The sequence below is a fragment of the Kitasatospora sp. NPDC059795 genome (assembly GCF_042732175.1).
Taxonomy (GTDB): Bacteria; Actinomycetota; Actinomycetes; order Streptomycetales; family Streptomycetaceae; genus Kitasatospora.
The window spans coordinates 390772-446936 of record NZ_JBHWID010000004.1; the positions used below are offsets into that span (position 1 = coordinate 390772).

52 protein-coding genes and 1 riboswitch (2 of these 53 only partly in view) are annotated in these 56165 nt (G+C 72.7%); of the genes, 34 read left to right on the forward strand and 18 right to left on the reverse strand.

The window, feature by feature from the left end; all coding sequences use genetic code 11:
- From ACFV4P_RS11310 to ACFV4P_RS11320, 3 genes are all read left to right on the forward strand, one after another.
- A protein-coding gene (locus ACFV4P_RS11310) for a lysophospholipid acyltransferase family protein (protein ID WP_380469943.1) crosses the window boundary here: on the forward strand, positions 1–2 show a 2-nt sliver of it. It extends 814 nt beyond the left edge of the window; a 2-nt sliver of its 816-nt coding sequence is all that appears in the window; its start codon lies off the left edge, out of view; its stop codon straddles the left edge of the window (only 2 of its three bases are visible, at positions 1–2).
- A 90-nt stretch (positions 3–92) separates the two neighbouring features.
- Positions 93–1202 carry a MacS family sensor histidine kinase gene (gene macS, locus ACFV4P_RS11315; RefSeq protein ID WP_380469945.1) on the forward strand — a complete coding sequence of 370 codons (1110 nt, stop codon included), beginning with the start codon at positions 93–95 and terminating at the stop codon, positions 1200–1202.
- Complete coding sequence (locus tag ACFV4P_RS11320) at positions 1195–1863, forward strand: response regulator transcription factor (protein ID WP_073811845.1); 669 nt, start codon at positions 1195–1197, stop codon at positions 1861–1863. Before macS ends, ACFV4P_RS11320 begins: the two co-directional genes overlap by 8 nt.
- Here the strand turns inward: ACFV4P_RS11320 and ACFV4P_RS11325 are convergent.
- The 5 genes from ACFV4P_RS11325 to ACFV4P_RS11345 form a co-directional block, all read right to left on the reverse strand.
- Positions 1860–2717 (reverse strand): substrate-binding periplasmic protein, encoded by an 858-nt coding sequence (locus tag ACFV4P_RS11325; RefSeq protein ID WP_380469739.1) that lies wholly within the window; start codon positions 2715–2717, stop codon positions 1860–1862. The genes ACFV4P_RS11320 and ACFV4P_RS11325 overlap by 4 nt on opposite strands.
- A 33-nt stretch (positions 2718–2750) precedes the next feature.
- Positions 2751–3683: a hypothetical protein gene (locus tag ACFV4P_RS11330; RefSeq protein ID WP_380469741.1), complete on the reverse strand. Its 933-nt coding sequence runs from the start codon at positions 3681–3683 to the stop codon at positions 2751–2753.
- 33 nt (positions 3684–3716) lie between these two features.
- Positions 3717–4610: a trypsin-like peptidase domain-containing protein gene (locus tag ACFV4P_RS11335; RefSeq protein ID WP_380469743.1), complete on the reverse strand. Its 894-nt coding sequence runs from the start codon at positions 4608–4610 to the stop codon at positions 3717–3719.
- The gene (locus ACFV4P_RS11340; RefSeq protein ID WP_073811838.1) at positions 4607–4957 is read right to left on the reverse strand and encodes a CU044_2847 family protein; all 351 of its coding nucleotides are present in this window, start codon (positions 4955–4957) and stop codon (positions 4607–4609) included. The genes ACFV4P_RS11335 and ACFV4P_RS11340 overlap by 4 nt, the downstream gene beginning before the upstream one ends.
- A 99-nt stretch (positions 4958–5056) precedes the next feature.
- Positions 5057–6994, reverse strand: coding sequence for an anthranilate synthase family protein (locus ACFV4P_RS11345; protein ID WP_380469745.1), 1938 nt, complete (start codon positions 6992–6994; stop codon positions 5057–5059).
- 300 nt (positions 6995–7294) lie between these two features.
- On the opposite strand from ACFV4P_RS11345, the gene ACFV4P_RS11350 reads away from it, so the two are divergent.
- Positions 7295–8626, forward strand: a complete 1332-nt coding sequence (locus tag ACFV4P_RS11350; protein WP_073811835.1) for a class II 3-deoxy-7-phosphoheptulonate synthase — start codon at positions 7295–7297, stop codon at positions 8624–8626.
- 129 nt (positions 8627–8755) lie between these two features.
- The gene (locus tag ACFV4P_RS11355) at positions 8756–8989 is read left to right on the forward strand and encodes a bacterioferritin-associated ferredoxin (protein ID WP_073811834.1); all 234 of its coding nucleotides are present in this window, start codon (positions 8756–8758) and stop codon (positions 8987–8989) included.
- A gap of 33 nt (positions 8990–9022) precedes the next feature.
- On the opposite strand, the gene bfr is transcribed toward ACFV4P_RS11355, so the two are convergent.
- Entirely contained in the window at positions 9023–9502 is a 480-nt protein-coding gene (gene bfr, locus ACFV4P_RS11360; protein ID WP_380469748.1) for a bacterioferritin, read from the reverse strand.
- Positions 9503–9789: 287 nt separating this feature from the next.
- Between bfr and ACFV4P_RS11365 the strand changes: the two genes are divergently transcribed.
- A complete protein-coding gene (locus ACFV4P_RS11365) occupies positions 9790–10416 on the forward strand; it encodes a sulfite oxidase-like oxidoreductase (protein WP_380469751.1) in 627 nt (208 codons plus the stop codon).
- Positions 10417–10420: 4 nt separating this feature from the next.
- Here ACFV4P_RS11365 and pknB read toward each other — a convergent pair whose 3' ends face one another.
- The 4 genes from pknB to thiO all read right to left on the reverse strand — a co-directional run bounded on the left by pknB (position 10421) and on the right by thiO (position 14382).
- Positions 10421–12157 carry a Stk1 family PASTA domain-containing Ser/Thr kinase gene (gene pknB, locus ACFV4P_RS11370; RefSeq protein WP_380469947.1) on the reverse strand — a complete coding sequence of 579 codons (1737 nt, stop codon included), beginning with the start codon at positions 12155–12157 and terminating at the stop codon, positions 10421–10423.
- A gap of 80 nt (positions 12158–12237) precedes the next feature.
- Positions 12238–13029, reverse strand: a complete 792-nt coding sequence (locus tag ACFV4P_RS11375) for a thiazole synthase (RefSeq protein WP_380469752.1) — start codon at positions 13027–13029, stop codon at positions 12238–12240.
- A gap of 1 nt (position 13030) precedes the next feature.
- The gene (thiS, locus tag ACFV4P_RS11380; RefSeq protein WP_380469754.1) at positions 13031–13240 is read right to left on the reverse strand and encodes a sulfur carrier protein ThiS; all 210 of its coding nucleotides are present in this window, start codon (positions 13238–13240) and stop codon (positions 13031–13033) included.
- Complete coding sequence (thiO, locus tag ACFV4P_RS11385; protein WP_380469757.1) at positions 13237–14382, reverse strand: glycine oxidase ThiO; 1146 nt, start codon at positions 14380–14382, stop codon at positions 13237–13239. Before thiO ends, thiS begins: the two co-directional genes overlap by 4 nt.
- Positions 14376–14489, reverse strand: a riboswitch (TPP riboswitch). Its footprint overlaps the gene before it by 7 nt.
- A 112-nt stretch (positions 14490–14601) precedes the next feature.
- On the opposite strand from thiO, the gene ACFV4P_RS11390 reads away from it, so the two are divergent.
- The 4 genes from ACFV4P_RS11390 to ACFV4P_RS11405 all read left to right on the forward strand — a co-directional run bounded on the left by ACFV4P_RS11390 (position 14602) and on the right by ACFV4P_RS11405 (position 17580).
- Positions 14602–15750 (forward strand): NAD(P)/FAD-dependent oxidoreductase, encoded by a 1149-nt coding sequence (locus ACFV4P_RS11390; protein ID WP_380469949.1) that lies wholly within the window; start codon positions 14602–14604, stop codon positions 15748–15750.
- Between the two features lie 21 nt (positions 15751–15771).
- Positions 15772–16137: an Rv2175c family DNA-binding protein gene (locus ACFV4P_RS11395; RefSeq protein ID WP_380469760.1), complete on the forward strand. Its 366-nt coding sequence runs from the start codon at positions 15772–15774 to the stop codon at positions 16135–16137.
- The gene (gene thiE / locus ACFV4P_RS11400) at positions 16134–16769 is read left to right on the forward strand and encodes a thiamine phosphate synthase (RefSeq protein WP_380469762.1); all 636 of its coding nucleotides are present in this window, start codon (positions 16134–16136) and stop codon (positions 16767–16769) included. Before ACFV4P_RS11395 ends, thiE begins: the two co-directional genes overlap by 4 nt.
- Positions 16770–16881: 112 nt before the next feature.
- The gene (locus tag ACFV4P_RS11405; RefSeq protein ID WP_380469764.1) at positions 16882–17580 is read left to right on the forward strand and encodes a VanZ family protein; all 699 of its coding nucleotides are present in this window, start codon (positions 16882–16884) and stop codon (positions 17578–17580) included.
- On the opposite strand, the gene ACFV4P_RS11410 is transcribed toward ACFV4P_RS11405, so the two are convergent.
- Positions 17513–18619, reverse strand: coding sequence for a polyprenyl synthetase family protein (locus ACFV4P_RS11410; RefSeq protein WP_073811820.1), 1107 nt, complete (start codon positions 18617–18619; stop codon positions 17513–17515). The two genes, ACFV4P_RS11405 and ACFV4P_RS11410, sit on opposite strands and share 68 nt — an antisense overlap.
- A 170-nt stretch (positions 18620–18789) precedes the next feature.
- On the opposite strand from ACFV4P_RS11410, the gene metF reads away from it, so the two are divergent.
- Positions 18790–19704 (forward strand): methylenetetrahydrofolate reductase [NAD(P)H], encoded by a 915-nt coding sequence (gene metF / locus ACFV4P_RS11415; RefSeq protein ID WP_380469766.1) that lies wholly within the window; start codon positions 18790–18792, stop codon positions 19702–19704.
- 532 nt (positions 19705–20236) lie between these two features.
- A complete protein-coding gene (locus tag ACFV4P_RS11420; RefSeq protein ID WP_380469768.1) occupies positions 20237–20980 on the forward strand; it encodes a hypothetical protein in 744 nt (247 codons plus the stop codon).
- Between the two features lie 10 nt (positions 20981–20990).
- On the opposite strand, the gene ACFV4P_RS11425 is transcribed toward ACFV4P_RS11420, so the two are convergent.
- Both ACFV4P_RS11425 and ACFV4P_RS11430 read right to left on the reverse strand, forming a co-directional pair.
- A complete protein-coding gene (locus tag ACFV4P_RS11425; protein ID WP_380469770.1) occupies positions 20991–22382 on the reverse strand; it encodes a phytoene desaturase family protein in 1392 nt (463 codons plus the stop codon).
- 22 nt (positions 22383–22404) lie between these two features.
- A complete protein-coding gene (locus ACFV4P_RS11430) occupies positions 22405–23004 on the reverse strand; it encodes a DUF4126 domain-containing protein (protein ID WP_380469772.1) in 600 nt (199 codons plus the stop codon).
- 445 nt (positions 23005–23449) lie between these two features.
- Here ACFV4P_RS11430 and ACFV4P_RS11435 point away from each other — a divergent pair, with 445 nt between their 5' ends.
- From ACFV4P_RS11435 to ACFV4P_RS11445, 3 genes are all read left to right on the forward strand, one after another.
- On the forward strand, positions 23450–23935 hold the full coding sequence (locus ACFV4P_RS11435) for an SAV_6107 family HEPN domain-containing protein (protein ID WP_380469774.1): 486 nt from the start codon (positions 23450–23452) through the stop codon (positions 23933–23935).
- A gap of 92 nt (positions 23936–24027) precedes the next feature.
- Positions 24028–24780 carry a methyltransferase domain-containing protein gene (locus tag ACFV4P_RS11440; protein ID WP_380469777.1) on the forward strand — a complete coding sequence of 251 codons (753 nt, stop codon included), beginning with the start codon at positions 24028–24030 and terminating at the stop codon, positions 24778–24780.
- Between the two features lie 239 nt (positions 24781–25019).
- Positions 25020–25403: a DUF3040 domain-containing protein gene (locus tag ACFV4P_RS11445; RefSeq protein WP_073811809.1), complete on the forward strand. Its 384-nt coding sequence runs from the start codon at positions 25020–25022 to the stop codon at positions 25401–25403.
- Positions 25404–25530: 127 nt separating this feature from the next.
- Here ACFV4P_RS11445 and ACFV4P_RS11450 read toward each other — a convergent pair whose 3' ends face one another.
- The 4 genes from ACFV4P_RS11450 to ACFV4P_RS11465 all read right to left on the reverse strand — a co-directional run bounded on the left by ACFV4P_RS11450 (position 25531) and on the right by ACFV4P_RS11465 (position 30959).
- On the reverse strand, positions 25531–27945 hold the full coding sequence (locus tag ACFV4P_RS11450; RefSeq protein WP_380469779.1) for a transglutaminaseTgpA domain-containing protein: 2415 nt from the start codon (positions 27943–27945) through the stop codon (positions 25531–25533).
- Complete coding sequence (locus ACFV4P_RS11455) at positions 27942–29261, reverse strand: DUF58 domain-containing protein (protein ID WP_380469781.1); 1320 nt, start codon at positions 29259–29261, stop codon at positions 27942–27944. Before ACFV4P_RS11455 ends, ACFV4P_RS11450 begins: the two co-directional genes overlap by 4 nt.
- A 1-nt stretch (position 29262) precedes the next feature.
- Entirely contained in the window at positions 29263–30282 is a 1020-nt protein-coding gene (locus tag ACFV4P_RS11460) for an AAA family ATPase (RefSeq protein ID WP_380469783.1), read from the reverse strand.
- A gap of 161 nt (positions 30283–30443) precedes the next feature.
- On the reverse strand, positions 30444–30959 hold the full coding sequence (locus ACFV4P_RS11465) for a beta-class carbonic anhydrase (protein ID WP_380469785.1): 516 nt from the start codon (positions 30957–30959) through the stop codon (positions 30444–30446).
- A 493-nt stretch (positions 30960–31452) separates the two neighbouring features.
- Between ACFV4P_RS11465 and rsmH the strand changes: the two genes are divergently transcribed.
- The 16 genes from rsmH (at position 31453) to ACFV4P_RS11545 (ending at position 49819) form a co-directional block, all read left to right on the forward strand.
- Positions 31453–32421, forward strand: a complete 969-nt coding sequence (gene rsmH, locus ACFV4P_RS11470) for a 16S rRNA (cytosine(1402)-N(4))-methyltransferase RsmH (RefSeq protein ID WP_380469788.1) — start codon at positions 31453–31455, stop codon at positions 32419–32421.
- A gap of 124 nt (positions 32422–32545) precedes the next feature.
- Positions 32546–33004, forward strand: coding sequence for a septum formation initiator family protein (locus ACFV4P_RS11475; protein WP_380469790.1), 459 nt, complete (start codon positions 32546–32548; stop codon positions 33002–33004).
- Positions 33001–35127: a peptidoglycan D,D-transpeptidase FtsI family protein gene (locus tag ACFV4P_RS11480; protein ID WP_380469792.1), complete on the forward strand. Its 2127-nt coding sequence runs from the start codon at positions 33001–33003 to the stop codon at positions 35125–35127. Before ACFV4P_RS11475 ends, ACFV4P_RS11480 begins: the two co-directional genes overlap by 4 nt.
- Before the next feature lie 121 nt (positions 35128–35248).
- Positions 35249–36916, forward strand: a complete 1668-nt coding sequence (locus ACFV4P_RS11485; protein WP_380469794.1) for a UDP-N-acetylmuramoyl-L-alanyl-D-glutamate--2,6-diaminopimelate ligase — start codon at positions 35249–35251, stop codon at positions 36914–36916.
- On the forward strand, positions 36913–38316 hold the full coding sequence (murF, locus tag ACFV4P_RS11490; protein WP_073811797.1) for a UDP-N-acetylmuramoyl-tripeptide--D-alanyl-D-alanine ligase: 1404 nt from the start codon (positions 36913–36915) through the stop codon (positions 38314–38316). Before ACFV4P_RS11485 ends, murF begins: the two co-directional genes overlap by 4 nt.
- Positions 38313–39374, forward strand: a complete 1062-nt coding sequence (mraY, locus tag ACFV4P_RS11495; protein WP_073811795.1) for a phospho-N-acetylmuramoyl-pentapeptide-transferase — start codon at positions 38313–38315, stop codon at positions 39372–39374. Before murF ends, mraY begins: the two co-directional genes overlap by 4 nt.
- Positions 39359–40795 (forward strand): UDP-N-acetylmuramoyl-L-alanine--D-glutamate ligase, encoded by a 1437-nt coding sequence (gene murD / locus ACFV4P_RS11500; protein ID WP_380469796.1) that lies wholly within the window; start codon positions 39359–39361, stop codon positions 40793–40795. The genes mraY and murD overlap by 16 nt, the downstream gene beginning before the upstream one ends.
- Before the next feature lie 154 nt (positions 40796–40949).
- Positions 40950–42305 (forward strand): putative lipid II flippase FtsW, encoded by a 1356-nt coding sequence (gene ftsW / locus ACFV4P_RS11505; protein WP_380469798.1) that lies wholly within the window; start codon positions 40950–40952, stop codon positions 42303–42305.
- A gap of 6 nt (positions 42306–42311) precedes the next feature.
- Positions 42312–43418: an undecaprenyldiphospho-muramoylpentapeptide beta-N-acetylglucosaminyltransferase gene (murG, locus tag ACFV4P_RS11510; protein WP_380469800.1), complete on the forward strand. Its 1107-nt coding sequence runs from the start codon at positions 42312–42314 to the stop codon at positions 43416–43418.
- Complete coding sequence (locus ACFV4P_RS11515) at positions 43411–44184, forward strand: cell division protein FtsQ/DivIB (protein WP_380469802.1); 774 nt, start codon at positions 43411–43413, stop codon at positions 44182–44184. The genes murG and ACFV4P_RS11515 overlap by 8 nt, the downstream gene beginning before the upstream one ends.
- 333 nt (positions 44185–44517) lie before the next feature.
- Positions 44518–45732, forward strand: coding sequence for a cell division protein FtsZ (gene ftsZ / locus ACFV4P_RS11520; protein WP_073811787.1), 1215 nt, complete (start codon positions 44518–44520; stop codon positions 45730–45732).
- Positions 45729–46463 (forward strand): peptidoglycan editing factor PgeF, encoded by a 735-nt coding sequence (pgeF, locus tag ACFV4P_RS11525; RefSeq protein ID WP_380469804.1) that lies wholly within the window; start codon positions 45729–45731, stop codon positions 46461–46463. The genes ftsZ and pgeF overlap by 4 nt, the downstream gene beginning before the upstream one ends.
- On the forward strand, positions 46460–47248 hold the full coding sequence (locus ACFV4P_RS11530; protein ID WP_380469807.1) for a YggS family pyridoxal phosphate-dependent enzyme: 789 nt from the start codon (positions 46460–46462) through the stop codon (positions 47246–47248). The genes pgeF and ACFV4P_RS11530 overlap by 4 nt, the downstream gene beginning before the upstream one ends.
- Positions 47249–47440: 192 nt before the next feature.
- Positions 47441–48058, forward strand: a complete 618-nt coding sequence (locus ACFV4P_RS11535) for a cell division protein SepF (RefSeq protein ID WP_073811784.1) — start codon at positions 47441–47443, stop codon at positions 48056–48058.
- 77 nt (positions 48059–48135) lie between these two features.
- Positions 48136–48426 (forward strand): YggT family protein, encoded by a 291-nt coding sequence (locus ACFV4P_RS11540; RefSeq protein ID WP_033216891.1) that lies wholly within the window; start codon positions 48136–48138, stop codon positions 48424–48426.
- 46 nt (positions 48427–48472) lie between these two features.
- Positions 48473–49819: a DivIVA domain-containing protein gene (locus ACFV4P_RS11545; RefSeq protein WP_380469810.1), complete on the forward strand. Its 1347-nt coding sequence runs from the start codon at positions 48473–48475 to the stop codon at positions 49817–49819.
- A 364-nt stretch (positions 49820–50183) separates the two neighbouring features.
- Here ACFV4P_RS11545 and ileS read toward each other — a convergent pair whose 3' ends face one another.
- Positions 50184–53315 (reverse strand): isoleucine--tRNA ligase, encoded by a 3132-nt coding sequence (ileS, locus tag ACFV4P_RS11550; protein ID WP_380469812.1) that lies wholly within the window; start codon positions 53313–53315, stop codon positions 50184–50186.
- Positions 53316–53895: 580 nt separating this feature from the next.
- On the opposite strand from ileS, the gene ACFV4P_RS11555 reads away from it, so the two are divergent.
- The 3 genes from ACFV4P_RS11555 to ACFV4P_RS11565 all read left to right on the forward strand — a co-directional run.
- The gene (locus tag ACFV4P_RS11555) at positions 53896–54399 is read left to right on the forward strand and encodes a TraR/DksA family transcriptional regulator (protein WP_241844413.1); all 504 of its coding nucleotides are present in this window, start codon (positions 53896–53898) and stop codon (positions 54397–54399) included.
- 124 nt (positions 54400–54523) lie between these two features.
- A complete protein-coding gene (gene lspA, locus ACFV4P_RS11560; protein WP_380469951.1) occupies positions 54524–55207 on the forward strand; it encodes a signal peptidase II in 684 nt (227 codons plus the stop codon).
- 51 nt (positions 55208–55258) lie between these two features.
- Positions 55259–56165, forward strand: partial view of an RluA family pseudouridine synthase gene (locus ACFV4P_RS11565; protein ID WP_380469814.1) — the 5' portion only. It continues 32 nt past the right edge of the window; only the first 907 of its 939 coding nucleotides appear in the window; it begins with the start codon at positions 55259–55261; the stop codon falls past the right edge of the window.

Here is a 56165-nt window from a genome sequence, read left to right on the forward strand (position 1 = left end):
GACCGGCCGTCAGCGTCAGGGGGCTTGGCGTGGAGGAACACAGACAGGTCGTGCCGCGGTCGGGTCCGGCCGCGGCGGTGGTGGCCGGCGGGATGTCGGTGGAGCTGCCGCTGTGGCGCGCCATGGGGTACTTCCGGGTGCTGGCGCTCGGCTACGCGGTGCTGCGGTTCCTCACCGCCTACCAGGAGTTCCTGCACCCGGTGTCCGGCTGGATCTACCTGGGCGCGCTGACCCTGTGGACGCTGGCCAGCACCCGGGCGTTCGCCGGCCCCAAGCGCTGCACCTGGACGGTGCTCGGCACCGACCTGCTGTTCGCGGTGTTCGGCATCGTGCTGAGCGGCTTCATCGACACGTCCGCCCGGGTCCACGCCGGCGCGCCCACGCTGCCCACCATCTGGGCGGCCGGAACCGTGCTCGGCTTCGCCGGCAAGGGCGGCTGGCGGCCCGCCGCGTTCGCCGGGGCGGTGATCGGCGCCGCCAACATCCTCGGCCACGGCGGGATCAGCCCCGACAACCTGCACAACATCGTGCTGCTGCTGGTCGCGGGCTGCGCCATCGGCTACGTCATCGAGCTGGCCCGGGCCAGCGAGGCGGTGCTCACCCGCGCCCTCCAGGTGGAGGCCGCCACCCGGGAACGCGAACGGCTGTCCCGGGACATCCACGACGGCGTGCTTCAGGTCCTCGCCCTGGTGCACCGTCAGCAGGGCGACGCCGCCGAGCTCGGCCGACTGGCGGGGGAACAGGAACGGGCGCTGCGGGCCCTGATGACGGGCACCCAGCAACCGGAGGCCCTCGGCGACGGCGAGGCCGACCTGCGTCCGCTGATCTCCCGGCACGCCGACGAGCGGATCACCGTCGCCGCGCCCGCCACGCCGGTGCTGCTGCCCGCACAGGTGGCCGCCGAACTGTCCGCCGCGGTCGCCGCGGCGCTGGACAACGTCCGGGTGCACGCCGGGGAGCACACCCGGGCCTGGATCCTGCTGGAGGACGAGCCGCAGGCCGTCACCGTCTCTGTGCGCGACGACGGCCCCGGCTTCCCGGCGGGCCGGCTGGCGCAGGCACAGCAGGACGGGCGGCTCGGCGTGGCCCAGTCGATCCGCGGACGGATGCTGGATCTCGGCGGCAGCGCCGAGCTGTACTCGGTGCCCGGGGAGGGCGTCGAGGTGGAACTGCGATGGCCGCGGAGGGGTGGCGATGACTGATCAGCCGGTGCGCGTGATGGTGGTGGACGACCACCCGATGTGGCGCGACGGGGTGGCCCGGGACCTGGCCGAGGCCGGGTTCGCGGTGGTCGCCACCGCCGGGGACGGCGAGGAGGCGGTGCGCCGGGCCCGGGCCAGCACCCCGCAGGTCGTGGTGCTCGACCTCAACCTGCCCGCGCTGCCCGGCGTCGAGGTGTGCCGCCAGGTGGTGGCCGCCGACCCGGCGGTGCGGGTGCTGGTGCTCTCCGCGAGCGGCGAGCACGCCGACGTCCTGGAGGCGGTGAAGTCCGGGGCGACCGGCTACCTGGTGAAGTCGGCCGGCCGCGAGGAGCTGATCGACGCCGTCCACCGCACCGCCGTCGGCGACCCGGTCTTCACCCCCGGCCTGGCCGGCCTGGTCCTCGGCGAGTTCCGCCGCCTCGCCACCGAACCCGGCACCCCCGCCCGGCCGGCCGCCCCCCAGCTCACCCCCCGGGAGACCGAGGTGCTGCGGCTGGTCGCCAAGGGCCTCTCCTACCGCCAGATCGCCGACCGGCTGGTGCTCTCGCACCGCACCGTGCAGAACCACGTGCAGAACACCCTCGGCAAGCTGCAACTGCACAACCGGGTCGAGCTGGTGCGGTACGCGATCGAGCAGGGGCTGGACGAGGAGCTGGGCTAGGCCGAGCAGCGGTCGCCGACGGAGGTGGTGACGGGCCGGAAGATGTCGATGATCTCCTTGTCGGTGAATTCGTCGAGGTGGAGGTACTGCTTCAGCGAGGCCGCCCAGTCGATGTCCTGGAGGTAGTCGGAGATCGCCTTGCGGAGCATCTCGCAGGCCTTCTGGTGACCCTTGGGCAGCACCATCATCAGCTGCTGCGACTTGCCGATGTGGACGTTGCGGGGGACCTGATAGTCGTGCTGAGTGCCGGTGCCGGAGTTCACGGCGATGCCCTGCAGCACCACGTAGTCGGCGACGATCGCCTGCACGGTGCCGTCGTTGAGCCGGTCCTTGCAGGTGTCCAGGTCGGGCTCGGTGAGGGGTGGCGTGCCGCCGTTCAGTTGCATGGTGGCGTACGCGGTGGTCTTCTCCTGCACGCAGACGGACAGCGGCCGGAGGTCCTCCGCCTTGGTGATCACCGTCTTGTCCGTGGTCTTCAGCATCACACCGAGCGGGGTCTGCAGGTACGGGCCGGCCAGGTCGTACTTGCCTTTGAGCCCGTCCTGTTCGGAGATGTCCGCGATCACCAGGTCCACCTTGTTGTGGTTGATCCGGCCGTCGCCGAGGGCGTCCTGCCAGTCGGCGGTGGTTACGGTCACCGAGGTGTAGTCGCGGCCCAGCGCCTCCTGGAGGACCTTCAGTGCCACGTGCGGCTCGAAGCCGGTGAAGGGACTGTTGCGGGGAAGGTCCGACATGCCCGGGCGGTAGCCCTTGAAACCGACCTTGATCGGCATGCTGTCGAACGGGGCCGCCGAGTTCTTGTCGGTGCCGCAGCCGAGCAGGGTGGTGGCCAGCAGGAGGAGCCCTGCTGACATCAGGGCTGAGCGAGGCGAGGGCACGAGGGCCTCCTATCGTTCGAAGTCGACGCTCTGGGTGTCTATGCGCAGGTCGCAGCCCTTGGTGCCTTGGAGGGCAAGCGTGAGGGTCAGTTGGTTGTGGCCGGGCGTCACGGCGACGGACAGCGGTACGTCCGGGCTCTGCCAGTCGGTGCTCTGGCCCATGTCGGTGGCGAGTGCGACCCGCATGCCCGGGCAGCCGCCGGTGCCCGGGTACGGATCGGTCAGGTGGATGTGCGCCACCAGCCGGTGCGCCTCCGCCGGGACGTCCACCTTCGCCGAAGACATGCTGCCCTCGTGCACCACGATCGGTGACCAGGTCACCGGACGGCTCGGCAGCGGCGGGGGAGCCTTGACCAGCACGACGGCCGCCACCACGCCGGCCGTGGCCAGCAGCGCGCCGGCGACCGCCAACGGGGTGCGGAGCCGGTGCGGGAGGGGCGGGACACGCACCACGTAGGCGCGCGAGCGTTCCACCGCCTCGCGGGCCTGCTGGCCCAACACACCCTCGACACGGTCGAGTTCGAGCAGCAGCAGCGAGGGGGTGCCGCCCGCCAGGGCCTGCTCGGCGAGTCGGAGCAGTTCCAGCCCGGTGGCGTGCTCCGGCGGCTGCGGCGGGAAGCAGAGCACCTCGGCGATCGCCACGAAGTCGGCGCGCTGGTCCGTCGTCAGCCCCCGGGCGTCCTGCGCCCGGCCGAGGAACGCCACCCAGTCGCCGCGCAGTTGGGCGCCCATGGTGTCGGTCAGCCAGTCGTACAGGTGGCCGATGGCGGCGGCGGGCTGGGCGTGGTCCTCGGCCAGGTACTTGGCGATCCGGTTGGCGGACTGCGGGAGGCCGGCGTGGTGCACATGGACGATGTAGTCGGTCTGTTCGGCGAGGTGCTGTTCCAGATCGGGCAGCGGCAGGGCCAGTTCGTGCCAGCCCGACAGGATGCGCTGCAGCATGTGCCGGGTCTCCCTGGTGCAGCGGTCCATGTCTCACCCCTCCGGGTCGATGTGCAGCAGTCTTCCGAGGTCGTCGAGTGCCCGGTGCGGTCCGGACAGGGCGAACGCGCCCTCCAGGAGGGCGTGCAGGGCGGTGGTCGGGTCCCGGTGGTTCAGGCAGGCGGCGGCGATGCCGCGCAGGTGCAGGAATGCATGCCCGTGATAGGGGACCTTGATCCCTGCTCCGGGGTCGAGTCGGTCGTTCACCATCTGGATCAACTCCAGACGGGCCGGCGGGTCCTGGAGCAGCGGCAGCTCGGCCAGCAGCCGGGCGCAGGTCATGGCGGTGACCGACGGCGGCTGTTCCGGCGCGGGCGGCCGCTCGCCGAGCAGCGGCAGCAGCTCGGACAGCGGGGTCAGCCAGCCGCCCATCGTGGTGCGGCTGTCGGCCGTCGCCTTGACGACGCCGATCACCCGGCCGTGGCCGTCGATCGCCATGCTCCCGCTCAACCCGAACGGGATCGAGCCCAGTTGGACGCGCAGGCCGATGCCGGACGGGCCTGCCACGGTCAGCTGGGCCGATTCCGGGCCGACCTCGCGGGTCAGGGTGTTCTCCGCGAAGCCGTGCACCAGGACGGCGGCGCCGTTGGCGACGTCGCGGTCGGCGAGCGGTACCGCCGGTGCGCCCGCCAGGCCCGGGACGGCCAGCACCGCCAGGTCCGGCGGAGGGTGCACGGCCGCGCCGGGCGGGCGTTCGGGCGGGGCCAGCAGCATCACCCGGGCCGGGTGTGCGGCACCGGAGTGGTGGGCCGTCACCGCGGACTGCCCGGCCACCACGTGGGCGCAGCTGACCACCCGGCCGCCGCCGAGGTGGAAGCCGCTGCCGAGGAACTCGCCTTCCGGCCCGGCCAGCCAGAGTGCGGCGGCCGGTGCGCCCTGCGCCGTCACTCGGCGGGCTGGCCGTCCGGCCGCGACCAGCCCAGTCTGACGACCAGGCTGGCCTCGCCGGAGGCCTCCGCCAGTACGCTGATCAACTGACCGGATTTCAGCCCCAGGTTGAGGCCGAACTCGACCTCGAAGGAGTCGGGGTCGCCGGCGTCGAGCGCGGTGTCGCGGGCCCAGCGGCCCACCGCGCGGACCGTCCGCCGCACCTCGCCGAGGCTGTGCGTCACCGCCCTGGAGACCGCCCCCGCGTCCCCGGCCGCCGGCTCCGATCCGGCCCGGACGGCCGCGTGCAGGACGGTGCCGTCGTCGAGGACGATCTCCACCGTGTCGTGTTCCGTCGAATGCGCCATGTCCCCCTCCATTCCCGCTCGCGAAGCAGGATATGAATATCAGTCAACCCTGCTCCGTACTACGCGTTTTCGGGGTTCGTGACGGGTGGGGCGGATGGGTCAGCCGTGCACGGCCGGGACGGCGCGCAGCAACTCCGCGACGATCTCCACGCCGTCCCTGGTCAGCACCGACTCGGGGTGGAACTGCAACCCGGCGAAGCCCGGGCCGCGCAGGGCGTGGACGTCGTCGGTGCGGGGGTCGCGGGCCACCTCGATGCCGTCGGCGGCCAGCCGCTGCGCCGCGGTGTCGTCGCAGCGGGCGGTGAAGGTGTTGTAGAAGCCGACGGTGCGGCGGGTGCCGAACAGGTCGATGCGCTCCTGCGCGCCCTGGAACGGGACGGCCTTGCGGGCCGGCGGCAGGCCGAGCTCGGCGGCGAGCAGCTGGTGGCTGAGGCAGACCGCCAGCAGCGGCGCGGTGCGGGAGCCGTCCCGGGCCGCGGCGAGGGCGTCGGCGACGATCGGGCGCAGCAGCGCCATCTTCGGGTCGGAGAGGTCGGCGGGGTCGCCGGGGCCGGGGCCGAGGATCAGCGGGCCGGGGTGGGCGGCGGCCCGCTCGCGCAGGCCTGGCGTGTCATGGCGCAGCACGGTGACGGTGTGGCCGAGCGAGCGCAGCAGGTGGGCGAGCATCGCGGTGAAGGTGTCCTCGGCGTCCACCACCAGCGCGTGCGCGCCCCGGCGGGGCTCGGCGGGCTGCTGCATCCGCAGCCAGAACGGGGCGAGTCCGGCCCGGCGGGCGCCGAGCGCGGCCTGCACCCGGTGGTCCTCGCCGAGCCGGGGCCGGGCGGCGGCGGCCTTCGCCGGCCGGGCCGGGCGGGCGCCGAGCGCGGAGAGGACGCCGGCGGCCTTGGCGTGGGTCTCGGCGACCTCCGAGTGCGGGTCGGAGTGCCGGACCAGGGTGGCGCCGACCCGGACGACCAGCGAGCCGTCGGCGGGGTCGATGTCGGCGGCCCGGATGCAGATCGGCGAGTCCAGTTGCTGGCCGCCGCCGGCGGAGCGCCCGATCAGCGCCAGCGCGCCCGAGTAGTAGCCGCGCCCGCCGCGCTCGTACCGGTCGATGACCCGGGTGGCGTTCTGCACCGGGCTGCCGGTGACGGTGGCCGCGAACATGGTCTCCCGCAGCACGTCCCGGACGTCCAGCGAGGTGCGGCCGCGCAGCTCGTACTCGGTGTGCGCGAGGTGCGCCATCTCCTTCAGTCGCGGCCCGAGCACCTGCCCGCCGAGGTCGCCGACCGCGCACATCATCTTCAGCTCCTCGTCGACCACCATGGTGAGCTCCTCCAACTCCTTGGGGTCGCGCAGGAATTCGAGGAGTGAATCGGCGGTCGGCCCGGTGGACGGATAGCGGTAGGTGCCGGAGATCGGGTTCATCACCACGGTGCCGCCGGACTGCCGGACGTGGACCTCGGGGGACGCGCCGACCAGCACCCGGTCGCCGGTGTGCACCAGGAACGTCCAGTACGCGCCGCGCTCGTGCTCCAGCAGACGGCGGAACAGGGTCAGCGCGGTGGCGGTGGAGAAGCCGTCCAGCTCGGCCCGGAAGTCGCGCCGGATGACGAAGTTGGCGCCCTCGCCGCGCCCGATCTCGTCCTTGATCACCCGCCGGACGATCTCCGCGTACTCCTCGTCCGCGATGTCGAACTCCCCGCCGCGCAGCTCCACCGGCGTGTCCGGCAGCGCGGCCAGCAGCGCGGCCAGCGGCAGCGCGTGCTGCTCCTCGACGGCCAGGGCGCGCAGCGGGGTGCCGTCCTGGCGGGCGGCGAAGCCGCGTTCGCGCAGCTGGGCGTAGGGGACGAGGGCCAGCAGGTCGTGCCGGGGGCCGTCGGCGGGGACGCCGTGCCGCACCGGGAGGTCGGCCAGCGTGTCGTGCTCGGAGACGGTGCCGAGCAGCAGCTCGACGGTGTCGGGGGCGAGCCGGGGCGCGCGGCGGTGCAGCAGGGCGAAGGCGGGTGCGCCGGGCGCGGTGAGCCGGGCGAGCAGGTCGGCTGCGGTGGTGGTCACGGCTGCGGTGATCCTTCCGGGAGGTGGCTGGTGCGGGCTCTGCCGCCGCCCTCCGGGAAGGTCGTGACGCTGGACACAGACGTCGACGGCCGCCCCGAAGGGCGGCCGTCGTTCGTCTACAGGGGACGCGCGATCCGTGGGCCGCCCAACGGGCAGGCCCACCACCAGGAAGAGGTGTGCGTCGCGGTCATGCAGCAGACCATAGCCCACCGCGGAGGGCGCCGGGAGGATGTCCACGAGCTGTCTCACCCACCGGGCGGCGTCACCGAGCTGCGCCGAGCACCCCGTAGCCTTGCCCTTGTGACCGTGACTAACCACTCCTGGCAGTCCCTGCCCGCGGCGCAGCAGCCTGAATGGCCGGACCAAGAGGCTCTGCGCAATACCCTTGCGGAGCTTGCCTCCTATCCGCCGCTCGTCTTCGCCGGCGAGTGCGACCAGCTGCGCGCCCGGCTCGGCGCCGTCGCGCGTGGTGAGGCGTTCCTGCTGCAGGGCGGTGACTGCGCCGAGGCCTTCGACGGCGTGTCGGCCGACCACATCCGCAACAAGCTCAAGACCCTGCTCCAGATGGCGGCGGTGCTCACCTACGCGGCCTCGGTGCCGGTGGTGAAGGTCGGCCGGATCGCCGGCCAGTACTCCAAGCCGCGCTCGAAGAACACCGAGACCCGCGACGGCGTGACCCTGCCGGTCTACCGCGGCGACTCGGTGAACGGCTTCGAGTTCACCCCGGAGTCCCGGATCCCGGACCCGGAGCGCCTGAAGCGGATGTACAACGCGTCCGCCTCGACGCTGAACCTGGTGCGCGCCTTCACCACCGGCGGCTACGCCGACCTGCGCCAGGTGCACGCCTGGAACCAGGACTTCGTGCGCAACTCCCCGGCCGGTCAGCGCTACGAGCAGCTGGCCCGGGAGATCGACCAGGCGCTGGCCTTCATGAACGCCTGCGGGGTGGCCCCGGAGGAGTTCAAGACGGTCGAGTTCTTCTCCTCGCACGAGGCGCTGATCCTGGACTACGAGACGGCGCTGACCCGCACCGACTCGCGCACCGGCGAGCTGTACGACGTCTCCGGCCACATGGTCTGGATCGGCGAGCGCACCCGTCAACTCGACCACGCGCACATCGAGTTCGCGTCGAAGATCCGCAACCCGATCGGTGTGAAGCTCGGCCCGACCACCTCGGTCGACGAGGCGCTCACGCTGATCGACAAGCTGGACCCGGACCGCGAGCCCGGCCGGCTCACCTTCATCACCCGGATGGGCGCGGGCAAGATCCGCGACCACCTGCCCACCCTGGTGGAGAAGGTCACCGCGTCCGGCGCCCAGGTGGTGTGGATCAGCGACCCGATGCACGGCAACACCTACGAGGCGTCCAGCGGTCACAAGACCCGCAAGTTCGACGACGTGCTCGACGAGGTCAAGGGCTTCTTCGAGGTGCACCGCGCGCTCGGCACCCACCCGGGCGGCATCCACGTGGAGCTGACCGGCGACGACGTCACCGAGTGCGTCGGCGGCGGCGACGAGGTGCTGGTCGACGACCTGCACCAGCGCTACGAGACCGCCTGCGACCCGCGGCTCAACCGCAGCCAGTCGCTGGACCTGGCGTTCCTGGTCGCCGAGATGTACCGCGGCCAGTAGGGCCGACCGGCCGGTGTGACGAAGGCCCCTCCGTTTTCGGTGTTCCGAAGGCGGAGGGGCCTTCTTCGTACTCGCACCACCAGGTAAGGTAAGGCTCAGTAAAGGAAGCCGAGCTGGAAGGGGCCGTGCATGTACGTGTGCATGTGCCACGCGGTCACCGAGGCCCGGGTCAAGCAGGAGATCGACGAGGGCGCCACCACCCCGCGCCAGATAGCCCGGGGCTGCAAGGCCGGCACCGACTGCGGCTCCTGCGTCCGGCGGATCCAGGCGCTGCTCGGCGAGCACGGCGCCCGCCCCTGCCCCACCGCCCGGCTGGCCCGGCGGCTGGGCCTGGCCGAACCGGCCTCCCCGCAGGCCGCCTAGGCTCTCCTCCCGGCGGCTCAGGTCTCCGGCCGCTCAGGTCTCCGGCTGCTCGATCACCTGCGCGAGGTAGAGCGCCTCGCTGAGCTTGTCGATCAGCTCCAGCTGGGTGTCCAGGTAGTCGATGTGGTGTTCCTCGTCGGCGAGGATGTCCTCGAAGATGTTCGCCGAGGTGACGTCGTTCTTGGCGCGCATCACCACGATCCCGCGCTTGAGGCGGTCGATCGCCTCCACCTCGATCTGCCGGTCGGCCTGGAACATCTCCGTGACGGTCTGCCCGATCCGGACGTGGAACAGCCGCTGGTAGTTCGGCAGGCCCTCCAGGAACAGGATCCGGTCGGTCAGCGTCTCGGCGTGCTTCATCTCGTCGAAGGACTCGTGCCGGGTGTATTTCGCGAGCTTGGTCCAGCCGTTGTTCTCCTGCATTTTCGCGTGCAGGAAGTACTGATTGATCGCGGTGAGCTCGGCCGTCAGCTGCTCGTTGAGGAACTCGATGACTTCGGGGTCGCCCTGCATGGCCTGCCTTCCTGACTCGTCATTCCGGCCGGTGCCGGGTTGCCCGCATCGTGGCAGCCGGGCGGGGTCACTTCCAGTAAGTTCACGCTTACCGAACGGTCGGTGGTCGACGTTTCTCCAGGCCAGAGAATTTTCTGACCTGCACGGATGCCGGACGGATTGGACTGTTCGGGGGTATCTGGCCGGAGCGCCCGGCGGGTAATTCCCTCGTGTTGCCCCCCTCCGTCGGAATGCGTTCCGGAAGGGGCGCTCACGGTTCGCGGAACGCCGTCTGTCACCATGGAGCCATGGGTCAGCACCAATCGGAACAGCCGCCGCCTGACCCGAGGCTCCCGCCGGGCCAGCGCCGACAGCGCGGCTGGCCGGTGCTGCACTACGGGCCGGTGCCCCGGTTCAAGCCGCACAGCTGGGACTTCCAGGTGTTCGGGGCGACCGCCGGCGCGGAGAAGACCAGCTGGGACTTCGCGGCCTTCCACGCACTGCCCAGGACCACCGTCCGCGGCGACTTCCACTGCGTCACCAAGTTCTCCATGCTCGACAACGAGTGGAGCGGCGTCGCCGCCCGGACGGTGCTCGACCTGGTGCCGCCCGACCCGACCGTCACCCACGTCATGGTGTGGGCCGAGTACGGCTACAGCGCCAACCTGCCGCTCGCCGACTTCGCCGACCCGTCGACGGTGTTCGCCACCCACCACGACGGGCAGCCGCTCACCGCCGAACACGGCTTCCCGGTCCGCCTGGTGGTGCCGCACCTGTACGCCTGGAAGGGCCCCAAGTGGGTGCGCGCCGTCGAGTACATGCGGGCCGACCGGCGCGGCTTCTGGGAGGAACGCGGCTACCACAACCGGGCCGACCCCTGGCAGCAGCAGCGCTACTCCTACCAGGAGCAGGAGGGCGACGGCCCGCCGCGGTGAAGCCCTAGAACAGGCTGATGGTGACGGTCACCGTCGACCCCTGCGGGCGCGGCGTGCCCGCCGCCGGGGACTGCCCGGTGGCCTTGCCGAGCGGCAGCAGGCCGGCGATCTGCGGGGTGAACCCGGCGTCCTGCAGGGCCTTCACCGCGTCGTCCTTGGACATCCCGACGACGTCCGGCACCGGGTGCATGCCCTTGGAGACCGTCAGCGCCACCGGCGAGTTCGGGGACAGCGTCGTGCCGGGCGCCGGGTCGGCGGAGATCACCGCGCCCTTCGGGACCGTGTCGCTGAACTGCTCGGTGGTGGTGCCCGCCGTCAGCCGGGCATCGGTCAGCGCCTTGCCGGCCTCGGCCAGCGGGCGGTTCGTCAACTCCGGTACCGGCACCCGCTCCGGGCCGCGCGAGACGACCACCTTCACCGCGTCGCTCTTGCGGACCTTGGCGCCGACCCCCGGGTCGGTGGAGATCACCTGGCCGGCCTGCACCGACTCGCTGAACTGCTGGGTGTACGTGCCGTGCAGGCCCTGCTTGTCCAGGATCGTCACGGCCTGCTGCTGGTTCTGGCCCAGCACGCTCGGCACCGTCGCGTACACCGCGCTGGACAGCGTGTACGTCACGCCGCCGACCAGCAGCACCACCGCGAGCACCACCGCCGACCAGATCAGCGGCTTGGTGGTGCCGCTGCGCCGACGGGCGGTGCGGCGGCGGCGCGCGGGGAGGTCCTCGTTCACCGGGCGCACCGGCGGCAGCAGGTCCGGCGGGACGTCCAGCACGCTGGTGCGTTCCAGGCCCGGCGGGGCGCTGATCACCGCGGTCTCCTCGCCCGGGTTGAACTGCGGGGTGGGCCGGCCGGACGCCGGCGGCTCCGCGTCCAACTGCCCGTCCGGCAGCGCCCGGCGCACCCGCTGCACCGTGGCCAGCAGCTCCACCGCGTCCCACGGGCGGGCCTGCGGGTCGCGGGCGGTCGCGGCGGCGACCAGCGCGTCCAGCTCCGGGCCCACGGCGGGGGCGATCCGCGACGGCGCGGGGACGTCCTCGTGCAGGTGGCGGTACATCACCTGGGCGGCGTTCTCGCCGGTGTGCGGCTTGGCGCCGGTCAGCATCTCGTACAGCAGGATGCCCGCCGCGTAGACGTCCACCCGCTGGTCCGTGGGCGCGTCCTGGCTGATCTGCTCCGGGGCCAAGTACGAGACGGTGCCCAGCAGTTGGCCCGCCTCGGTGGTGGCGGTGGCGTTCTGGTCGGCGGCGCCCATGATCCGGACCAGGCCGAAGTCCGCGACCTTCACCAGGCCGTTGTCGGTGATCAGCACGTTCTCCGGCTTCACGTCCCGGTGCACCAGCCCCGCGCGGTGCGCCGCGCCGAGCGCCGCCAGCACCGGCTCCAGGACGTCCAGCGCGGCCCGCACCGAGAGCGCGCCGCGGTCGCGCAGCAGGTCGCGCAGGGTGCGGCCGGGGACGTACTCCATCGCCATGAACACCGCGCGCGGATCCGCGCCCTGGTCCAGCACGTTGACCACGTTGGGGTGCGCGAGCCGGGCCACCGCCTTCGCCTCGCGGATGAACCGCGCCGTGAAGTCGGCGTCGCCCGCCAGCGAAGGGTGCATCACCTTCAGCGCGACGGTCCGGTCGAGGCGGGTGTCGGTGCCGCGGTAGACCGTCGCCATGCCGCCGACGGCGATCCGCTGCTCGACCCGGTAGCGCCCGTCGAGCAGCGCACCGATCAAGGGGTCGTTCAGCGTCATGTCCACCCGAGGAGTCTAGTCAGCGCCCGGCAGGGCTGGACCACCTGCCGGGCGCGTGCCGTCGGAACGGGCGCGTGCCGTCAGAACGCCGGGCGCTCGCGGGTGTCGGCGAGGCCGGTGGTCGGGGAGGACGCCTCGGCGTAGTAGCGGCGCGGGATGCGGCCGGCCCGGTGGGCGAGGCGGCCGGCCTCGACGGCGCGGCGCATCGCGTCGGCCATCAGCACCGGGTCCTGGGCGCGGGTCACGGCCGAGGCCAGCATGACGGCGGAGCAGCCGAGCTCCATCGCCAGGGCGACGTCGCTGGCGGTGCCGGCGCCCGCGTCGAGGACCACCGGGACGTTCGCGGACTCCACGATCAGCTGGAAGTTGTGCGGATTGCGGATGCCCAGGCCGGAGCCGATCGGCGAGCCCAGCGGCATGATCGCCGCGCAGCCGACGTCCTCCAGCTTGCGGGCCAGCACCGGGTCGTCGTTGGTGTACGGCAGCACCGTGAAGCCGTCGTCGACCAGGGTCTCGGCGGCGTCCAGGAGTTCGATCGGGTCGGGCAGCAGGGTGCGCTCGTCGGCGATGACCTCCAGCTTCACCCAGTTCGTGCCGAGCGCCTCGCGGGCCAGCCGGGCGGTCAGCACGGCCTCGCCGGCGGTGTAGCAGCCGGCCGTGTTCGGCAGGATCCGGATGCCGTTGCGGGCCAGCACCTCCAGCACCGAGCCCTGGGTGGCGGTGTTGACCCGACGCATCGCGACCGTGGTCAGCTCGGTGCCGGAGACGCGCAGCGCCTGCTCCAGCACCTCCAGGCTGGGCGCGCCGCCGGTGCCCATGATCAGGCGGGAGGTGAAGGTCGTGTCACCGATGGTGAGCAGGTCGTCGGCCATCTCAGCCTCCCTGCACGGCGGTGAGGATCTCCACCCGGTCGCCCGCCCGCAGCGCCGTGTCGGCCCACGAACTGCGCGGCACCACGGCCTCGTTGACGGCGGCGGCGACGCCGGTGTTGGCGGCGGAGACCTCGGCGACCACCACGTCCAGGGTGGTGGCCTCGGGCAGTGTGCGGGGTTCGCCGTTGACGGTCAGGGCGACGGTGTTCATGCGGGCACCTCGGTGCGGAAGCGGTCGGGGGTGAAGTCGGCGGCCAGCGCGGGGAGTTCGCCGGTGGCCAGGTAGTCGGCGAGCAGGTCGGCGGTGACCGGGGTGAGCAGCACGCCGTTGCGGTGGTGCCCGGTGGCGGCGGCCAGGCCGTCCAGCGCGGTCGGGCCGAGCAGCGGCGCGTTGTCGGGGGAGCCGGGCCGCAGGCCCGCGTTGGTCTCCACCAGCGGCAACTCGGTGATGCCGGGGACGAGTTCGTGCGCGTCGCGGAGCAGCTCGTAGACGCCGCCCGCGGTGACGGTGGTGTCGTGCCCCATCTCCTCGGTGGTCGCGCCGATCACCAACTCGCCGTCGGCGCGCGGCACCAGGTACAGGTGCCGGCCGCGCACCACGGCGCGCACGTTGCGGGACAGGAACGGCGCGTACAGCTCGGGGATGCGCAGCCGGAGCACCTGCCCCTTGACCGGGCGGATCGCCGGCAGCACCCCGTCCGGCAGGCCCGGCAGCAGGTGGGAGCGGGAGCCCGCCGCCAGCACCGTCCGGCCGGCCGTCAGGTGCTCGCCGGTCAACAGCCGTACGCCGGTGGCACGTTCGCCGTCGATCAACAGTTCGGCGGCCTGGGTGCGGTGGAAGGCGACGCCCAGCAGCTTGCACGCCGCGACCAGCGCGGTGGCCAGCCGGCGGCCGTCCACCTGGTGGTCCTCGGCGACGTGCAGGCCGCCGCGCACCCCGGGCGCCAGCATCGGCTCCAGCCGTCGGCACTCCCGGCCGGTCAGCCACTCCGAGGCCAGGCCCAACCGGCCGTGGAAGGCGTGCAGTTCGCGCAGTTCCTCGCGGTCGTCGGAGTCCAGCGCGACGGCCAGCGTGCCGGTGCGGCGGTAGCCGGTGTCCAGGCCGGTGAGTTCGGTCAGCTCGGCGGCGAACGCGCCGTAGCGCTCGTTGGACGCCATGCCCAGGCGCAGCAACGGCTCCTCGCCGTACTGGAGTTCGGTGACCGGCGCGAGCATCCCCGCGGCCACCCGGGCCGCGCCGCCGCCCGGCGACGGGTCCACCACCGCGACGCGCAGCCCGCGTTGCGCGGTGCGCCAGGCGACGCCGAGGCCGATGATGCCCCCGCCGATCACCAGCACGTCGGAATGTGCCACCACGCCTCTTCTCCCTTCGCCGGCATGACCCGGATCAGGTTCGGACGGTCGCGGGCCGCCACAGCCCGCCTCTCAGCCCGGTGCGCCGGGCTCCCGTGATAGTCAGTGCCTCCACTTTAACGCCGGGCCGACCCCCGCCCACAGGGGCATGCGGGCGGTTAGGGTGGGGCCGTGGCTGAGCTGAGGGCAACGGACCGGGTCGTCGTGGTCGGGGCGGGCATGGCGGGCGCACAGGCCGCCCTGAACCTGCGGCAGGGAGGCTGGCAGGGCGCGATCACCCTGGTCGGCGAGGAACTCCACCTGCCGTACGACCGGCCGCCGCTGTCCAAGGACGTCCTGCTCGGCAAGGCCGACGCCACCGCCTTCGAACTCGACTGGGCCGACCTCGGCGTCGAACTGCTCACCGGCCGCCGCGCCACCGGCCTGACCGCCGGCGTGCTGCACACGGATGGCGGCGAACTCCCGTACAGCGCCCTGGTGATCGCCACCGGCGCCGACCCGCGCACCCTCCCCGGCCTGCCCGGCGCCCGCACCCTGCGCACCGTCGACGACGCGCACGCGCTGCGCGCCGCACTCACCCCCGGCAGGCGGATCGTGCTGGTCGGCGCGGGCTGGATCGGCGCCGAGACCGCCACCGTCGCCCGCGCCCTCGGCTGCCACGTCACCGTGGTGGAGGCCGCCGCCACCCCGCTCGCCGGGGCGCTGCCCGCCGAACTCGGCGCGCTGATGGCCGAGTGGTACGCCGCCGCGGGCGTCGAACTGCGCTGCGGCGTCGGCGTCGCCGGGGCCGCCGACGGCGGGGTGCTGCTCGCCGACGGCACCCACCTGCCCGCGGACGAGGTGGTGGTCGGCATCGGCGCCCGCCCCGCCACCGGCTGGCTCGCCGACAGCCCGCTCGCCCTCGACCCCGACGGCACCGTCCCGGTCGACGACCGGCTGCGTACCGTGCTGCCCGGCGTCTGGGCGGCCGGCGACTGCGTCTCCTACCCGTCCGCCCGGTTCGGCACCCGGCTGGCCGTCCAGCACTGGGACCACGCGCTGCACTCCGGCGGCACGGTCGCCGCGTCCGTGCTCGGCACCCTGGACGCGCCCTACGACCCCGTCCCGTACTTCTGGTCCGAGCAGTTCGACCGCATGGTGCAGTACGCGGGCCGGCACGCCGGGGCCGACCACCTGCTGTGGCGCGGCTCCCCGTCCGGGCGCGACTGGTCGGTGCTGTGGCTGCGCGACGGCGTCCTCGTCGCGCTGCTCGCCGTGGACCGACCGCGCGACCTGGCGCAGGGCCGCCGCCTGATCGAACGCGGCGCCGTGCTCGATCCCGCGCTCGCCGCCGACCCCGCCGTCCAGCTGAAGGCGGCCGTCAGGTAACGGGTGGGTAGGCTGGGTGCCGTGAGCACTATTGATCCCAAGATCGACGCCCTGGTCCCTGCGTGGCTGTACCTGCCCGACATCTCCGAGCGGTGGGGCGTGGTGATCACCGAGGTCCGGGACATGGTGAAGAACCGCACCCTGTTGGCCGTCCGCCGCGGCCAGAACAACTCCCTCCAGGTGCCCGCCGACTTCATCGAGGACGACGGCCCGGTCAAGCACCTGGTCGGCACCCTCACGGTGCTGCGCGACTGCGGCTTCTCCGACCAGGAGATCCTCGAGTGGATGTTCACCGAGGACCCGTCGCTGCCCGGCAGCCCGATCCAGGCGCTGCGCGAGAACCGCGGCACCGAGGTCAAGCGCCGCGCCCAGGCCCTCGCGCTGTGACGGCCCGCCGGCAACTCGCCGACGCGAAGCTCTACCTCTGCACCGACGCCCGGCGTGAACAGGGCGACCTGGCCGACTTCCTGGACGCCGTGCTGGCCGGCGGCGTCGACATCGTCCAGCTCCGCGACAAGAACCTGGAGGCCCGCCAGGAACTCGAATTCCTGGAGGTCTTCGCGGACGCGGCGAAGCGGCACGGCAAGCTGCTGGCCGTCAACGACCGCGCCGACGTCGCGTACGGCGCCCGCCCCGACGTGCTGCACCTCGGGCAGGACGACCTGCCGGTGCGGGTGGCCCGCGCGATCCTCGGCGAGGACGTGCTGATCGGACGCTCCTGCCACGCCGAGAGCGAGGTGGACGCGGCGATCGCCGAACCCGGCGTCGACTACTTCTGCACCGGCCCGGTCTGGCCCACGCCCACCAAGCCCGGCCGCCACGCCCCCGGCCTCGACCTGGTCCGCCACGCGGCCGACCGGAACCCGGACCGGCCGTGGTTCGCCATCGGCGGCATCGACCTGGGCAACCTCGACCAGGTGCTGGACGCCGGCGCCACCCGCATCGTGGTCGTCCGGGCGCTCACCGCGGCGGAGGACCCGGGCGCGGCCGCAGCCGAACTGGCGGCGCGCCTGCGCTAGCCCTGGCGGGCAGCCTGCGCGCGGCCCGGTCGGCTGAGGGGAAGGCCGGCCGATCCGCGGGGGCGGGTGGTGTCCGGGAACCGCGGAGGGCCCTGCCGTCCTCCGTGGAGTCGTGAACCCCGTACCCCGTGCCCGCCGGATCGCCCTGTTCGGTCCGGCACTGCTTCTCGCGGCGGCCGTCGCGTTCGTCGCGCAGCGGCCGCTGCACCACCGTGCCGGATGGCAGCCCTGGCTGGTCACCGTCAACGGTGCGGTGTTCTGGTCGCTGGCCGCGCTGCCGCTGTCCGCGGCGGTGGTGTGGGCGCTGGCGCGGCGGCGGGGCGGCACGGCCGACGGGTGGCGGCGTTCGGTCGCCGAGGTCGCGATGGTGCACGGGACGCTGCCCTGGGTGTGGATGATCATGCTGCCCGGGCCCGGGGCGGGCGTCGCGCCCCGGCGGGTGAGCCTGCTGCCGCTGCGGGACATCCACGCGATCCTCACCCACGGCACACCGGTCACCGCGACGGTGCAGATCGTCGGCAACCTGCTGGTGTTCGCCGCGCTCGGCCGCTTCGCGCCGGTACGGTTCCGCGCACTCGCCTCGGTGCCGCGGATGCTGGCGCTCGGCGCGGCCTGCTCGGTGCTGGTGGAGACCGCCCAGTACGTGCTGTGGCTGGACCGGGTCTCCTCGGTGGACGACGTCCTGCTGAACGCCGCCGGCGCCGGGCTGGCCGCGTGGTCCTCCCGACGCCGGTGGTCTGCTTCTAGTACTTCCGCACCGTCGCCGCGTCCGCCAGCGCCAGCAGCACCTCGCGGGCCGGACCGTCGCTGATCGGGGCGGTGCGCAGGGCGGCCAGCGCCTCGTCGAGCAGCTGGTCGATGCGGGCCTCGACGAGCGCCGGGGCACCGCTGGCGGAGATCAGCTCGCGCAGCTCGACCACCTCGTCGGCGGTGAGGTCCGGCGCGCCGAGCCGGGCGTCCAGCTGCTTGGCGTCGATCTCCGACAGGCCGCGCATCGCGTGCGCGACCAGCAGGGTGCGCTTGCCCTCGCGCAGGTCGTCGCCGGCCGGCTTTCCGGTGACCGCAGGGTCGCCGAAGACACCGAGCAGGTCGTCCCGGAGCTGGAACGCCTCGCCCAGCGGCAGACCGAAGTTGCCGAGCGCCTCGACCAGGTCGGGGCCCGCGCCGGCCAGCAGCGCGCCGACCTGGAGGGGGCGCTCGATGGTGTACTTCGCCGACTTGTAGTGCAGGACGGTGCGCGCGCGGTCGAGTGCGCCGGCGTCGGTGGAGTCGCCCGAGACCGGCTCCAGCACGTCCAGGTACTGGCCGAGCATGACCTCGGTGCGCATCAGGTCGAAGGCGGGCTTGCCGGCGGACACCGCGGCGGCGGGCAGCCCCGAGCGCTGGAACAGCTCGTCGCACCAGATCAGCAGCAGGTCGCCGAGCAGCACCGCCGCGGACGCGCCGTACTGCTCGCGGTCGCCGCGCCAGCCGTTGGCCCGGTGCATGCCCTCGAAGCGGCGGTGCACGGACGGCACGCCGCGGCGGGTGTCGCTGCGGTCCATCAGGTCGTCGTGCACCAGGGCGCTGGCCTGCAGCAGTTCCAGGGCGGCCGCGGCCCGCTCGATGCCGGGCTCGTCGGCGTCGCCGCCGGCCGCGCGCCAGCCCCAGTAGCAGAACGCCGGACGCAGCCGCTTGCCGCCGTCGAGCAGGAACTCGCGCAGCGCGTCGGCGACCGGGCCGAGCTGGTCGGAGATCCCGGAGAGCAGGGCGGTCTGTTCGGCCATGAACGCACTCAGCGCGGCGTTGACGCGGTCGCGCACGTCTTCCGCGTCGATGGGGTTGCGGGGAAGACGGGTGGAGGAGGGCACCTGGAACTCCGGTTAGATGGGCTGACAGTCAGATTAACGCCCCGGCTCGGGTGCGCCCGCCCACCGCCGCCGGGCCGGACTGCGAACGGCATGGCCGGAAATCTCGACAACTGTCTCAGCCCCTGGACTCGGTTTGTCCGGGCCGCGCCGCCGAAGGCTAACCTGCCTGCATGGCACTCGGCATTCCCTCCACCAGAAGCGACCGCGCCCAGACCGTGCGCGACCTGCTGGCGGCAGGCGACCGCTCCTTCTCCTTCGAGTTCATGCCGCCCCGCAACGAGGAGGGCGAACGCAAACTCTGGGACGCGATCCGCCGCGTCGAGGCGCTCGACCCCAACTTCGTCTGCATGACCTACGGCGCCGGCGGCTCCTCCCGCGGCCGCACCGTCAACCTGGTCGGGCGGATCGCCACCGAGACCACCCTCACCCCCGTCGCGCACCTCACCGCCGTGGACCACTCGGTGGCCGAACTGCGCAACATCATCGGCCAGTACGCCGACGAGGGCGTCCGCAACGTGCTCGCCGTCCGCGGCGACCCGCCCGGCGACCCGATGGGCGAGTGGGTCCGCCACCCGGAAGGCGTCAGCTACGCCTCCGAGCTGGTCGAACTCATCAAGGGCATCGGCGACTTCTGCGTCGGCGTCGCCGCGTTCCCGCAGATGCACCCGCGCTCCACCGAGTGGGACGAGGACATCAAGCACTTCGTCGCCAAGTGCCGGGCCGGCGCGGACTACGCGATCACCCAGATGTTCTTCGAGGTCGAGGACTACCTGCGGCTGCGCGACCGGGTCGCGGCGGCCGGCTGCGAGACGCCGATCATCCCGGAGATCATGCCGGTCACCAACATCCGGCAGCTGGTGCGCTTCCCGCAGCTCTCGGGCTCCGACTTCCCGCCGGAGTTCCGCCGCCGTCTGGAGGCCGCCGCCGAGAACCCGGCCGAGGTCCGCGCCGTCGGCCTGGAGCACGCCACCGCCATGGCCGAGAGGCTCCTCGCGGAGGGCGCGCCGGGCCTGCACTTCATCACGCTCAACCACAGCACCTCGACGCTGGAGATCTACCAGAACCTGGGCCTGCACACCCGCTGACCGCCCTCCGGGCGGGCGGGAGGAAAGGGCTGCTGGTTGCCGCCGGGCCTGCGCGTCGCCCTGCGGGCGGGGCTTCGCTGGTGTGGGTCGGGTCGGTCCTGCGGGCAGGGGGTTCGGGCGGGAGGAACGTCCGCCGGTGGCCGGGGCGCTCAGTCGCGTCGCCCTCCGGGCCGGGCCTCGGCGGCGGGGGCGGGCCGGGCCTTGGGCCGGAGTTTCGGGCGGCAGGAACGCCTGCCGGTGGCCGGGGCGCTGAGTCGCGTCGCCCTCCGGGCGGGGCCTCGGTGGCGGGCGGGCCGGGGTTTGGGTGGGAGGAAAGTCTGCCGGTGGTTGAGGTGTCGGGCTGTGTCGTTCTGCGGGTCGGGGTTCGGTGGCGGGGGAGAAATTCGGCTGTCGGTCGGGGTGTTGGGGCCGGTGTGGCGGTCTGCGGGGTAGGTGTGCAGGTTGGGGGTGTGCGGGATGCGGTGGTGTTTGCCCGGAGGCTGTACAGTCGCCCGCAACCGCGCGGTGATGGTGGCGTCTGGAGGTTGCGGGGATGGGCATCGGGCACCTGTTCCTCTATGGCGCGTTGGCGCTGGTCGCGGTCTGGCTGGCGGCCGAACTGCTGCTGCAGAACCGGGCCGCGCTGCACTGGCGGGCACTCGCGCTGGTGGGTTTCCTCGGCGTCGTCGCGGGGATGACCCAGTCCTCCGTACCGGTGATAGTCGTGGGCGCCGGAGCCTTCGCGGCGGGCCAGGCGATGGTCACCCTCTCGGTCAAGCGCGGTCGCCCCGTGGGCTGGTCGCTGCGCCGCGCCGACGGCACCCTGCCCGGACCGCTGGCGAAGGTGCCGCTGCTGGCCGCGGCCACCGGCGGCGCGGCCGTCGCGGCGGTGGCCGTCGAGACCGCGCCGAAGGTCGGTGAGGTCGGCCCGGTCGAGGACCAGCCGGTGGACGAACAGCCGTACGCCTACGAGGAGTTCCAGGAGATCGACGCGGGCGTCTACGCCGACGAGCCGGTCGCCTACCAGCCGCAGCAGGAGCAGTACCAGCAACAGCCGTACCAGCAGCCCGACTACGGCTACCAGCAACAGCAGCAGCAGCCCTACCAGGACCCGTACACGCAGCAACAGCAGCAGCCGCAACTGATCGGCTACGACCAGTACGGCCAGCCGATCTACCAGTTCCCGCAGCAACAGCAACAGCAGTACCAGCAGCAGTACCAGCCGGAGCAGCAGCAGCCGTACATCCCGCAGCAGCCGGGCGAGCAGCAGCACAACTGGTACTACCAGCAGCAGTAATGACGCGGCGTCACGCCGGGCCGATCAGCCCGGCCGTGATCGAGGCGGACATCCCGACCCGGGCCAGCCCGCCGCCCGGGTGGGCGTGCGCGCCGATCAGGTACAGGCCCGGCTCGTCCGGCCGGTTGGCCTGCCCGAGCTGCCCGCCGGCCAGCCCGGGCGCCGGGACGGAGGCCGTCAGGCGGGTCTCCCGCCAGCGCAGCCGGTCCCGCAGGTCGATGCCCGCGGCGGCCAGGCCGGTCATCAACTGTTCGGCGTAGGCGTCCTGTTGGGCGTCCGTCAGGACGATCCCGGCCGGGACGGTGACGGTCAGCACCGCCGCCTCGCAGTCCGGGCCGGGGACCAGCGACGGGTCGTCCGGGCGCAGCAGTTGGACGGTCGGGCGGTCGGGCAGGACGCGGTCGGTGAACACCGCGCGCGCCTCGGCGGCGACGTCCGCGCCGTGCAGCACGGTACGGTGCGCGGTGCCGGCGGGGCGGGCGCCGTCCAGGGCGAGCAGCACGGTGAACCGGCCGGGCGCGGGCTCGGCCGGTTCGGCGACGCCCAGGCCGGGGACGGCCGACAGCACGGCGTCGGCGGTCAGCACCCCGTCGTCGGTGCGGACGCCGGTCACCCGCCCGTCCGCCCGTTCCAACGCCCGCACGGGCGTGTCGAATCGGAACTCCACGCCGCGGGCCTCGCAGCGCGCGAACACCGCGTCCGCGAGCGCCCGCATGCCGCCGTCCACGTACCAGACGCCGAACGACTGCTCCATGTACGGCAGCACGGTCGCCGAGGCGGGCGCGGACAGCGGGTTCAGCCCGTACCGCAGCGCGTACTCGGCGAGCAGCGCCGTCGGGCCGGGCGCGCCGTCCAACTCCCGGGCGGCGACGTCGGCCAGCGTGTGGCGCCCGCGCGGCAGCAGTCGCGACAGGCCGCGGCGCGGCGGCACCGGGTACGGGTCGGCCGGGTCGACGGCCGGGCGGGGCTCCTCCAGCAGCGGACGGCGGGTGGCCTCCCAGACCGTGCGGCCCCGGTTGACCATGTCGTTCCACCGCTCGCCGGCGCCCGCGCCGAACGCTGCGTCCAGGGCCTGGCCGACACCGCCGCGCGAGGCGTTCGGCAGCGCCAACTCGGTGCCGTCCGCGAACACATGGCGACTCTCCGGGTCCACCGGCCGCAACCCGACGAGCTGCTCCAGCGGCTCGCGGCCGGTCTTCAGCGCGAGGTCGCGGTACACCGCCGGCAACGCGAGCAGCCCCGGCCCGGTGTCGAACCCGAACCCGTCCCGCCGGTACGCCCCGACCTGCCCGCCGTACGTCCCGGCGGCCTCCAGGACCGTCACCCGATGTCCGAGGGTGCCGAGCCTGGACGCGGCGGCGAGACCGCCCATACCTGCGCCGACGACGATGATGCGAGCCATGGCAGAAGATCTTATGCGGCCTTCACGCCGCCGCCTCCAGGCGCCGCAGCCTGCGCTCCTTGCGGCGCAGCCAGAACCGGCGGATGCGGGACACCGCGAACCACACCAGCAGCCCCCCGAGCAGCAGCAGGACCGCGGCCGTCGAGGCGGCGAGCCAGGGGTGGAAGACGGCGAGGGTGACCAGGCCCGCGACGGAGAGGTCCTCGGCGAGGCTGACGAGGATGTTGGAGGCGGGCTCGGGCGAGGTGTTGACGGCCATCCGCAGGCCGGCCTTGACGCCGTGGCTGAGCAGGGCCGTGGTGCCGCCGACCGCGCCCGCGGCGACCTCGCCGAGCGAGCCGGGGTCGTGGGCGGCGAGCAGGGCGCCGACGGTGGCGCCGGCGATCGGGCGCACGAAGGTGTGGATCACGTCCCAGACGCTGTCCACGTAGGGGATCTTGTCCAGGACCGCCTCGCACAGGAACAGCACCGTCGCGGCGATCAGGACGTCCGTGCGCTCCAGCACCGGCGGGACCGACTCCGCGCCGCCGAAGCGGCCGAACAGGCCCAGTAGCAGCACCACCGCGTAGGCGTTGATCCCGCTCGCCCAGCCGCTGGTGAAGATCAGCGGAATGGCTTCCACCGCGCGCCCCCTCCGCCCGCCCGGCCCTCGGGCGGGGTTCGGCCACCGTACCCGCCCCCGCCGACCGCCGGGGGCGTCTGAGTATCCGTACTCAGATCGCCGGTTGAGTACTCGCGCGGGTTCCCGCTGTGACGGCGTGACGGCACAGTAGTCGGCAACGGGAAGGTCGCCGCCGGGCGGAGCCTCCCGGAGCGCCCGGGGCAGGCCACGGCCGACGGGGGACAGATGGCCCGCACCACAGGCCCTGGGCGCGACCAACGGCCGAGGACGGGGCCGGGCACCGCCGACACGGGGCGGCGGAGCCCGGCCCCGTTCCCGGGGGAACGGCCAGGGGAGACGACCGGACGGTCACGAACGGTCCGGAGTTGTCAGACCCCCCGTTCACGATGGATGCATGCGCGGGCCGACCGGCCCGGGCAAGGTCCGGAGTGAACGGGGGAGACCCATGACCATCAGTCGTCCTGAGCCTGTCGCCCGCCCTGCCGTCGATCAACCCACCCTTCCCGCTGCGCGCGGAGCCGATGTCCACCCGGTGCTGCGGCGGGTTCCCGCCTCACCTGCCGCGTTGGAGCTGCTCCGGCACGCCCACCGCACCCTGGTGTTCGCCCGCAGCAGGCAGGATCCGCTTGAGCGCTACGCCACCGCCCACCTCGCCGCGCTGCGCGCCACCGCCGCCGTGCTCGCCGTCAGAGGCCGCCCCGAACGCAACCCGCGCCGCCGTCACGCGATCCGTCCCGCCTGGGAGCTGCTCTCCGAGGTCGCTCCCGAACTCACCGAGTGGGCCGCCTACTTCGCGGCCGGAGCCCGCCGTCGTGCCGCCGCCGAGGCGGGCATCGTCGGCGCCGCGGGGGAGCGCGACGCGGACGACCTGATCCGCAACACCGCCCTCTACCTGCGCATCGTGGAACGGATGCTGGCCCTGCATCCCTGAGCACGGCACCGCGCCGGACGGGGCCCGCCCCGTCCGGCCGGATAGGGTAAGGGCGTTCCCGCCGTGGAAGACCTGCCTAGAGGGGTGCCGCCTTGTATCCGACTCGTCCCCGCAGTGCGCTGCGTACCGCCGTGGTGTGGGAGGTGCTGCGGTCGGCGCTGGAACGGCGCTCCGCCGAGCTCGGACGGCCGGTCCTGGAGGTCGTCGACACCGGCGGCGGCACCGGCAACTTCGCGGTGCCGGTCGCCAAGCTGGGCCACCGCGTCACCGTGGTCGACCCCAGCCCCGACGCGCTGTTCGCGCTGGAGCGGCGGGCCGCCGAGGCCGGGGTCACCGACCTGGTGCGCGCCGTCCAGGGCGACACCCAGACGCTGCCCGAGCTGGTCCCGGCCGGCTCGGTCGACGCGGTGCTCTGCCACGGCGTCCTGGAGGTCGTGGACGACCCGGCCGAGGCGCTCGGCCACCTGGTCGGCGCGCTCGACAAGGGCGGCCTGGTCAGCCTGCTCGCCGCCAACCGCAACGGTGCCGTGCTGGCCCGCGCGGTGGCCGGCCAGTTCACCGACGCCCGCACCGCGCTGGACGCCCCCGACGGCCGCTGGGGCGCGGGCGACCCGATGCCCCGCCGCTTCACCGGCGACCAGCTCGACGCCCTCGCCACCGACGCCGGCCTGCGGGTCACCTCCGTGCACGGCATCCGGGTCTTCGCCGACCTGGTCCCCGGCGTCCTGGTCGACACCGAGCCCGGTGCGCTCGACGCCCTGCTCAAGCTGGAGCTGGCCGCCGCCGAGCAGCCCGCCTTCCACGCCGTCGCCACCCAGCTCCACCTGCTCGCCGAAGCGGTCTGACCGGCCACCGGCCCGGCGAGGGGCACCAAGTGGGGGGTCCGCTCGTTGCAGAGGTGCGGGTCCCACACGTGGTGGCCCGTGCCACGCCTGATTGACCACGCCGAACAGGGCCTGTGGACCGTATGATCTGGGTAAAGCCGGTAAGCATGACGGCCAGACCGGTGGGGCATATGGACCACACAGGCCCGAGCCAGGGGTGGCGGACCGGTCGCCCCGCGACCGACGAGTAGGAGGACTCCGTGCCGCTCTCGGAGCACGAGCAGCGACTGCTCGAGCAAATGGAGCGAGCGCTGTACGCCGAAGATCCCAAGTTCGCGTCAGCGCTTGAGGGAACCGGCCTGCGCACCCATACCCGTCGGCGGGTCTACCTGGCCGCGGCGGGGTTCGTCGCAGGTGTCGCGCTGCTCATGGGCGGCCTGGTCGCGCAGGTCATCTGGGTCAGCGTGGTCGGGTTCCTGGTGATGCTGGGTTGTGCGGTCCTCGCGGTCACCGCGTGGCGACGAGGCCCAGGCCCGGCCGGACACGGTCCACGGCAGGCGTCAGCGCCTCGCCGGAAGACCGGTGTCGTGGACCGAATGGAACAGCGCTGGCAGCGGCGCCGCGATGAGCAGAGCGGGCTGTAGACGAGCGCACCGGACACTATGAGATCCGCCCGAGGAGGGACTTCCCTCCTCGGGCGGATTTTCTGTGTGCGGCCCTCCGCCTCGCGCGGGTCCCCGCGCCCCGGTCGGGGCGCGGGGACGAGAAGGGCTAGTCCTTCGGGGTCCGGCGGAATGGCCTGGTGACTGCCTCGCGGAGCTTGGCGGAGCGGTCGGCCGTGCGTTCCCGGAGGGCCGTGATGCGGTCCTGGGTGCGCCACCAGAAGCGGACGGTGGAGGCGGGGAGGAGCAGGGCGCGCAGGCGGCGGCCGCGGGTGGCCTGGAGGAGCAGGCCCTCGCGGGCGGTGCGGACGTCGGTGCCGAGCCGGGCGGGCGGGTCGGACTCGCGGGCGTACATGACGCGTTCGGTGGCGAGGGCGACCCGGCCGGCGGCCTCGGCGGCGGCGGGGGCGAGGTGGGCGTCCTCGGCGAGCCGGCGGGCGGCGTTCCGGGGGGTGCGTGCCTCGTCCGGGGGCAGGCCCAGGTCCCAGGCGGAGTCGACGAGTTCGGCCCAGGCGGCGAGCACCTGTTCGTCGGTGAGCCGGGGGCCTGCCGCGTCGGGCCCGTGCCGGCCGACGCCGAGGCGGCGTCGGCGCAGGCGGTTGCGCAGCAGCATGGGGGTGGCCAACAGGGCGAGCAGCAGGACGAGTCCGGCGGCGACGAGCATCGCGGGCCAGGTCTGCCACCACGGGGTGACGGTGCTCCGGTGCTGGATGATCGCGGCCTCGTCGGCGCAGTCCTCGGGGCGGTGCTTCGGCGAGGTGCCGCAGGCGCTGGAGGAGGACGGCCCGGCGGTGGGCTGCTCGGCGGAGGACGAGGCGCTCGGCTGGGTGCTGGGTTGGGCCGACTTCGCGGCCTGCGGGACGGTGTACAGCGGGACGGCGCCCCGGTTGGGGGTGGGCTCGAAGCGCATCCAGCCGAGGCCGGAGAAGTACAGCTCGGGCCACGCGTGGTAGTTGGAGCTCCGCACGATGCGGTTGGAGGAGTCGCCGGTGCCGGGGGTGAAGCCGATGGCGACCCGGGACGGGATGCCGAGCGAGCGGGACATCGCGGCCATGGTGGCGGCGAAGTGCACGCAGAAGCCCTCCTTGTCCTGGAGGAACTTGGCGATGGCGTCCGGCCCGGTGCGCGGTTCGATCTTGGTGTTGTAGGTGAAGTCGCCCTTGGTGAAGTACTGCTGGAGGGCGACGGCCTGGTCGTACGGGTTGCTGGCGCCCTGGGTGATCTTCCGGGCGGTGTCGCCGACGACGGCGGGCAGGTTGTTCGGCAGGGCCAGGTAGCGCCTGGCGATGTCCTCCGGCGCGGGGTCGGCCGCCCGCAGCTGCGCGGCGTCGGCGTTGACGGTGAACGAGCCGACGGCGTACGAGAGCCCGTTGGTCTTCTCGCCGTTGACGGCGTTGACGGTGCGGTTGGTCCGGTCGAAGCGCCAGTTCGCGGTGGAGGGCATCTCGACCCAGGAGACCGGGTACGGCATCGGCAGCCAGGTGGTGCCGAGCTTCTCGGAGAGCTTGATGTTGGTCTGGACCGAGTTGCCGCCGGCGGCCATGCCCTCGGGGAGGGGCAGCGTGGTGGGCAGCGACTCGGAGGACTGCTGGCCGACCTTCCACTCCGAGCCGTCGAACTCGCTGAGCGCGGCGACCCGCAGGTAGAGCTGGTCGACGTCGGTGGCGTTGGTGGAGAAGCGCAGCAGTTCGGTGTCGTCGTTGGCGCGCAGGTTGGCGGTGAGCGCGACGACCAGGTTGAGCGAGCGTTCGTCGCCCGCGCCGGAGCCCGTCCCGCCGCCGCTGCCGCCGAAGCCGCCGAACAGGCCGGAGCCGGTCGAGGGCAGCAGGGTGGACAGCACGGCGGGCAGCACGACGGCGGTGGCCAGCGCGATCAGGCCGACCCGGCGGCCGCCGTTGGACAGCGCGACGGCGGAGCGGCCGGTGCCGTGGAAGACCCGGCCCCAGCGGGTGAGGCGGTCCTGGCCCTCGGTGTACAGCAGGCCCAGGTAGCCGGCCGCGGCGAACAGGAACCACAGCCACATGCCGCCCGGCGAGCCGGCCAGGCCGCAGCCCACCGAGTACAGGGCGAGCAGCGGCAGGCCCGCGGCGGCGGCCCGGCGGTAGGTGACCGCGAGGGCGTCGACCAGGACGGCGACCAGCGAGACCGAGCCGACCACGATCAGCCCCAGGCCGTCGGTGGTCGGCGCCGGGATCGCGTACTCCTGGATGTCGTTGCCGCCCTCGGCCAGCAGCGAGGAGACCGCGTCCAGCGCGCCCGGGCCGGGCAGCACGCCGAGGTACATCGAGGACTGCACGGTGGTCAGCATCAGGACGTACAGCACCACGAGCAGCTGGAGCGGCAGCACCAGCGGGCGGGGCAGCGGCAGGGCGCGCAGGCCCGCGCCGGCTGCGGCCGCGGCGGCGATCATCAGCAGGCCGTGCGGGGACAGCGCGAAGGAGTCCTTGAACAGCGGGGACAGGGACAGCGCCGCCAGGGCGGTCGCCAGGGCCGCGCAGAGCGTCAACTTGGCCCGGGTGGTCACGCGCCGACCTCGTCTCGGTAGGGAACGGAGTTCTGGGTGCGGTCGGCGGCCCGCCACAGGGCGGGCAGCGAGTCGCCGGCCCGCACCGGGAGGACGGTCCAGCCGGCCTCGCGCAGTCGGCCGACCGCGGAGTCGGCCTGGTCGTCGGCGGCGTCCGGGAAGAGGTGCCGCAGGCCCGCCCAAGTGCCGGTGTCCAGCAGCAGGGCGACCGCGCCGCCGGTCCGGCGGCGCAGTCTGGTGAGGCGTTCGAGCTGCTCGTCGTCGAGGTCGCCGACGATCGCCACCAGCAGGCCCTCGCCGCCCAGGCGCAGCACCTCCTCGGCGCGGGCCAGGCCGCCGCCGTCGGAGTGCTCGACCACGGCGAGGGCGTCCAGCAGGACGCCGACGGTCTCGGCGTTGGTGGTGTTGGTGCTGCCGTGCTGCGGGTGCGCGCGGCCGGTGTCGGTGAGCAGCCGGGTCTGGTAGCCGCGCTGCACCAGGTCGACGGAGATCGAGGCGGCGGCGGACACCGCCCACTCGAACGAGGACGCCGGGCCGGAGCCGCGGTGCGCCGTCTCCCGGGTGTCCAGCAGCACGGTGGCGCGGGCCCGGAGCGGCTGCTCCTCGCGGCGGACCATCAGCTCGCCGTAGCGGGCGGTGGACTTCCAGTGCACCCGGCGCAGGTCGTCGCCGTGCCGGTACTCGCGCGGGATCACGTCGTCGTCGCCGGCCAGCGCCAGCGCGTGCGCGTTGGACTCGCCCTGCCCGGCGGACTCGCCGGGCAGCCGCACCGGCGGCAGGCTCTGGACCTGCGGCACGACGGTGAGCACGTCGGCGGCGCTGAACGAGCGGGTCAGCTCGCACATCCCGAAGGGGTCGGACAGCCGCAGCTGCAGCGGGCCGAGCGGGTAGCGGCCGCGCAGGTCGGAGCGGACCCGGTAGGAGACCTCGCGGAAGCCGCGCGGCTCGACCCGGTCCAGCACGAAGCGCGGACGCGGCCCCAGTACGTACGGGACCCTGTCCTCCAGCAGCAGCAGGCCGGTGGGCACCCGGGAGACGTTGTCCAGCCGCAGGTGCACCCGGGCTTCCTGGCCGGCCGCGGCGCGCTGCGGGCTGAGCCGGCGGCCGGAGGCGACCCGGTAGCGGGTGCGGACCAGCAGCAGTGCGGAGGCCAGCGGCAGCACCGCCAGCAGCACGCCGACCTGGACCAGCGAGCTCTGGCCGAACAGGTACGCGCAGAGCGCGGCGGTCAGGCCGGCGGCCAGGAAGGAACGCCCCCGGGTGGTGAGCCCCTGCAGGGCGGCGCGCAGCCCGGAGGGCCGGGCGGGGCCCGCCACCTCAGCGGCCCTGCGGACGCGGGAGGGGCAGTCGGGACACCAGGTCGAGCACCACGTTCTCCACCGTGCGGCGGCTCAGCTGGGTCTCCGAGGTGGGCAGCAGACGGTGCGCCAGCACCGGCACGGCCAGCGCCTGGATGTCGTCCGGCAGCACGTAGTCGCGGCCGTCCAGGGCGGCGTGCGCGCGGGCCGCGCGGACCAGGTGCAGGGTGGCCCGGGGCGAGGCGCCGAGCCGCAGTTCGGGGGTGTTGCGGGTGGCGGAGACCAGGTCGACGGCGTACCGGCGGACCGGGTCGGACACGTACACGCCCTTGACCACGTCGATCAGCTTGAGCAGGTCGGAGGCGTGCGCGACCGGCCGCAGGTCGTTCAGCGGGTTGGCCGCCGAGTGCAGGTCGAGCATCGCGTACTCGGCCTCGGGGCTCGGGTAGCCGATCGAGATGCGGGCCATGAAGCGGTCGCGCTGGGCCTCCGGCAGGGCGTAGGTGCCCTCCATCTCGACCGGGTTCTGGGTGGCGATCACCATGAACGGCGACGGCAGTTCGTAGGAGGTGCCGTCGATGGTGACCTGGCGCTCCTCCATCGACTCCAGCAGCGCCGACTGGGTCTTCGGGGAGGCCCGGTTGATCTCGTCGCCGACCACGATCTGCGCGAAGATCGCGCCGGGCCGGAACTCGAAGTCGCGCTGGTGCTGGTCGAAGACGTTGGTGCCGGTGACGTCCGAGGGCAGCAGGTCGGGGGTGAACTGGATCCGGCGGACTGTGCAGTCCACCGAGCGGGCCAGCGCCTTGGCGAGCATGGTCTTGCCGACGCCCGGCACGTCCTCCAGCAGCAGGTGGCCCTCGGCGAGGAGCACCGTCAGGGCGATCCGGACGGCCTCCGGCTTGCCCTCGATCACGCTCTCCACGGACGCCCGGACCCGGTCGACCACCGCCGTCAGCTCCGCCAGACCGGCCGGCTCCCGGCGGTCGTAGCGGTCCGCGGCCGGCTGCTCCGAGCCCTGTCCGTTGATGGTCGTCACCCGTACGCTCCCATGTGCAACAGTCGCCGGGCGGCTGGTTCGAGCCCGGCCCACCCCGAATACTTGGCGCATTCTTCCCTGTCCTCCGGCCAGAAGTCACCCGGCCGGGCGACACACGAAGGCTTGTCCCGGTTTGGGACGAGGGCGCGGGCCCGGCGGTTTCAGCGGATTTCGCGGAGCAGACCGGTGTGCACGTCGAAGACGAAACCGCGTACGTCGTCGCGGTGCGGCAGGAACGGGGAGGTCCGTACCCGCTGCATGGACTGCCGGACGTCGCCGTCCAGATCGGTGAAGGCCTCCACCGCCCACTGCGGGCGCTGGCCGACCTCGCGCTCCAGTTCGTGCCGGAAGTCCTCGGTCAGGCCGAGCAGTCCGCAGCCGGTGTGGTGGATCAGCACCACGGTGCGGGTGCCCAGGGCGCGCTGGCTGATGGTCAGGGAGCGGATGGTGTCGTCGGTGACGACGCCGCCCGCGTTGCGGACGATGTGCGCGTCGCCGAGTTCCAGGCCGAGTGCGGCGAACAGGTCGAGCCGGGCGTCCATGCAGGCCACCACGGCGACCCTGCGCACCGGGCGGGCGTCCATGCCGCCGTCCCGGAAGGTCTCGGCGTAGGAGCGGTTGGCCGCCACGAAGCGGTCGGTCTCGGACGGCCGGTCGGAGCCGGGAACAGGTGCCATGGCGACGACGGTAGTGGCGTCGGGCCGGCCGCGGGACCCACCTGCGCAAGCCTTTACCCACCGGGCTCCGGGCCCCGTTCGGACGGCTTCGACCCGGTTCGACCGGCGCGCCCCGAGCGCTCCGCGCCCCGCCCGGCCGGGGGCCCGCACCCCCGGCCCGACCTGCGCGGACGGATACCGCCGGGCGGGTGGTGCGCTGTCGCGGAGCGTTGACTGACGAGGCGTGGACGATAGTCTGGCGGCGCAGTGGAGCACGGCGGAAGGCCCCCGGCAACCGGGAGCCGGGCCGCACTCCGCACCGGGCCGGCCGGCCCGTACGCAGCCTGCGGCCTCCTCCCGCTCCGTGCCCACCTGGCGCACCTTCCCCGGTGCCGGGCGGTCGCTCCTTCCCCCGAGCGAGCGGGCGGGGACCACGGGCGGCGTGCGGAGCGGGCGGCCGGGTAGGCGAGAATGGCGGGGCCACACCTGCACCTGAGGAAGGGCCCCGCCCGCTATGAGTACCGACAGCCCGGCCCCCCGGCACATCCCGGTGATGCTGGAGCGCTGCCTGGACGCCCTCGCCCCGGCGATCTCCGCACCCGGCGCAGTGGTGGTGGACGCCACCCTGGGCCTCGGCGGCCACAGCGAGGCGCTGCTGACCCGCTTCCCCGACGTCCGGCTGGTCGCCGTCGACCGCGACCCGCAGGCGCTGAAGCTCTCCGGCGAGCGGCTGGCCCCGTTCGGCGACCGCGCCACCCTGGTGCACGCGGTGTACGACGAGATCCCGCAGGTCCTGGCCGACCTGGGCATCCCCGCGGTGCAGGGCGTGCTGTTCGACCTCGGGGTGTCCTCGATGCAGCTGGACGAGGCCGACCGCGGCTTCGCCTACGCCCAGGACGCGCCGCTGGACATGCGGATGGACCAGACCCGCGGCATCTCCGCCGCCGAGGTCCTGAACACCTACAGCCACGGCGACCTGGCGCGGATCCTCAAGGTGTACGGCGAGGAGCGGTTCGCCGGGAAGATCGCCTCCGCGGTGCTGCGCGAACGCGAGAAGGAACCGTTCACCAACAGCGCTCGTCTGGTGGAGTTGGTGCGGAATGCCATTCCGGCCGCCACCCGGCGGACCGGCGGCAACCCGGCCAAGCGGACCTTCCAGGCGCTGCGGATCGAGGTCAACGGCGAACTGGAGGTGCTGGACCGGGCCATCCCCGGCGCACTGGACGCCCTCGCGGTGGGCGGTCGGATCGTCGTGATGTCCTACCAGTCGCTGGAGGACCGCCTGGTCAAGCAGTACCTCCAGGCCGGGGCCACCTCCACCGCCCCGCCGGGACTGCCGGTGATCCCCGAGGAGCTCCAGCCCCGGCTGAAACTGCTCACCCGAGGAGCCGAACTGGCCACCGAGGAGGAGATCGAGGAGAACCGGCGCGCCGCGCCCGTACGGCTGCGCGTGGCGGAGAGGATCAGGGAGACCCGGAGGTAGCCAACCGCCGGGAGCAGGAACGAAGGGGAGTGGAGCGGTGCCGGTGGCCGGCGAGCGGACCCGGGGGCGCGTCCCCGGGCAGGGGGGCAGGGCGCGGATCACCGTCCGGCCCGGGGCGCGCTCGATGCGGGGGCGCACCCCGTTCGCGGTGCTGGTGGTCACCCTGCTGTCGGCCGGGCTGCTCGGCCTGCTGATGCTCAACACCGCCCTCAACGAAGGGGCGTTCACGCTGTCCCGGCTGAAGAAGCAGACCACCGAGGCCACCGACCAGCAGCAGACCCTGCAGCAGGAGATCGCCGCCCAGTCCGCGCCCGACGCGCTGGAGCAGCGCGCCCGCGAACTCGGCATGGTCCCCGGCGGCGACCCGGTCTTCCTCGGCGTCGACGGCGGCGTCACCGGCAAGCCCAAGGCCGCCGAGGACAACCCGCCGGTGCCGCGCAGCAGCGCCGAGCCCTGGCAGCGCCCCGCCGGCGCGTCCGGCTCGCCCTCGCCCTCGCCGTCGGCCTCGGCGAACCCCGGCGACCCCGGCATCGACCTGGCCCCCGCGCCGCCCGCGTCCGCCCCGGCCGGGGGCCGGCGGTGACCCGCCCGCCCGGCGACCCCCATCGTCCCCGCCGCACCCCGCCGTCCGGCGGCCGACCCGCCGCACCGCGCCGCCGGGTCGGCGAGCCGCGCCGCTCCGGCGACGGCACCCCGCCGCGCCCGGCCCGCCCGCGACCGTCCGCCGGGGACCGCCGTTCCGCCGTCCGGCCCCGGCCGCGCCCCGACGTCCGCCGGTCCGGTCCGGCCCGCCGCCCGGCGTCCGCGCCGCGGACCATCAAGCTGGCCGACCCCAAGCGCCGGCTGCGGCTGGTGACGGCCTGTCTGGGCCTGGTGTTCGTGATCTTCGCGGGCCGGCTGGTGCAGCTCCAACTGCTGGACTCCGACGCCCTCGCGGCCGGCGCTGGCGCCAACAAGTACGTGCGGGTGACGCTGCCCGCCGAGCGCGGCTCGATCACCGCCGCCGACGGCACCGTCCTCGCCACCAGCGTGGACGCCTACGACATCACCGCCGACCCGACCATGTTCACCCCCGAGGCGACCCACCTGCCGGACGCCCCCGAGCAGGCCGCGGCGCTGCTCGCGCCGATCCTCGGCCAGCCGAAGGAGAAGCTGGCGGCCGCGCTGCACCTGAACGCGAAGAACCCGAAGAGCCAGTACGCGCTGCTGGCGGCCCGCCAGGCCCCGCAGGCCAAGGCGCAGATCGCCGACCTGAAGTCCTCGCTGAACAAGCAGACCGACACCAAGGCCTGCCGCATCCAGCGCGACCTGATCGGCAAGCCCGCCGAGAAGGGCGGCCGGGAGTTCCTCGACACCGCCTGCGCGAACCCGCTGGCCGGCGTGTTCTGGGAGCAGTCGACCCGGCGCAGCTACCCGGCGAACGGCCTGGCCGCCAACCTGGTCGGCTTCGTCAACTCCGAGGGCACCGGCACCGGCGGCCTGGAACTCCAGTACCAGCAGCAACTGGCCGGCGAGAACGGCTACTCCACCTACGCCTCGGCCGGCGGCCGCCGGGTCGCCACCGCCGGCGGAAACCGGCAGGACGCGGTGCCCGGCACCGACCTGCGGCTGACGATCGACCCGGACATCCAGTGGGCCGCGCAGCGCGCCATCACCGACCAGGTGTCCAACGCCGGGGCGGAGAAGGGCTACGTGGTCGTCCAGGACACGAAGACCGGTCAGGTGCTGGCGATGGCCACCTCCCCGGGCTTCAACCCGAACGACCTGTCCTCGGCCCGCGCCGACCAGCTCGGCAACCCGGCCCTGCAGGACGCCTACGAGCCCGGCTCCACGGCGAAGCTGATGACCATGGCGGCGGTGCTGGACACCGGCGCGGCGAACTGGGACACCCACGTCACGGTGCCCAACACGCTGCAGCGCTCCGACCGGGTCTTCCACGACGACATCGACCACGAGACCTGGTACCTGACGCTGGCCGGCGTGCTCGCCAAGTCGTCCAACATCGGCACCATCGAGGCCGCCGAGCACCTCGGCCCCACCCAGGCCGAGGCCAACAAGGTGCTCGCCGGGTACCTCGACCGGTTCGGCATCGGCAAGCCCACCGGCCTCGGCTTCCCCGGCGAGACCCGCGGCATCCTGGCCAAGCCCGAGGACTGGAACGGCTCGCAGCAGTACACCATCCCGTTCGGCCAGGGCCTGTCGGTGAACGCCCTGCAGGCCACCTCGGTGTTCTCCACCATCGCCAACGGCGGCGTGCGGGTCGCCCCCAGCCTGCTGGCCGGCACCACCGGCCCGGACGGGCGGTTCACGCCCGCGCCGGCCGGCGCGCAGAGCCGGGTGGTGACGGAATCGACCGCGAAGACGCTGACCGAGATGCTGGAGTCCGTCGTCACCGACGAGCAGGGCACCGGCAACAAGGCGCAGATCCCGGGCTACCGGGTGGCCGGCAAGACCGGCACCGCCGACCGGGTGGACCCGAAGACCGGCAAGTACTCCGGGTACACCGCCTCCTTCATCGGCTTCGCGCCCGCCGACCAGCCCCGGGTGACGGTCTCCTGCGTCATCCAGGCCCCGGTCAACGGGCACTTCGGCGGGCAGCTGTGCGGGCCCGTGTTCAAGCAGGTGATGGAGTTCACCCTGAAGACCCTCCAGGTCCCGCCGAGCGGCAGCGAGGCGCCGAACCTGCCCGTCGACTGGAAGCCCTGAGATGAGCGACACCCCCGACACTTCGCGGCGCGCCGCGGCCGACGGACGCGATGTGAGCAGCGTCACGGCCGACGGGACCCGGTTTGGCCCCGGGGGGCATGGGGCCGATAGCCTTCCGGCCGTGCCGAAATCCGATCAAATCTCCGCGAGTCCCCCCCGTCCGAGCCGCACCGCGGCGCTGCCCCTCGCCGAGGCGGCCCGGCTGCTCGGGCTGCCGCCCCTCGACGGCCCGGCCGTCACCGGCATCACCCACGACTCCCGGGCGGTGCGCCCCGGCGACGTGTACGTGGCCTTCCCCGGCGCCAACCACCACGGCGCGGCGTTCGCCGCCGGCGCGGTGGCCTCCGGCGCCGTCGCGGTGCTCACCGACGCCGCCGGCGCGGAGATCGCCGCCGCGGCGGGCGTGCCGCTGCTGGTGGTGGACAGCCCCCGCGCGGTGATGGGCGAGCTCGCCGCGGCGGTCTACGGGTCCGCCGCCGAGCGGATGCTGATGATCGGCCTGACCGGCACCAACGGCAAGACCACCACCTCCTACCTGGTCGAGGGCGGCCTACGCGGAGCCGGCCGGCTGCCCGGCGTGATCGGCACCGTCGAGATGCGGGTCGGCACGGAGCGGATCAAGTCCGAGCGCACCACCCCCGAGGCCACCGACCTGCACGCGGTGCTCGCCGTGATGCACGAGTCCGGCGCCGACTCGGTGGTCATGGAGGTCTCCAGCCACGCGCTGGTGTACGGCCGCACCGACGGCGTGGCCTACGACGTCGCGCTGTTCAACAACCTGACGCCGGAACACCTCGACTTCCACCCCGACATGGAGGACTACTACCGGGCCAAGGCCCGGCTGTTCGAGCCCGGCAAGGCCCGGCTCGGCGTCGCCAACCGCGACGACTCCTACGGCCGCCGGCTGGCCGGCGAGGCCCGGATCCCGATGGTGACCTTCTCCGCCGCGGGCGACCCGGCCGCCGACTGGCGCGCCGTCGACGTCCAACTCGGCCCGGCCGGCTCCACCTTCACCGTGCTCGGCCCGGACGGCGCCCGCGCCGCGGCCTCGGTGCCGCTGCCCGGCCCGTTCAACGTCGCCAACGCGCTCGGCGCGATCACCGCCCTGGTCACCGCCGGCATCGACCTGGACGCCGCGGTCACCGGAGTGGCGCAGGTCCCCGGCGTGCCCGGCCGCCTGGAGCAGGTCGACGCCGGACAGGCGTTCGTCGCCGTCGTCGACTACGCGCACAAGCCGGACGCGCTCAGCGCCGTGCTCGCCTCGCTGCGCGAGGTCACCAAGGGCCGGCTGCACGTCGTCGTCGGCTGCGGCGGCGACCGCGACCCGTACAAGCGCGGGCCGATGGGCGCGATCGCCGCCCGGCTCGCCGACACCGCCGTCCTCACCAGCGACAACCCGCGCTCCGAGGACGCGCTGGCGATCCTCGCCACCATGCTCGTCGGCGCCACCGAGGTGCCCGAGGACGAGCGCGGCGAGGTGCTCGCCGTCCCCGACCGCGCCGAGGCGATCGCGCTGGCCGTCGCCCGGGCGCACGCGGGGGACACCGTGCTGGTGGCCGGCAAGGGCCACGAGCTCGGGCAGTACGTGAAGGGCGAGGTCCGCCCGTTCGACGACCGCGAGGTACTGCGGGGCGCGATGGAGCAGCTGGCCGCCGCCGAGCCGAAGGACGCGCCGGTGTCGAGAGCGACGAACGACAAGCGACGAAGGAGTGCCGGAGTGAGGAGCGTCGACGCCGGGTCAGGAGCGTCCGGAGGCGAGCGGGCGAACAAGGGGGAGGTGGACCGGTGATCGCTCTGACCCTGGCCGAGGCCGCGAAGGCGGTCGACGGCACCCTGGACGCGGCCGACCCGGACGCGCTGATCACCGGCGCGGTGGTCACCGACAACCGGCAGATCGAGGCCGGCGGCCTGTTCGTGTGCGTGCTCGGCGAACGCGTCGACGGCCACGACTTCGCCGCCAAGGCGGTCGCCGACGGCGCCGTCGCGGTGCTCGCCACCCGCCCGGTCGGCGTGCCCGCGATCCTGGTCGACGACGTGGTCGTCGCCCTCGGCCGGCTCGCCCGCGCCGTCGTCGCCCGCGCGACCGACGTGCGGATCGTCGGCCTCACCGGCTCGGCCGGCAAGACCTCCACCAAGGACCTGATCGGCCAACTGCTGGCCAAGCACGGCGAGACGGTCTTCCCGGCCGGCTCGCACAACAACGAGATCGGCCACCCGCTGACCGCTCTCCAGGTCGCCCCCACCACCCGTCACCTGGTGATGGAGATGGGCGCCCGGCACAAGGGCGACATCGAGTACCTGACCGGCATCACCCCGCCCACCGTCGGCCTGGTGCTGAACATCGGCACCGCCCACCTCGGCGAGTTCGGCTCCAAGGAGGGCATCGCCGCCGCCAAGGGCGAGATGGTCGAGGCGCTCTCCGCCGACGGCGTCGCCGTGCTGAACGCCGACGACCCGCTGGTGCGCGCCATGAGCAGCCGCACCAAGGCCCGGGTGGTGCTGTTCGGGGAGTCCTCGGACGCCCACGTCCGGGCCACGGATGTTCGCCTGGACGCCACCGGACGGCCACAGTTCACGCTCAGCACCCCGGCCGGTTCCGCACCCGTGCAGCTGCGCCTGTACGGTGAGCACCACGTCTCGAACGCCCTCGCCGCCGCCGCGGTGGCGGTGGAGCTCGGGATGCCCGTCGACCGCGTCGCCGAGGCACTGGGCGAAGCCGGTGCGCTGTCCCGTTGGCGCATGGAGGTGGTCGACCGGGCCGATGGCCTGACCGTCGTCAACGACGCCTACAACGCGAACCCGGAGTCCATGCGGGCCGCGCTGCGGGCTCTGGCGACGATGGCGGGCAGGGGCCCGGAGCGCCGCCGTACCTGGGCGGTGCTCGGCGAGATGCGGGAGCTCGGCGAGGACAGCCTCGACGAGCACGACACCATCGGACGACTCGCCGTCCGGCTCGACATCACCAAGCTGGTGGCGGTCGGCGGACGCGAGGCGGCCCGGATGGAACTGGGCGCGAGGAACGAAGGTTCGTGGGGTGAGGAGTCGGTGCTGGTGTCCGACGCGGACGCGGCGATCGAGCTGCTGCGCAGTCAGGTGCGGCCTGGGGATGTGGTCCTGGTGAAGGCATCCCGTTCGGTCGGCCTCGAAAAGGTCGCCGAGGCGCTGCTCGCGGACGGTGCCGCGAAGTGAAGCAGATCCTCTTCTCCGGCCTGATCGGCCTGGTGCTGACCCTGCTCGGCACCCCCGCCCTGATCAAGGTGCTCGCCCGGCACGGCTACGGCCAGTACATCCGCGACGACGGCCCCAAGGCGCACCACAGCAAGAAGGGCACGCCCACCATGGGCGGCATCGCCTTCATCCTTGCCACCCTGATCGCCTACTTCGCCACCAAGGCGATAACGGGCGAGTCGCCCACCGCCTCCGGCCTGCTGGTGCTGTTCCTGACCACCGGTCTGGGCCTGGTCGGCTTCCTGGACGACTACATCAAGGTGGTCAAGCGCCGCTCGCTGGGCCTGCGCGCCAAGGCGAAGCTGCTCGGCCAGTCCTTCGTCGCGCTCGCCTTCGCCGTCCTGGCACTCCAGTTCCAGGACAGCCGCGGCCTGACCCCGGCCTCCAAGAGCCTGTCCTTCGTGCAGGACTTCAAGTGGTCGATCGGCCCGGTGCTGTTCGTCCTCTTCGCCTACTTCATGATCGCCGCGATGTCGAACGGCGTGAACCTGACGGACGGTCTGGACGGCCTCGCCACCGGCGCCTCGGTGATGGTCTTCGGCGCCTACACCTTCATCGGCCTGTGGGAGCACACCCAGAACTGCGCCTACGCGATCAAGGCCACCGCGTCCTGCTACGACGTACGTGACCCGCTGGACCTCGCCGTGGTCGCCGCCGCCCTGATGGGCTCCTGCTTCGGCTTCCTGTGGTGGAACACCTCGCCCGCCAAGATCTTCATGGGCGACACCGGCTCGCTCGCCCTCGGCGGCGCGCTGGCGGGCCTCGCCATCGTCTCCCGCACCGAGCTGCTCCTCGCCGTCCTCGGCGGCCTGTTCGTGATCATCACCCTTTCGGTGATCATCCAGGTCGGCTCGTTCCGGATGACCGGCAAGCGCGTTTTCAAGATGGCGCCACTCCAGCACCACTTCGAACTCAAGGGCTGGAGCGAAGTCCTGATCGTGGTCCGGTTCTGGATCATCCAGGGCCTGTGCGTCGCCGTCGGACTCGGACTCTTCTACGCGGGATGGGTGACCGGATGAACAACCCGGAGTGGGCCGGCCTGCCGGTCGTCGTCGCGGGACTCGGCCTCTCCGGGATCAGCGCCGCCCGGGTCCTGCACGGACTCGGCGCGGCCGTCACCGTCGTGGACGGCGGCACCGGCCCCGCGCTGGAGGCCAAGGCCGCCGCCCTCACCGAGCAGGGCGTCACCGTCCGCCTGGGCGACGGCGCGAGCCTGCCCGAGGGCGCCCGGCTGATCGTCACCTCGCCCGGCTGGGCCCCCGACAGCCCGCTGTTCGCCGCCGCCGAGCAGGCCGGCGTCCCGGTCTGGGGCGACGTCGAACTCGCCTGGCGGCTGCGCACCCCACACCCCGCCACCGGCGAGCCGGCCCCCTGGCTGGCCGTCACCGGCACCAACGGCAAGACCACCACCGTCCAGATGCTGGCGTCCATCCTGACCGCCGCCGGCAAGCGCACCGCCGCCGTCGGCAACGTCGGCGTCTCCGTCCTGGACGCGGTCCTCGCCGAGGAGCCCTACGACGTCCTCGCCGTCGAGCTCTCCAGCTACCAGCTGCACTGGGCGCCCTCGCTGCGCGTGCACTCCGGCGCCGTGCTCAACCTGGCCCCCGACCACCTCGACTGGCACGGCTCGATGGACGCCTACGCTGCCGACAAGGGCCGGATCTTCGAAGGCAACCAGGTCGCCTGCGTCTACAACCTGGCCGACCCCGCCACCGAGGCGCTGGTCCGCGAGGCCGACGTCGAAGAGGGCTGCCGGGCCGTCGGCTTCGGCCTCGACGCCCCCGCCGTCTCCAACCTCGGCGTCGTGGACGGCCTGCTCGTCGACCGCGCCTTCGTCCCCGACCGGGACCGCGCCGCCGCCGAGATCGGGGCCGTCGCCGACATCTCCTCGCCGGCCCCGCACAACATCGCCAACGCCCTCGCCGCGGCGGCCCTCGCGCGGGCCTACGGCGTGGACGCCAAGGCCGTCCGCGACGGGCTGCGGGCCTTCACGCCCGACGCCCACCGGATCGCGCACGTCGCCGAGATCGACGGCGTGACCTACGTCGACGACTCCAAGGCCACCAACACCCACGCGACCGCGGCCTCGCTGGCCGCGTTCCGGCCCGTGGTGTGGATCGCCGGCGGCCTCGCCAAGGGCGCGACCTTCGACGAACTCGTCGCCGACGCTGCCCCGCGGCTGCGCGCGGCCGTCCTGATCGGCCAGGACCGGCAGCTGATCCGCGAGGCGCTCGCGCGACACGCCCCGGAAGTCCCGGTGTTCGAACCCGTGCCGGGGAAGACTGGCGCGGAGGCGATGACCGAGATCGTCCGCGTGGCGGCTTCCGCCGCACAGAAGGGCGACACCGTCCTGCTGGCACCGGCCTGCGCGTCGATGGACATGTTCACCAACTACGGCGAGCGCGGGGACATGTTCGCCGCAGCCGTTCGAGCGCTGTAGGGAAACCCAGGGGCGCGAGGAACTGCGCGAAGCGGAAGGCGCCCAACCGCAAGATCGCGACGCGGGACAATGACCTGTACGTGATCGCGACCTTGCTGACGTGCGCTCGGTTGCTCGCGCAGTTCCCCGCGCCCCGAATGACGAGGAGACGGACGTGCCGCCCAGCGAGAAGCCGCGTCTGCGACTGGTCTCGGCGACCACGACCACCTTCAAGTCCGAGGGCCCGGTCGCGCGGCTGCGCGCAGCGCGTGAGCGGTTCGGGTACTTGATGGCCCGTCCGCTGACTCCGTATTACCTGATCCTCGGTTCGGCGCTGCTGCTGGTGGTGCTCGGGCTGGTGATGGTGTTCTCCGCCTCGCAGAGCGTGGTGGTGGACTACGGGCTGCCGATGACGTTCTTCTTCCGCAAGCAGCTGATCGCGCTGCTGCTGGGCGGGGCGATCGCCGTCGTGCTCACCCGGGCCCCGGTCAAGGCGGTGCGGAAGGCCGCGTACCCGCTGCTGTTCGGGGTGGTGGCCGCGCTGGTGCTGGTCGCCGTCCCCGGCATCGGGGTGCGGATCAACGGCAACCGGAACTGGATCAGCCTGGGGTTCTTCCAGATCCAGCCGTCCGAGTTCGCCAAGCTCGCGCTGCTGCTGTGGGCCGCCGACCTGCTGGCCCGCAAACAGCGCACCCACATGCTCAACCAGTGGAAGCACCTGCTGGTGCCGCTGGTGCCGGGCACCGTCGTGCTGATGATGCTGATCATGCTGGGCGGCGACATGGGCACCACGATGGTGCTGGTCGCGATGCTCTTCGGCCTGCTGTGGATGGTCGGCGCGCCGCTGCGGCTGTTCGCCGCCACCCTGGGCATCGCGGTGGTCGCATGCACCGCGCTGATCATCACGGTGCCGCACCGGCTCGGCCGGCTGGCGTGCGTCGGCGTCACCAAGCCGGACCCGAACCTCGACTGCTTCCAAGCCCTGCACGGACTGTACGCGCTGGCCGCGGGCGGACCGTTCGGATCCGGACTCGGTGCGGGCGTCGAGAAATGGGGGCAACTCCCCGAGGCGCACACCGACTTCATCTTCGCCGCCACCGGCGAGGAACTCGGCCTGGTGGGGACGCTGTCGGTGCTCGCACTCTTCGCGGCACTAGGCTACGCGGGTATCCGTGTGGCTCTCGGCACCACGGACCCGTTCGTCCGGTACGCGGCGGGCGCCGCCACCACGTGGATCATGGCTCAGGCCGTGGTCAACCTGGGGTCGGCGCTGGGACTCCTGCCCATCGCGGGCGTCCCGCTGCCGTTGTTCTCGTACGGTGGGTCCGCGATGCTGTCGGCCATGTGCGCCATCGGGCTGCTGCTGTGCTTCGCGCGCAGCACCCCGGAGGCGAAGGCAGCGCTGGCTGCCCGGCCCCGCCGATGGCGAAAAGGGGCCAACTCCCGGTTCGGGTCCGTCCTGGGCCGGGTGCTGCCAGGTAGGAGAACCACAGCGCGCAAGGCCCCCGGGTCGTCGCGCAGGGAGCGGTGAATTTCGGTGCATGTCGTACTCGCCGGCGGCGGGACCGCCGGTCACATCGAGCCGGCCATGGCGCTCGCGGACGCGCTGCGCAGGCACGATCCGTCCGTCGGGATCACCGCCCTCGGCACCGAGCGCGGCCTGGAGACCCGGCTGGTCCCGGAGCGCGGCTACGAGCTGGCCCTGATCCCGGCCGTGCCGCTGCCCCGCAAGCCCACCCCCGAACTGATCACCGTCCCGGGCCGGCTGCGCGGCACCGTGCGGGCCGCCCAGGAGGTCATCGAGCGGGTCAACGCCGATGCGGTGGTCGGCTTCGGCGGCTACGTCGCGATGCCCGCCTACCTGGCGGCCAAGCGGGCCGGTGTGCCGATCGTGGTGCACGAGGCCAACGCCCGCCCCGGCCTGGCCAACAAGATCGGCGCCCGCTACAGCGACTTCGTGGCGGTCTCCACCCCGGACTCCAAGCTGCGCGACTCCCGCTACATCGGCATCCCGCTGCGCCGGACCATCGCCACCCTGGACCGCGGCACCGTCCGCCCGGAGGCCCGGCACCACTTCGGCCTGGACCAGCGCCTGCCCACCCTGCTGGTGTCCGGCGGCTCGCAGGGCGCCCGCCGGCTGAACGAGACGGTGCAGACGATCGCGCCCCGGCTCCAGCAGTACGGCGTGCAGATCCTGCACGCGGTCGGCCCGAAGAACGAGCTGCCGACCATCGACGACATCCCGGGCATGCCGCCGTACCGCGCGGTGCCGTACCTGGACCGGATGGACCTGGCGTACGCGGCCGCCGACATGATGCTCTGCCGGGCCGGCGCGATGACCGTCGCCGAGCTGGCCGCGGTGGGCCTGCCGGCCGCGTTCGTGCCGCTGCCGATCGGCAACGGCGAGCAGCGTCTGAACGCCCAGCCGATGGTGAAGGCCGGCGGCGGTCTGCTGGTGGACGACGCCGAGCTGACCCCGGACTGGGTGCTGAAGAACGTGCTGCCGGTGCTCACCGACCCGGCGAAGCTGTGGGAGATGTCGCGCTCCGCCGCCGAGTTCGGCCGCCGGGACGCCGACGACCTGCTGGTGCAGATGGTGTACGAGGCGATCGAGGCTGCCCGCGGCGGCCGCCGCCGTGGTTGACGAGGATTACGAGGAGGAGCTCGGGGAGGACGGCGACGAGACCCGTCCGCCCCGGCTCCGACTGTCCCGCCGGGGCGTGCTGGTGCTGGCGGTGCTGGGCGCCCTGGTGCTCGGCGCGCTCGGCTGGGCGGTGTTCTTCTCGTCCGCCCTGGATGTCCGCAAGGTCGCGGTCCAGGGCCTGGATTCCGGGAAGTTGAGCCAGGACGAGGTCGAGCGGGCGCTCGGCTCCAGCGCCCGCGGCCCGCTGGCCCGGGTGGACCTGGACCGGGCCCAGCAACTCGTGGGCAAGGTGCCCAGGGTGGCCCGGGTCGAGGTCTGGCGCGGCTGGCCGCACACCCTGCGGGTGAAGGTGACCGAGCGTCAGCCGGTGGCCGCGATCCGTGCCGACGACGGCCGTTTCGTCCAGGTCGACGCCGAGGGCGTGGAGTTCGCGACGGACGCGCAGCCCCCGTCCGGCGTCCCCGTGGTCGGGCTCCAACTCGGGCAGCCCGCGAACGACGCGCTCTCCGTCATCGACCGTCCCACCCTGGTCCGTTCGGCCATCACCGTGGCCGCCGGGCTCCCCCCGGACGTGGCCAAACAGGCCGGTTCGCTCACGGTCTACTCCTACGACGACATCCGGCTCCAACTCGCCTCCGGCGCAACGGTCCGCTGGGGCAGCGCCGAGGAGACCCCGCGCAAGGCCCGGGTGTTGACGGCCTTGCTCGGCCGGAAGGCATCGAATTACGACGTGAGTGCGCCGGATGCCCCGGCGGTGTCCGGCTGATCCGGTAAGTTCTGTGCGCGGGGGAGGTATTGACGGAGCCGAGGCTCCGGTCCGACCCTTGATGGTCACCCCGGTTTCACCGGGGGGTCGATGATCACATAGGCTCAAAAGAAAAAGGGAAGCTCGGCGTGTTCGTTGAAACACGCGCTGGTTGCGACCTACTGTCCTGTGTCAACGAGCTGTGCTCGACAATGAACTGACACCGGCACAGCGATAACCCTCAACCTCAAGTTTAGGGTTCGGGTTGGAACCACGCGCTTCCCACCCATCGACATCCGTCGGCCTTCGTATCCAGGGGCGCCGACCCGGAAATTCGAGGCGAGAGGCCCCGACGTGGCAGCACCCCAGAATTACCTCGCGGTCATCAAGGTCGTCGGCATCGGTGGCGGCGGAGTCAACGCCATCAACCGGATGATCGAGGTCGGGCTCAAGGGCGTCGAGTTCATCGCGATCAACACCGACGCGCAGGCGCTCCTGATGAGCGACGCCGATGTGAAGCTCGACGTCGGCCGGGAGCTCACCCGCGGCCTCGGCGCCGGCGCGAACCCGGAGGTCGGCCGGAAGGCCGCCGAGGACCACCGCGAGGAGATCGAGGAGGTCCTCAAGGGGGCCGACATGGTCTTCGTGACGGCCGGCGAGGGCGGCGGCACCGGCACCGGCGGCGCGCCCGTGGTGGCCAACATCGCCCGCTCGCTCGGCGCGCTCACCATCGGCGTGGTCACCCGCCCGTTCACCTTCGAGGGCCGTCGCCGCGCCAACCAGGCCGAGGACGGCATCGCCTCGCTGCGCGAGCAGGTCGACACCCTGATCGTCATCCCCAACGACCGACTGCTGTCGATCTCCGACCGCCAGGTCTCGGTGCTGGACGCGTTCCGCTCCGCCGACCAGGTGCTGCTCTCCGGCGTGCAGGGCATCACCGATCTGATCACCACCCCGGGTCTGATCAACCTGGACTTCGCCGACGTCAAGTCCGTGATGTCGGACGCCGGTTCGGCGCTGATGGGAATCGGCTCGGCGCGCGGCGAGGACCGCGCCAAGGCCGCCGCCGTGATGGCGATCTCCTCGCCGCTGCTGGAGGCCTCGATCGACGGCGCCCGCGGTGTGCTGCTGTCCATCTCGGGCGGCTCCGACCTCGGCCTGTTCGAGATCAACGAGGCGGCCCAGCTGGTCAGCGAGGCGGCCCACCCCGAGGCGAACATCATCTTCGGCGCGGTCATCGACGACGCGCTCGGCGACGAGGTCCGGGTCACCGTGATCGCGGCCGGGTTCGACGGCGGGCAGCCGCCGGCCATCGTCCGCGAGCCGGTGGTGAAGTCGGCCTCCAGCTCCTCGTCGAGCAGCAGCTCGTCGGCGCCGGAGCGTCCGGCGACCCGTCCGTCCTACGGTTCGATCGGCTCGGTCACCCGCTCCGAGGAGCCGACCCGTCCGTCCGAGGCCCCGGTGTCGGTGACCACCGCCCCGCCGGTGCCGCCGCAGGTGCAGCCGGTGCGCCAGCCGTACGTCGAGAGCCCCGCCGAGGAGCTCGACGTGCCGGACTTCCTGAAGTGATTCGAGCGGCCTTTCGCAACGGTGCTCACTTCGCCTCCACCACCCGGTGGGGCGGGGTGAGCACCGCGCCGTACGGGGAGCTCAACCTCGGTGGTGCGGTGGGCGACTCGCCCGAAGCTGTGAAGCAGAACCGTTTCCTCGCGGCCCGCGAACTGGGCCTGGACCCGGCCGACGTGGTCTGGATGAACCAGGTGCACGGCGCGGACGTCGCGGTGGTGACGGAGCGCCAACCCGACGGGTACGCGCCGACGGTGGACGCCGTGGTCACCGACCGCCCGCTGGCCCTCGCGGTGCTCACCGCCGACTGCACCCCGGTGCTGCTGGCGGACCCGGAGGCCGGTGTGGTCGGCGCGGCGCACGCCGGGCGCCCGGGCCTGGCCGCCGGGGTCGTCCCCGCGGTGGTCGCCGCGATGCGCGAACTCGGGGCCCGCCCCGAGCGGATCCTGGCCGCCACCGGCCCCGCCGTGTGCGGCCGTTGCTACGAAGTGCCGGAGGCGATGCGCGCCGAGGTGGCCGCGCTCGTCCCGGCCGCCCGGTCGGAAACCTCCTGGGGCACGCCCGCCCTGGACGTACCGGCCGGCGTCGCCGCCCAACTCGCCGAGGCGGGCGTGCACTCGGTGGTGCGGTCTACCGTCTGCACCCTGGAATCCCCGGACCACTACTCCTACCGTCGGGAGCAGCGGACCGGCCGACTCGCGAGCTACGTCTGGCTGGGGTCCCCACTCTCATGACGAACGACATCTTCGCTCCGTTCCCCGGGCGCGCCGACTTCGCGGCCGCCCTGACGGACGCCCAGCGCGCCCGCTTCGAGCAACTCGGCGCCAACCTCGACGTGGTGGAGCGCCGGATCGCGGACGCCTGCGCCGCGGCCGGCCGGCCGCGCGAGGAGGTCACCCTGATCGTGGTGACCAAGACCTACCCCGCCGAGGACACCGCACTCCTCGCCGGACTCGGCGTCACCGACGTCGCGGAGAACCGCGACCAGGACGCCGCGCCGAAGGCCGAACTCTGCGTCAACCTCCCGTTGACCTGGCACTTCGTCGGCCAGCTGCAGACCAACAAGGCCCGCTCGGTGGTCCGTTACGCCGACCTGGTGCATTCGGTGGACCGCGCGCGTCTGGTCGACTCGCTGGCCGCCGCCGTCCGCAACGCCGAACGCCCGCCGCTGGGCTGCCTGGTGCAGGTCGCGCTCGACAAGGAGTCCGGCGAGGGCGAGCACCGCGCGGGCGTCGCGCCCGCCGAGGTGCTCGAACTGGCCGAAAAGATCGCCGACACGCCCGGGCTGCACATGAGGGGTGTGATGACGGTCGCACCGCTCGCGGGACCGCTGGCGGGCGACCCCGCGCGCGCCTTCGCGCGCCTTGCGGAAATCGCAAGCGCCGTACGCGCGATGCATCCGACTGCCACGATGGTTTCGGCAGGGATGAGCGGAGATTTGGAGCAGGCGATCGCCGCAGGAGCGACACATGTACGCGTCGGTACGGCGGTACTCGGAGTGCGGTCACCGCTCGGGTAACGTCACCGAGTAAGTAGATCAGACTGCAGGACAAAATAGGACAGAACCTAGCAGATGATCAGTCTGCTGGTAAACCGTGGATCGCATCCGAGCGCACACCTCCGCGGTCTGACGGACCGTCGGCCTGACAGGCCGTGACCATCACGGCGTCCGCAGGTGAACGGTGGGCGCATGAGCGGAGGAGACAGCAGCATGGCCGGCGCGATGCGCAAAATGGCGGTCTATCTCGGCCTGGTCGAGGACGAGACCTATGACAGCCAGGGGTACGACCCCGACGACGACTACGACACGGACCCGGAGCCGATCCGCACCGGTCGCACCGAGGACATCCGGTCCTCGAACCCCGCCGCCGCGGCCCCCGCGCAGCCGGCGCCCGTGGCCCAGATCGCTCCCCAGCCGGTGCCCGCCGCGGTCCCGATCCGGCAGGAGCAGCCGCGCATGGCTCCCGTGTCGTCCATCACATCCGAGCGCCACCGCAATCTGGAGAAGAGCACCCCGGTGATCATGCCCAAGGTCGTCAGCGAACGAGAGCCCTACCGCATCACCACGCTGCACCCCAGGACCTACAACGAGGCCCGTACGATCGGGGAGCAGTTCCGTGGCGGCACGCCCGTGATCATGAATTTGACGGAGATGGACGACACGGATGCCAAGCGGCTCGTAGACTTCGCGGCTGGACTGGTCTTCGGTCTGCACGGCAGTATCGAGCGCGTAACACAGAAGGTGTTCCTCCTGTCGCCTGCTAACGTCGATGTCACGGCGGAGGACAAGGCTCGGATCGCCGAGGGTGGGTTCTTCAACCAGAGCTGACCCGGCCACGACTTTCTGTGTGGATCAGTTTGACAGTGCGTCACTGACGGACTGCCGGTCAGGGAGAGGGAGAAGTGATGGGGATCTTCGGTTCGGTGCTCTATTGGGTGCTGACCGTGTTCCTGCTGATCCTGCTCTTCAGGCTGGTGATGGACTGGGTCTTCCAGTTCGCTCGATCGTGGCGTCCTGGGAAGGCCATGGTCGTGGTGCTGGAGGCCACGTACACTGTCACGGATCCGCCACTCAAGCTTCTTCGGCGATTTATCCCGCCGTTGCGTCTCGGGGGCGTGGCGCTCGACCTGTCCTTCTTCGTACTGATGATCATTGTGTATGTCCTGATCTCGCTCGTGCAGCGCCTGTCGTTCTGAACGATGCGACAGGATGCCGGTCCGACGATCACGTTGAGGTGAAGAGATGCCATTGACCCCCGAGGACGTTCGGAACAAGCAGTTCACGACCGTCCGGCTGCGCGAAGGCTATGACGAGGACGAGGTCGATGCCTTCCTCGACGAGGTCGAAGCCGAGCTGACCCGCCTGCTGCGCGAGAACGAGGACCTGCGCGCCAAGCTGGCTGCCGCCACGCGTGCCGCCGCGCAGAACCAGGCGAACATGCGCAAGGAGCAGCAGGCTCCGCAGGACGGCGGACGACCCGGTGCTCCGGTGCCCGCCGCCATATCCGGTCCGCCGGTGCCCGGCCAGCAGCAGGGCCCCGGTCCGCAGCAGCTCGGCGGCCCGCAGCAGCTTGGCGGCCCCCAGCAGCTCGGCGGTCCGCAGCAGCTCGGCGGCCCCCAGCAGGGGATGGGCAACCAGCCGCTCGGCCTGCCGTCCGGTGCGCCGCAGCTGCCTGCCGGTCAGGGCGGCCCGATGGGCGGTCCGATGGGCAACCCCATGCAGCAGCAGCAGATGGGCCAGACCATGGGCGGCCAGCAGCAGCTGGTCCAGCCGATGGGCGGTCAGATGCTGCAGCCGATGGGCAACCCGATGCAGCAGCAGCAGATGGGCCAGCCGATGGGCGGCCAGCAGCTCCAGCCCATGGGCGGCCAGCAGCTGCAGCCGATGGGCGCCCCGATGGGCAACCCGATGCAGCAGCAGCAGGGTCCCGGCGGCGACAGCGCCGCCCGAGTCCTGGCGCTCGCTCAGCAGACCGCCGACCAGGCGATCTCCGAGGCCCGTTCCGAGGCCAACAAGATCGTCGGCGAGGCCCGCAGCCGCGCCGAGGGCCTGGAGCGCGACGCCCGCGCCAAGGCGGACGCGCTGGAGCGGGACGCGCAGGAGAAGCACCGCGTCGCGATGGGCTCCCTGGAGTCCGCCCGCGCCACGCTGGAGCGCAAGGTCGAGGACCTGCGCGCCTTCGAGCGCGAGTACCGGACGCGCCTGAAGTCCTACCTGGAGACCCAGCTGCGTCAGCTGGAGTCGCAGGCGGACGACTCGCTCGCCCCGCCGCGGATCCCCGCCACCGCGTCGCTGCCGCCGGCCGCGTCGTCGATGGCGCCCGCCGGCGCCGGCGCGATGTCCTCCTCGGCACCGTCGTTCGGCTCCACCCCGTCCTTCGGCGGCAACCAGTCCTTCGGTGGCAGCTCCTTCGGCAGCTCGGCCGGGGCCCCGTCCTTCGGCGGCGCCTCCGCGAGCTCCAACGGGGCGATGGCGCCAGCGGGCATGACCCAGCCGATGGCGGCCGTGCGGCCGCAGCCTCCGCAGCCGATGCAGCAGGCTCCCGCTCCGATGCGTGGGTTCCTGATCGACGAGGACGGCGACAACTAGGCGGTCCCGCAACGCGAAAGGGCGCCCTTGGCCATGACGGCTGGGGGCGCCCTTCGCGTTGGGCTTTCGACTGGGGGACGGGGAAGTTCGCGCGGGCGGGTGAGCGCGAAGCAGGTGGCGCGAGCGGGTGGGTGCGAAGCCGGGGGTGTGGGGAACTGTGCGACAAGCGCAGGGCCGGTCCGCAAGGTCGCGATCACGTGCAGGTCATTGTCCTGCGTCGCGACCTTGCGGCGGGGTGCCTTCCGCTTCGCGCAGTTCCCCGCGCTCCTGTTTTCGCGCCCGTCCGCTTGCGCGAGAACCCCCGCGCCCCTGACGGGGCGTGGGGGTTCAGCGGGGCGTGGGTTGCGCCATGCTTCTCAAAAACCTAGGCCTTGCGGAGGGTGAACTCCAGGGCGAGGCTCTCGTCGGAGAAGCGGGGGGCGTCAGGGTCGGTGATGGTGAGGCCGAGGGATTCGGCCAGGACCTCGGCGGCGACCAGGGACTGGTGCTCGGTCAGGGCGGCGAGGGTGTCCTCGTCGGTGGTGGCGAGCTGGAGGTGGATGCGGTCGGCGACGTCGAGGCCGGAGTTCTTGCGGGCCTCCTGGATCTGCCGGATCGCGTCGCGGACCACGCCGAGGCGCTTGAGCTCGGGGGTGATCGCCAGGTCGAGGGCGACGGTCGCGCCGGACTCGTTGGCGACGGCCCAACCCTCGCGCGGGGTCTCGGTGATGACGACCTCGTCGGGGGAGAGGGCCACCGTCTCGCCGTTGAGTTCGACGGAGGTCTCGCCGGTGGCGCGGAGCTCCGCGGCGAGGCGTGCGGCGTCCGCGGCGGCGACGGCCTTGGCGACGTCCTGGACGCCCTTGCCGAAACGCTTGCCGAGGGCACGGAAGTTGGCCTTGGCGGAGGTGTCGACCAGCGAACCCCCCACTGCGGCGAGGGATTCGAGCACCGAGACGTTGAGCTCTTCGGCGATCTGGGCGCGCAGGTCGGTGGGGAGTTCTTCCCAGCCCTGGGCGGCGATCAGCGCGCGGGACAGCGGCTGACGGGTCTTGACGCCGCTCTCGGCGCGGGTGGCGCGGCCGAGTTCGACCAGGCGGCGGACCAGCGCCATGTGCTTGGAGAGCTCGGTGTCGATGAGCGTCTCGTCGGCGACCGGCCAGCTGGAGAGGTGGACGGAGACCGGGGCGTCCGGGGTGACCGGGACGACGAGGTCCTGCCAGACCCGCTCCGCGATGAACGGGGTGAGCGGGGCCATCAGGCGGGTGACGGTCTCCAGCGCCTCGTGCAGGGTGGCGAGCGCGGCGGCGTCGCTCTGCCAGAAGCGGCGGCGGCCGCGGCGGACGTACCAGTTGGAGAGGTCGTCGACGAAGCCGGACAGCAGCTTGCCGGCCCGCTGGGTGTCGTACGCCTCGTAGGCGGCGTCGACCTCGCGGACCAGGGTGTGCAGTTCGGAGAGCACCCAGCGGTCCAGCTGCGGGCGCTCGGCGGCGGCCGGGTCGTTCGCGGACGGGGCCCAGCCGGCGGTGCGGGCGTACAGGGCCTGGAAAGCGACGGTGTTCCAGTAGGTGAGGAGGGTCTTGCGGACCACTTCCTGGATGGTGCCGTGGCCGACCCGGCGGGCCGACCAGGGGGAGCCGCCGGCGGCCATGAACCAGCGGACGGCGTCGGCGCCGTGCTGGTCCATCAGCGGGATCGGCTGCAGGATGTTGCCCAGGTGCTTGGACATCTTGCGGCCGTCCTCGGCCAGGATGTGGCCCAGGCAGACGACGTTCTCGTAGCTGTTCTTGTCGAACACCAGGGTGCCGACGGCCATCAGCGTGTAGAACCAGCCGCGGGTCTGGTCGATCGCCTCGGAGATGAACTGCGCCGGGTAGCGCTGCTCGAACAGCTCCTTGTTGCGGTACGGGTAGCCGTACTGCGCGAACGGCATGGAGCCCGAGTCGTACCAGGCGTCGATCACCTCGGGCACCCGGACCGCGGTGTGCGAGCACTGCGGGCAGGGGAAGGTGACCTCGTCGATGAACGGGCGGTGCGGGTCCAGTCCGGACTGGTCGGTGCCGGTCAGCTCGGAGAGCTGGGCGAGCGAGCCGACGCAGGTCAGGTGGTCGTCCTCGCAGCGCCAGATCGGCAGCGGGGTGCCCCAGTAGCGGTTGCGGGAGAGCGCCCAGTCGATGTTGTTGTTCAGCCAGTCGCCGAAGCGGCCGTGCTTGACGGTCTCCGGGAACCAGTTGGTGGCCTCGTTCTCACGGATCATCGCGTCCTTGACGGCGGTGGTCCGGATGTACCAGGACGGCTGCGCGTAGTAGAGCAGCGCGGTGTGGCAGCGCCAGCAGTGCGGGTAGCTGTGCTCGTACGGGAGGTGACGGAACAGCAGGTCGCGGGCCTTCAGGTCGGCGACGAGGGCCTCGTCGGCCTTCTTGAAGAACACCCCGCCGACCAGCGGCACGTCGGGCGAGAAGGTGCCGTCGGTCTCCACCGGGTTGACCACGGGCAGGCCGTAGCGGCGGCAGGTCGCGAGGTCGTCGGCGCCGAAGGCGGGCGACTGGTGGACGATGCCGGTGCCGTCCTCGGTGGTGACGTACTCGGCGGTCAGGACGTAGTGGGCGTCCGGGATCTCCACCAGCTCGAAGGGGCGCTGGTAGTTCCAGTGCTCCATCTCGGCGCCGGTGAAGGACTCGCCGGTGGTCTCCCAGCCCTCGCCGAGGGCCTTGGCGACCAGCGGCTCGGCGACCACCAGGCGCTCGTTGCCGTCGGTGGCGACCACGTAGGTCACCTCGGGGTGGACGGCGGCGGCGGTGTTGGAGACCAGGGTCCACGGGGTGGTGGTCCACACCAGCAGGGCGGCGGTGCCGGCCAGCGGGCCGGAGGTGAGCGGGAAGCGCACGAACACCGACGGGTCGACCACGGTCTCGTAGCCCTGGGCCAGCTCGTGGTCGGACAGGCCGGTGCCGCAGCGCGGGCACCACGGGGCGACGCGGTGGTCCTGGACCAGCAGGCCCTTGTCGAAGATCTGCTGGAGCGACCACCAGACCGACTCGATGTAGGACGGGTCCATGGTGCGGTAGGCCTGGTCGAGGTCGACCCAGTAGCCCATCCGCTCGGTCAGCTCGGCGAACGCGTCGGTGTGCCGGGTGACGGAGTCGCGGCACTTGGCGTTGAACTCGGCGATGCCGTACTTCTCGATGTCCGGCTTGCCGGAGAAGCCCAGCTCCTTCTCCACCGCGAGCTCCACCGGCAGGCCGTGGCAGTCCCAGCCGGCCTTGCGGGCCACGTGGTAGCCCTTCATGGTGCGGTAGCGCGGGAAGACGTCCTTGAAGACGCGGGCCTCGATGTGGTGCGCGCCCGGCATGCCGTTGGCGGTCGGCGGGCCCTCGTAGAACACCCACTCGGGGCGGCCCTCGGACTGTTCCAGGCTGCGCTGGAAGATCTTCTGGTCCTGCCAGAAGGAGAGGATCTGGTGTTCGAGCGCGGGCAGGTCGACCTGCGCGGGAACGACGTTGTAGGTGGGCGACATGGGGTGCGTCAACCTCCGGCGGATGCGTGGACTGGCTCCGACGGAGGGACGAGACGGCTTGCCGTCCCGCGGTACCACCCTCCTTGACCGCGCGCGGCGGCCCTCTCTTTGGGTTTGCTGCCGGGTCTAGTAGGCCCTGGCCGGGCCGTTCTTCCGGCGGCTCCGGGGTGATCTTCCCGCCGTGCACACCCCCGGGCTCGCACCGTCCCCGGGTCGCTCATGGCTGCGTACTGCGGTACTCGTCCCATCTGCGCCTTGCACGGCCCAGTGTATCGGCCCCCGCAAGCCGTTTCGCGCACCCGTGAGCCGGGTCCGGAGTGGTTAGCCGGGGGCGTTCTGGGCACAACTTGTGAGCGTCGGGATCGTCGGAGGCTGCGCGGGTGGGATCGAAGAAACGCTTCGGTATGTCCCGTTGTGGGGCGATTCGATGAGGTTTATCGTTCCGGGACCGGCAAGATCGTCGGGAACCGACGCTTCTGATCATTCGTGAATGAGGTCGAAAGCCATGGCTGAGAAGGCGACAGGAACCGTGACCGCGAGGTCGCGCAAGGCCGTGGCGAGCGACCCAGGGGAGGGGACCGTGAGTACTGCGCGGCGAAAGACCGGCACCACCGGACACACCGCGGCCAGCAGCCGCACCCACGTGCCGGCAAGCTCCGGCGCGCGCGGCGGCGCCGAGTCGGTCGACCCGGCCGAGCTGCCGGTCCGGGCCGGGGAGGAGCCGTGGACGGCCGCCGAGGTCGCCGAGCTCCACGACGAACTGGCCGCCGACCTGCTCCGGCTGCGGTCCGAGATCGAGGCCTCCGAAGCCGCCATCGCCGGCCTGATGCGGGACTCCAACGACGGCGCGGGCGACGACCAGGTCGACGCCGGCACCAAGAACATCAACCGGGAGAGCGAGCTGTCGCTCGCCAACAACGCGCGCGACAGCCTCGCCCAGACCGAGCGCGCGCTGGCCCGCCTCGAAGGCGCCGGGTTCGGCCTCTGCGAGTCCTGCGGCCAGCCCGTCGGAAAGGCCCGTCTGCAGGCGTTTCCGCGGGCCACGCTCTGCGTGAGCTGCAAGGCGAAGCAGGAACGCCGCTGAGGTCGGTCCACGCCCCGGCCGCCCCGCATCGTGCGCATTGTCGTACGGGGCGGCCAACGGGCCTACGGGTGTCGTACCCTCGTCCCCGTAACGACGACCGGCTTTTCCCACGGCAGCGGAGCGGATCATCAGCACGCCAGGTTCCCACCAGACCCAGGACGACGCCGTCCCCACCCCCTCCACCGAGGCGGGTGACCGGGTGAGCCCTGCCGCGCCCGAGGAACGCCGGGCCGGGGGCGGCGCCACCGCGGCCGACGGGGCGCGCGCCGTGGTGCGACGCCGGATCAGCGTGCTGCTGGCCGTCGCGCTGCTCGCCTACCTGATCGACCTCGGCTCGAAGATGCTGGTCGTCGCCAACCTGGAGGGCCACACCGCGCCGATCCAGGTGATCGGCGACTGGATGACCCTCCAGGTGATCCGCAACGGCGGCGCCGCGTTCGGCATCGGTCAGGCGCTGACGGTGCTGTTCACCGGCATCGCCGCCGGCGTGATCGTGGTGATCTGGCGGATCGCCCGCCGCCTGTACAGCCTGCCCTGGGCGATCGCCCTCGGCCTGCTGCTCGGCGGGGCCTTCGGCAACCTCACCGACCGGCTGTTCCGCTCCCCGTCCGCGTTCCGCGGCCACGTGGTCGACTTCATCTCGGTGCAGCACTTCGCGGTCTTCAACCTCGCCGACTCGGCGATCGTCTGCGGCGGCATCCTGGTCGTCCTGCTCTCCTTCCGCGGCATCAACCCGGACGGCACCGTCCACGCCCCGGAGGGCAAGGAGCCCGCGGCGGACGGCGAGGACGGGCAGTCCAAGGCCTGACGGGCCTCCTGGCGGGAAGCGGGCCGGTCCGGGTCGGGCATACTCGGGTGGGTGAGTATCGCAGCGCAGACCCGTAGCCTCCCCGTACCCGACGGCCTGGAGGGCGAGCGGCTGGACGCCGCCCTGGCCCGGATGTTCGGGTTCTCCCGGACGAAGGCCGCCGAGCTCGCCGCCGAGGGCAAGGTCACCCTGGACGGCGCGGTCGCCGGGAAGTCGGACCGGGTCACCGCCGGGTCCTGGCTGGAGGTCGAGATCCCCGCCCCCGCCGCGCCGGTGCAGATCGTCGCCGAAGCCGTCGAGGGCATGCGGATCATCCACGACGACGACCACGTCGTCGTCATCGACAAGCCCGTCGGCGTGGCCGCGCACCCCAGCCCCGGCTGGACCGGCCCGACCGTGATCGGCGGCCTGGCCGCCGCCGGCTACCGGATCTCCACCTCCGGCGCCGCCGAGCGCCAGGGCGTCGTGCACCGGCTGGACGTCGGCACCTCCGGGATCATGGTGGTCGCCAAGTCCGAGCGCGCCTACACCGACCTGAAGCGGCAGTTCCACGACCGCGTCACGGAGAAGAAGTACAACGCGCTGGTCCAGGGCCACCCCGACCCGCTGTCCGGCACCGTGGACGCGCCGATCGGCCGCCACCCCAGCAGCGACTGGAAGTGGGCGGTGACCCGCGACGGCAAGCCGTCCATCACCCACTACGACCTGATCGAGGCCTACCGCGCCGCGTCCCTGCTGGACATCAAGCTGGAGACCGGCCGCACCCACCAGATCCGGGTCCACATGTCCGCGCTGCGGCACCCCTGCGTCGGCGACCTCACCTACGGTGCGGACCCGACGCTGGCCAAGCGGCTCGGCCTGACCCGGCAGTGGCTGCACGCCGTCTCGCTGGGCTTCGAACACCCCGAGGACGGGCGCTGGGTCGAGTTCACCTCCGCCTACCCCGACGACCTGCAGC

What these genes read in the sequence shown, in the direction of transcription:
- thiS (WP_380469754.1), bottom strand. Translation starts at nt 13,240, where the DNA reads ATGAACACCGTCGCCCTGACCGTCAACGGCGAACCCCGCACACTGCCC.
- ACFV4P_RS11355 (WP_073811834.1), top strand. Translation starts at nt 8,756, where the DNA reads ATGTACGTGTGCATGTGCCACGCGGTCACCGAGGCCCGGGTCAAGCAG.
- ACFV4P_RS11465 (WP_380469785.1), bottom strand. Translation starts at nt 30,959, where the DNA reads ATGGCACCTGTTCCCGGCTCCGACCGGCCGTCCGAGACCGACCGCTTC.
- ACFV4P_RS11530 (WP_380469807.1), top strand. Translation starts at nt 46,460, where the DNA reads ATGACGAACGACATCTTCGCTCCGTTCCCCGGGCGCGCCGACTTCGCG.
- murD (WP_380469796.1), top strand. Translation starts at nt 39,359, where the DNA reads ATGGGTGACCGGATGAACAACCCGGAGTGGGCCGGCCTGCCGGTCGTC.
- ACFV4P_RS11340 (WP_073811838.1), bottom strand. Translation starts at nt 4,957, where the DNA reads ATGGCGCATTCGACGGAACACGACACGGTGGAGATCGTCCTCGACGAC.
- ACFV4P_RS11475 (WP_380469790.1), top strand. Translation starts at nt 32,546, where the DNA reads ATGCGGGGGCGCACCCCGTTCGCGGTGCTGGTGGTCACCCTGCTGTCG.
- pknB (WP_380469947.1), bottom strand. Translation starts at nt 12,157, where the DNA reads ATGACGCTGAACGACCCCTTGATCGGTGCGCTGCTCGACGGGCGCTAC.
- ACFV4P_RS11540 (WP_033216891.1), top strand. Translation starts at nt 48,136, where the DNA reads ATGGGGATCTTCGGTTCGGTGCTCTATTGGGTGCTGACCGTGTTCCTG.
- metF (WP_380469766.1), top strand. Translation starts at nt 18,790, where the DNA reads ATGGCACTCGGCATTCCCTCCACCAGAAGCGACCGCGCCCAGACCGTG.
- ACFV4P_RS11420 (WP_380469768.1), top strand. Translation starts at nt 20,237, where the DNA reads ATGGGCATCGGGCACCTGTTCCTCTATGGCGCGTTGGCGCTGGTCGCG.
- bfr (WP_380469748.1), bottom strand. Translation starts at nt 9,502, where the DNA reads ATGCAGGGCGACCCCGAAGTCATCGAGTTCCTCAACGAGCAGCTGACG.
- ACFV4P_RS11425 (WP_380469770.1), bottom strand. Translation starts at nt 22,382, where the DNA reads ATGGCTCGCATCATCGTCGTCGGCGCAGGTATGGGCGGTCTCGCCGCC.
- ACFV4P_RS11535 (WP_073811784.1), top strand. Translation starts at nt 47,441, where the DNA reads ATGGCCGGCGCGATGCGCAAAATGGCGGTCTATCTCGGCCTGGTCGAG.
- ACFV4P_RS11325 (WP_380469739.1), bottom strand. Translation starts at nt 2,717, where the DNA reads ATGTCAGCAGGGCTCCTCCTGCTGGCCACCACCCTGCTCGGCTGCGGC.
- rsmH (WP_380469788.1), top strand. Translation starts at nt 31,453, where the DNA reads ATGAGTACCGACAGCCCGGCCCCCCGGCACATCCCGGTGATGCTGGAG.
- ACFV4P_RS11390 (WP_380469949.1), top strand. Translation starts at nt 14,602, where the DNA reads ATGGCGGGCGCACAGGCCGCCCTGAACCTGCGGCAGGGAGGCTGGCAG.
- ACFV4P_RS11435 (WP_380469774.1), top strand. Translation starts at nt 23,450, where the DNA reads ATGACCATCAGTCGTCCTGAGCCTGTCGCCCGCCCTGCCGTCGATCAA.
- ACFV4P_RS11545 (WP_380469810.1), top strand. Translation starts at nt 48,473, where the DNA reads ATGCCATTGACCCCCGAGGACGTTCGGAACAAGCAGTTCACGACCGTC.
- macS (WP_380469945.1), top strand. Translation starts at nt 93, where the DNA reads ATGTCGGTGGAGCTGCCGCTGTGGCGCGCCATGGGGTACTTCCGGGTG.
- ACFV4P_RS11375 (WP_380469752.1), bottom strand. Translation starts at nt 13,029, where the DNA reads ATGGCCGACGACCTGCTCACCATCGGTGACACGACCTTCACCTCCCGC.
- ACFV4P_RS11320 (WP_073811845.1), top strand. Translation starts at nt 1,195, where the DNA reads ATGACTGATCAGCCGGTGCGCGTGATGGTGGTGGACGACCACCCGATG.
- ileS (WP_380469812.1), bottom strand. Translation starts at nt 53,315, where the DNA reads ATGTCGCCCACCTACAACGTCGTTCCCGCGCAGGTCGACCTGCCCGCG.
- ACFV4P_RS11365 (WP_380469751.1), top strand. Translation starts at nt 9,790, where the DNA reads ATGGGTCAGCACCAATCGGAACAGCCGCCGCCTGACCCGAGGCTCCCG.
- ACFV4P_RS11330 (WP_380469741.1), bottom strand. Translation starts at nt 3,683, where the DNA reads ATGCTGCAGCGCATCCTGTCGGGCTGGCACGAACTGGCCCTGCCGCTG.